Annotated in this window: 56 protein-coding genes (1 of these 56 only partly in view); 27 read left to right on the top strand and 29 right to left on the bottom strand. The window is 71.1% G+C overall.

Going from position 1 to position 54,810, the window contains the following annotated elements; translation table 11 throughout:
• On the top strand, window positions 1–477 hold the 3' portion of the coding sequence (locus ACFY1H_RS38455) for a GNAT family N-acetyltransferase (RefSeq protein WP_386954802.1). It extends 42 nt beyond the left edge of the window; the window shows 477 of its 519 coding nt (coding positions 43–519); the start codon falls outside the window, past its left edge; the stop codon is at window positions 475–477.
• 10 nt (window positions 478–487) lie between these two features.
• Entirely contained in the window at window positions 488–823 is a 336-nt protein-coding gene (locus ACFY1H_RS38450; RefSeq protein ID WP_386954799.1) for a hypothetical protein, read from the top strand.
• A 4-nt stretch (window positions 824–827) separates the two neighbouring features.
• On the opposite strand, the gene ACFY1H_RS38445 is transcribed toward ACFY1H_RS38450, so the two are convergent.
• The 4 genes from ACFY1H_RS38445 to ACFY1H_RS38430 are packed head-to-tail and all read right to left on the bottom strand — an operon-like array spanning window position 828 to window position 4,193.
• Window positions 828–1,697, bottom strand: coding sequence for an ABC transporter substrate-binding protein (locus ACFY1H_RS38445; protein ID WP_386955161.1), 870 nt, complete (start codon window positions 1,695–1,697; stop codon window positions 828–830).
• A 17-nt stretch (window positions 1,698–1,714) separates the two neighbouring features.
• Complete coding sequence (locus ACFY1H_RS38440) at window positions 1,715–2,413, bottom strand: ABC transporter permease (RefSeq protein WP_366579667.1); 699 nt, start codon at window positions 2,411–2,413, stop codon at window positions 1,715–1,717.
• Window positions 2,410–3,105, bottom strand: coding sequence for an ABC transporter permease (locus ACFY1H_RS38435; protein ID WP_386954795.1), 696 nt, complete (start codon window positions 3,103–3,105; stop codon window positions 2,410–2,412). The genes ACFY1H_RS38440 and ACFY1H_RS38435 overlap by 4 nt, the downstream gene beginning before the upstream one ends.
• Complete coding sequence (locus ACFY1H_RS38430) at window positions 3,105–4,193, bottom strand: ABC transporter ATP-binding protein (protein WP_386954792.1); 1,089 nt, start codon at window positions 4,191–4,193, stop codon at window positions 3,105–3,107. The genes ACFY1H_RS38435 and ACFY1H_RS38430 overlap by 1 nt, the downstream gene beginning before the upstream one ends.
• Before the next feature lie 94 nt (window positions 4,194–4,287).
• Between ACFY1H_RS38430 and ACFY1H_RS38425 the strand changes: the two genes are divergently transcribed.
• On the top strand, window positions 4,288–5,709 hold the full coding sequence (locus ACFY1H_RS38425) for a bis-aminopropyl spermidine synthase family protein (RefSeq protein WP_386954789.1): 1,422 nt from the start codon (window positions 4,288–4,290) through the stop codon (window positions 5,707–5,709).
• Window positions 5,710–5,713: 4 nt separating this feature from the next.
• On the opposite strand, the gene ACFY1H_RS38420 is transcribed toward ACFY1H_RS38425, so the two are convergent.
• Window positions 5,714–6,589, bottom strand: coding sequence for an LLM class F420-dependent oxidoreductase (locus ACFY1H_RS38420; protein ID WP_386954787.1), 876 nt, complete (start codon window positions 6,587–6,589; stop codon window positions 5,714–5,716).
• Between the two features lie 88 nt (window positions 6,590–6,677).
• Entirely contained in the window at window positions 6,678–7,868 is a 1,191-nt protein-coding gene (locus tag ACFY1H_RS38415) for an NADP-dependent malic enzyme (RefSeq protein WP_366579677.1), read from the bottom strand.
• 450 nt (window positions 7,869–8,318) lie between these two features.
• Between ACFY1H_RS38415 and ACFY1H_RS38410 the strand changes: the two genes are divergently transcribed.
• The 3 genes from ACFY1H_RS38410 (at window position 8,319) to ACFY1H_RS38400 (ending at window position 9,847) form a co-directional block, all read left to right on the top strand.
• Window positions 8,319–8,927 (top strand): dTDP-4-dehydrorhamnose 3,5-epimerase family protein, encoded by a 609-nt coding sequence (locus ACFY1H_RS38410; RefSeq protein WP_386954783.1) that lies wholly within the window; start codon window positions 8,319–8,321, stop codon window positions 8,925–8,927.
• Between the two features lie 66 nt (window positions 8,928–8,993).
• Entirely contained in the window at window positions 8,994–9,407 is a 414-nt protein-coding gene (locus tag ACFY1H_RS38405; RefSeq protein ID WP_386954781.1) for an SRPBCC family protein, read from the top strand.
• Window positions 9,404–9,847 (top strand): MarR family winged helix-turn-helix transcriptional regulator, encoded by a 444-nt coding sequence (locus ACFY1H_RS38400; protein WP_386954778.1) that lies wholly within the window; start codon window positions 9,404–9,406, stop codon window positions 9,845–9,847. Before ACFY1H_RS38405 ends, ACFY1H_RS38400 begins: the two co-directional genes overlap by 4 nt.
• Window positions 9,848–9,851: 4 nt before the next feature.
• Here ACFY1H_RS38400 and ACFY1H_RS38395 read toward each other — a convergent pair whose 3' ends face one another.
• Both ACFY1H_RS38395 and ACFY1H_RS38390 read right to left on the bottom strand, forming a co-directional pair.
• Window positions 9,852–11,471: a GMC oxidoreductase gene (locus ACFY1H_RS38395; RefSeq protein ID WP_386954775.1), complete on the bottom strand. Its 1,620-nt coding sequence runs from the start codon at window positions 11,469–11,471 to the stop codon at window positions 9,852–9,854.
• 98 nt (window positions 11,472–11,569) lie between these two features.
• Entirely contained in the window at window positions 11,570–12,064 is a 495-nt protein-coding gene (locus ACFY1H_RS38390) for a hotdog fold domain-containing protein (RefSeq protein WP_386954773.1), read from the bottom strand.
• A gap of 86 nt (window positions 12,065–12,150) precedes the next feature.
• Here ACFY1H_RS38390 and ACFY1H_RS38385 point away from each other — a divergent pair, with 86 nt between their 5' ends.
• Together ACFY1H_RS38385 and ACFY1H_RS38380 are read left to right on the top strand one after the other, a co-directional pair.
• Window positions 12,151–12,741, top strand: a complete 591-nt coding sequence (locus ACFY1H_RS38385) for an acid phosphatase (RefSeq protein ID WP_366579689.1) — start codon at window positions 12,151–12,153, stop codon at window positions 12,739–12,741.
• 4 nt (window positions 12,742–12,745) lie between these two features.
• Window positions 12,746–13,228, top strand: a complete 483-nt coding sequence (locus ACFY1H_RS38380; protein ID WP_366579691.1) for a GNAT family N-acetyltransferase — start codon at window positions 12,746–12,748, stop codon at window positions 13,226–13,228.
• Window positions 13,229–13,242: 14 nt separating this feature from the next.
• Here ACFY1H_RS38380 and ACFY1H_RS38375 read toward each other — a convergent pair whose 3' ends face one another.
• Entirely contained in the window at window positions 13,243–13,725 is a 483-nt protein-coding gene (locus tag ACFY1H_RS38375) for a hypothetical protein (protein WP_366579693.1), read from the bottom strand.
• 349 nt (window positions 13,726–14,074) lie between these two features.
• Here ACFY1H_RS38375 and ACFY1H_RS38370 point away from each other — a divergent pair, with 349 nt between their 5' ends.
• The 6 genes from ACFY1H_RS38370 to ACFY1H_RS38345 all read left to right on the top strand — a co-directional run bounded on the left by ACFY1H_RS38370 (window position 14,075) and on the right by ACFY1H_RS38345 (window position 18,881).
• Window positions 14,075–15,001, top strand: coding sequence for a diacylglycerol kinase family protein (locus ACFY1H_RS38370; RefSeq protein ID WP_366579964.1), 927 nt, complete (start codon window positions 14,075–14,077; stop codon window positions 14,999–15,001).
• A 274-nt stretch (window positions 15,002–15,275) separates the two neighbouring features.
• Window positions 15,276–15,530, top strand: coding sequence for a WhiB family transcriptional regulator (locus ACFY1H_RS38365; protein ID WP_220247091.1), 255 nt, complete (start codon window positions 15,276–15,278; stop codon window positions 15,528–15,530).
• Window positions 15,531–16,145: 615 nt separating this feature from the next.
• Window positions 16,146–16,529, top strand: coding sequence for a PadR family transcriptional regulator (locus ACFY1H_RS38360; RefSeq protein ID WP_366579695.1), 384 nt, complete (start codon window positions 16,146–16,148; stop codon window positions 16,527–16,529).
• Entirely contained in the window at window positions 16,526–17,485 is a 960-nt protein-coding gene (locus ACFY1H_RS38355; protein ID WP_386954768.1) for a permease prefix domain 1-containing protein, read from the top strand. The genes ACFY1H_RS38360 and ACFY1H_RS38355 overlap by 4 nt, the downstream gene beginning before the upstream one ends.
• Window positions 17,485–18,159 (top strand): VC0807 family protein, encoded by a 675-nt coding sequence (locus tag ACFY1H_RS38350; RefSeq protein WP_386954765.1) that lies wholly within the window; start codon window positions 17,485–17,487, stop codon window positions 18,157–18,159. The genes ACFY1H_RS38355 and ACFY1H_RS38350 overlap by 1 nt, the downstream gene beginning before the upstream one ends.
• Window positions 18,156–18,881, top strand: a complete 726-nt coding sequence (locus tag ACFY1H_RS38345) for an SDR family NAD(P)-dependent oxidoreductase (protein ID WP_386954762.1) — start codon at window positions 18,156–18,158, stop codon at window positions 18,879–18,881. The genes ACFY1H_RS38350 and ACFY1H_RS38345 overlap by 4 nt, the downstream gene beginning before the upstream one ends.
• Here ACFY1H_RS38345 and ACFY1H_RS38340 read toward each other — a convergent pair.
• Entirely contained in the window at window positions 18,868–19,569 is a 702-nt protein-coding gene (locus ACFY1H_RS38340) for a MerR family transcriptional regulator (protein ID WP_386955158.1), read from the bottom strand. The genes ACFY1H_RS38345 and ACFY1H_RS38340 overlap by 14 nt on opposite strands.
• 113 nt (window positions 19,570–19,682) lie before the next feature.
• On the opposite strand from ACFY1H_RS38340, the gene ACFY1H_RS38335 reads away from it, so the two are divergent.
• Complete coding sequence (locus tag ACFY1H_RS38335) at window positions 19,683–20,897, top strand: erythromycin esterase family protein (protein WP_386954760.1); 1,215 nt, start codon at window positions 19,683–19,685, stop codon at window positions 20,895–20,897.
• Here ACFY1H_RS38335 and ACFY1H_RS38330 read toward each other — a convergent pair.
• On the bottom strand, window positions 20,894–22,414 hold the full coding sequence (locus tag ACFY1H_RS38330) for a histidine kinase N-terminal domain-containing protein (protein ID WP_366579704.1): 1,521 nt from the start codon (window positions 22,412–22,414) through the stop codon (window positions 20,894–20,896). The two genes, ACFY1H_RS38335 and ACFY1H_RS38330, sit on opposite strands and share 4 nt — an antisense overlap.
• 198 nt (window positions 22,415–22,612) lie before the next feature.
• On the opposite strand from ACFY1H_RS38330, the gene ACFY1H_RS38325 reads away from it, so the two are divergent.
• Window positions 22,613–22,687, top strand: a complete 75-nt coding sequence (locus tag ACFY1H_RS38325) for a 50S ribosomal protein bL37 (protein WP_098515123.1) — start codon at window positions 22,613–22,615, stop codon at window positions 22,685–22,687.
• A gap of 104 nt (window positions 22,688–22,791) precedes the next feature.
• Here ACFY1H_RS38325 and rsrA read toward each other — a convergent pair whose 3' ends face one another.
• Complete coding sequence (gene rsrA / locus ACFY1H_RS38320; RefSeq protein WP_366579706.1) at window positions 22,792–23,118, bottom strand: mycothiol system anti-sigma-R factor; 327 nt, start codon at window positions 23,116–23,118, stop codon at window positions 22,792–22,794.
• Window positions 23,115–23,741 carry a sigma-70 family RNA polymerase sigma factor gene (locus tag ACFY1H_RS38315; RefSeq protein WP_220244018.1) on the bottom strand — a complete coding sequence of 209 codons (627 nt, stop codon included), beginning with the start codon at window positions 23,739–23,741 and terminating at the stop codon, window positions 23,115–23,117. The genes rsrA and ACFY1H_RS38315 overlap by 4 nt, the downstream gene beginning before the upstream one ends.
• A 189-nt stretch (window positions 23,742–23,930) precedes the next feature.
• Between ACFY1H_RS38315 and ybaK the strand changes: the two genes are divergently transcribed.
• On the top strand, window positions 23,931–24,407 hold the full coding sequence (gene ybaK / locus ACFY1H_RS38310; RefSeq protein ID WP_386954756.1) for a Cys-tRNA(Pro) deacylase: 477 nt from the start codon (window positions 23,931–23,933) through the stop codon (window positions 24,405–24,407).
• Window positions 24,408–25,241: 834 nt separating this feature from the next.
• Here the strand turns inward: ybaK and ACFY1H_RS38305 are convergent.
• Together ACFY1H_RS38305 and ACFY1H_RS38300 are read right to left on the bottom strand one after the other, a co-directional pair.
• Window positions 25,242–25,850 (bottom strand): alpha/beta family hydrolase, encoded by a 609-nt coding sequence (locus ACFY1H_RS38305; protein ID WP_366579710.1) that lies wholly within the window; start codon window positions 25,848–25,850, stop codon window positions 25,242–25,244.
• Window positions 25,850–26,599 carry an SOS response-associated peptidase gene (locus ACFY1H_RS38300; protein ID WP_386954752.1) on the bottom strand — a complete coding sequence of 250 codons (750 nt, stop codon included), beginning with the start codon at window positions 26,597–26,599 and terminating at the stop codon, window positions 25,850–25,852. Before ACFY1H_RS38300 ends, ACFY1H_RS38305 begins: the two co-directional genes overlap by 1 nt.
• Before the next feature lie 113 nt (window positions 26,600–26,712).
• Here ACFY1H_RS38300 and rsgA point away from each other — a divergent pair, with 113 nt between their 5' ends.
• From rsgA to ACFY1H_RS38285, 3 genes are all read left to right on the top strand, one after another.
• A complete protein-coding gene (rsgA, locus tag ACFY1H_RS38295; RefSeq protein WP_366579713.1) occupies window positions 26,713–27,723 on the top strand; it encodes a ribosome small subunit-dependent GTPase A in 1,011 nt (336 codons plus the stop codon).
• Between the two features lie 157 nt (window positions 27,724–27,880).
• A complete protein-coding gene (locus ACFY1H_RS38290) occupies window positions 27,881–28,768 on the top strand; it encodes a hypothetical protein (protein ID WP_386954749.1) in 888 nt (295 codons plus the stop codon).
• Window positions 28,769–28,918: 150 nt separating this feature from the next.
• Window positions 28,919–29,689 (top strand): hypothetical protein, encoded by a 771-nt coding sequence (locus ACFY1H_RS38285; protein ID WP_386954746.1) that lies wholly within the window; start codon window positions 28,919–28,921, stop codon window positions 29,687–29,689.
• A 12-nt stretch (window positions 29,690–29,701) separates the two neighbouring features.
• On the opposite strand, the gene ACFY1H_RS38280 is transcribed toward ACFY1H_RS38285, so the two are convergent.
• The gene (locus tag ACFY1H_RS38280) at window positions 29,702–31,234 is read right to left on the bottom strand and encodes an FAD-dependent monooxygenase (protein ID WP_386954743.1); all 1,533 of its coding nucleotides are present in this window, start codon (window positions 31,232–31,234) and stop codon (window positions 29,702–29,704) included.
• Window positions 31,235–31,285: 51 nt separating this feature from the next.
• Here ACFY1H_RS38280 and ACFY1H_RS38275 point away from each other — a divergent pair, with 51 nt between their 5' ends.
• A complete protein-coding gene (locus ACFY1H_RS38275) occupies window positions 31,286–32,002 on the top strand; it encodes a TetR/AcrR family transcriptional regulator (RefSeq protein ID WP_386954740.1) in 717 nt (238 codons plus the stop codon).
• 161 nt (window positions 32,003–32,163) lie between these two features.
• Here ACFY1H_RS38275 and ACFY1H_RS38270 read toward each other — a convergent pair whose 3' ends face one another.
• Together ACFY1H_RS38270 and ACFY1H_RS38265 are read right to left on the bottom strand one after the other, a co-directional pair.
• Entirely contained in the window at window positions 32,164–32,655 is a 492-nt protein-coding gene (locus tag ACFY1H_RS38270; protein ID WP_366579722.1) for a DUF6912 family protein, read from the bottom strand.
• Window positions 32,652–34,058 (bottom strand): wax ester/triacylglycerol synthase family O-acyltransferase, encoded by a 1,407-nt coding sequence (locus ACFY1H_RS38265; protein WP_386954737.1) that lies wholly within the window; start codon window positions 34,056–34,058, stop codon window positions 32,652–32,654. The genes ACFY1H_RS38270 and ACFY1H_RS38265 overlap by 4 nt, the downstream gene beginning before the upstream one ends.
• A 34-nt stretch (window positions 34,059–34,092) precedes the next feature.
• Between ACFY1H_RS38265 and ACFY1H_RS38260 the strand changes: the two genes are divergently transcribed.
• A complete protein-coding gene (locus ACFY1H_RS38260; protein ID WP_386954734.1) occupies window positions 34,093–34,854 on the top strand; it encodes a TrmH family RNA methyltransferase in 762 nt (253 codons plus the stop codon).
• Here ACFY1H_RS38260 and ACFY1H_RS38255 read toward each other — a convergent pair.
• Window positions 34,847–35,230: an HAD-IA family hydrolase gene (locus ACFY1H_RS38255; RefSeq protein ID WP_366579727.1), complete on the bottom strand. Its 384-nt coding sequence runs from the start codon at window positions 35,228–35,230 to the stop codon at window positions 34,847–34,849. The two genes, ACFY1H_RS38260 and ACFY1H_RS38255, sit on opposite strands and share 8 nt — an antisense overlap.
• A 152-nt stretch (window positions 35,231–35,382) precedes the next feature.
• Between ACFY1H_RS38255 and ACFY1H_RS38250 the strand changes: the two genes are divergently transcribed.
• Window positions 35,383–35,871 (top strand): Rv3235 family protein, encoded by a 489-nt coding sequence (locus ACFY1H_RS38250; protein ID WP_366579729.1) that lies wholly within the window; start codon window positions 35,383–35,385, stop codon window positions 35,869–35,871.
• Window positions 35,872–36,075: 204 nt separating this feature from the next.
• Here ACFY1H_RS38250 and ACFY1H_RS38245 read toward each other — a convergent pair whose 3' ends face one another.
• The 8 genes from ACFY1H_RS38245 to ACFY1H_RS38210 form a co-directional block, all read right to left on the bottom strand.
• On the bottom strand, window positions 36,076–37,284 hold the full coding sequence (locus ACFY1H_RS38245; RefSeq protein ID WP_386954729.1) for a cytochrome P450: 1,209 nt from the start codon (window positions 37,282–37,284) through the stop codon (window positions 36,076–36,078).
• A 333-nt stretch (window positions 37,285–37,617) separates the two neighbouring features.
• Window positions 37,618–40,524, bottom strand: a complete 2,907-nt coding sequence (secA, locus tag ACFY1H_RS38240) for a preprotein translocase subunit SecA (protein WP_366579732.1) — start codon at window positions 40,522–40,524, stop codon at window positions 37,618–37,620.
• Window positions 40,525–40,783: 259 nt separating this feature from the next.
• Entirely contained in the window at window positions 40,784–41,491 is a 708-nt protein-coding gene (hpf, locus tag ACFY1H_RS38235) for a ribosome hibernation-promoting factor, HPF/YfiA family (protein ID WP_366579733.1), read from the bottom strand.
• A gap of 540 nt (window positions 41,492–42,031) precedes the next feature.
• On the bottom strand, window positions 42,032–42,859 hold the full coding sequence (locus ACFY1H_RS38230; RefSeq protein WP_386954725.1) for a ComF family protein: 828 nt from the start codon (window positions 42,857–42,859) through the stop codon (window positions 42,032–42,034).
• A 79-nt stretch (window positions 42,860–42,938) separates the two neighbouring features.
• On the bottom strand, window positions 42,939–44,690 hold the full coding sequence (locus tag ACFY1H_RS38225; protein WP_366579736.1) for an LpqB family beta-propeller domain-containing protein: 1,752 nt from the start codon (window positions 44,688–44,690) through the stop codon (window positions 42,939–42,941).
• On the bottom strand, window positions 44,687–46,417 hold the full coding sequence (gene mtrB / locus ACFY1H_RS38220; RefSeq protein WP_386954722.1) for an MtrAB system histidine kinase MtrB: 1,731 nt from the start codon (window positions 46,415–46,417) through the stop codon (window positions 44,687–44,689). Before mtrB ends, ACFY1H_RS38225 begins: the two co-directional genes overlap by 4 nt.
• A gap of 61 nt (window positions 46,418–46,478) precedes the next feature.
• A complete protein-coding gene (gene mtrA / locus ACFY1H_RS38215) occupies window positions 46,479–47,156 on the bottom strand; it encodes an MtrAB system response regulator MtrA (protein ID WP_139099890.1) in 678 nt (225 codons plus the stop codon).
• A gap of 180 nt (window positions 47,157–47,336) precedes the next feature.
• Complete coding sequence (locus tag ACFY1H_RS38210; RefSeq protein WP_366579738.1) at window positions 47,337–47,666, bottom strand: bifunctional 3-phenylpropionate/cinnamic acid dioxygenase ferredoxin subunit; 330 nt, start codon at window positions 47,664–47,666, stop codon at window positions 47,337–47,339.
• Window positions 47,667–47,833: 167 nt separating this feature from the next.
• On the opposite strand from ACFY1H_RS38210, the gene ACFY1H_RS38205 reads away from it, so the two are divergent.
• The 3 genes from ACFY1H_RS38205 (at window position 47,834) to solA (ending at window position 52,259) form a co-directional block, all read left to right on the top strand.
• Window positions 47,834–48,619, top strand: coding sequence for an IclR family transcriptional regulator (locus tag ACFY1H_RS38205; protein ID WP_366579740.1), 786 nt, complete (start codon window positions 47,834–47,836; stop codon window positions 48,617–48,619).
• A 218-nt stretch (window positions 48,620–48,837) separates the two neighbouring features.
• Complete coding sequence (locus ACFY1H_RS38200; RefSeq protein WP_386954715.1) at window positions 48,838–51,132, top strand: FAD-dependent oxidoreductase; 2,295 nt, start codon at window positions 48,838–48,840, stop codon at window positions 51,130–51,132.
• A complete protein-coding gene (solA, locus tag ACFY1H_RS38195) occupies window positions 51,129–52,259 on the top strand; it encodes an N-methyl-L-tryptophan oxidase (protein WP_386954712.1) in 1,131 nt (376 codons plus the stop codon). The genes ACFY1H_RS38200 and solA overlap by 4 nt, the downstream gene beginning before the upstream one ends.
• A 4-nt stretch (window positions 52,260–52,263) precedes the next feature.
• Here the strand turns inward: solA and ACFY1H_RS38190 are convergent, their stop codons facing one another.
• Window positions 52,264–52,905, bottom strand: a complete 642-nt coding sequence (locus tag ACFY1H_RS38190; protein ID WP_386954710.1) for a dTMP kinase — start codon at window positions 52,903–52,905, stop codon at window positions 52,264–52,266.
• 22 nt (window positions 52,906–52,927) lie between these two features.
• Window positions 52,928–53,953, bottom strand: a complete 1,026-nt coding sequence (locus ACFY1H_RS38185; RefSeq protein WP_366579747.1) for an aldo/keto reductase — start codon at window positions 53,951–53,953, stop codon at window positions 52,928–52,930.
• A gap of 140 nt (window positions 53,954–54,093) precedes the next feature.
• Here ACFY1H_RS38185 and ACFY1H_RS38180 point away from each other — a divergent pair, with 140 nt between their 5' ends.
• On the top strand, window positions 54,094–54,720 hold the full coding sequence (locus ACFY1H_RS38180; RefSeq protein WP_366579749.1) for a TetR family transcriptional regulator: 627 nt from the start codon (window positions 54,094–54,096) through the stop codon (window positions 54,718–54,720).
• Window positions 54,721–54,810 lie beyond the last annotated feature (90 nt).

Below are 54,810 nucleotides of genomic sequence, written 5' to 3'. Positions count from 1 at the left end.
CGCGCCGTGCACACGGCCGCGTTCGCGCAGCCCGGGCTCACGACCGTGCCCGAGGCCCTGCTCGTCGACGGGTTGCGGGCCGACGGCGACCTCATCCCCGAACTGTCGCTGGTTGCCGAGCAGGACGGCCAGGTGATCGGCCACGTGTGTTCGAGTCCCGCCAAGCTGGGCCAAGACCACCGCAGCGCCGTGGGTCTGGGGCCGCTCGGGGTGTTGCCGGAATTTCACCGCGGCGGCGTCGGGTCGGCGCTGGTGCACACAACGCTCGGAGCCGCGGACGCGCTCGGGTTCGGGCTGGTGGTTCTGCTGGGTGATCCGGGCTACTACGGCCGGTTCGGGTTCGTCCTGGCCGAGCAACTCGGCATCACGCCGCCGGTGCCCGAGTGGGCCCGGCACTTCCAGGCGCGCGCCCTCACCGCCCACCAGCCGGAGAACCGGGGCGCCTTCAGCTACGCGCCGGCGTTCGAACGACTGTGAAGGAAAACCGATGACCATCCTCTGGCGCCCCACCGGGCCGGTGGAGCTGGAACTCGTGCGCGAGCTCGAATGGCGTGCGTGGCCGCCGCGGTTGCCGGAGCAGCCGATCTTCTACCCGGTGCTCAACGAGGACTACGCGGTGCGCATCGCGAGGGACTGGAACGTGCGCCACGACGGCGCCGGGTTCGTCACGCGGTTCGAAGTGGAGACGGAGTTCCTGAAGCGCTACCCGGTGCAGCAGGCGGGCGGCAAGACGATCCTCGAGCTGTGGGTGCCCGCCGAAGAGCTGGCGGAGTTTCACCGCCACATCATCGGCGAGATCGAGGTCGTGCACGAGTTCCGCTGAAGGTTCAGGCCTTGAGGTGGTTGCGCGCCAGGAAGTCGTCGGCGATGTCGAGGGGGTTGCGCTTCTCGTCGGTGAACTGGACGTTCAGCTCGGTCAGCTGGTCGGTCGTCAGGGCGGCCGAGACGCGGTTCAGGGCGGCGACCTCGGCCGGCGACAGGGTGCCGCGGGCGACGAGCGGCACGATGTTCTGCGCCGGGAACATGTTCTTGTCGTCGTCCAGCGGGACGAAGCCGTTGGACTTGATCGTCGACGACGTGCTGAACAGGTCGGCCACCTGGACCTCGCCGGACTTGAGCGCGGCGACGGTGACGGGGCCGCCGGTGTCGGTGGTGCGGATCTCCTTGAAGGAGCAGCCGTACAGCTGCTTGATGCGGTCCTTCCAGCGGCTGCTCCACTGGCCCGGCCCGCCCATCACCAGCTCCCCGCAGCGGCGGCCCAGGTCCGAGAACGTCCGCACGCCCGCGGCCGCCAGTTCGGGGCGCACCACCAGCAAGTCCTTGTCCTGCGCCGGCGCCTGGTCGAGGACCTCGAACCCGGCGGGCAGCTTCTGCTTGAGCTGCGCGTACACGTCGTCCGAAGTGGTCGCTTGCGTGTCCTTGTCGAAGTAGCGCAGGAGGTTGCCGCTGTAGTCGGGCACCACCGACAGGGACTTGTCCTGCAGCGCCTTCACCACGACCTCGCGGCTGCCGACCGGCGGGCGCACGGTGACGTTGGCGGCGCCCGCGTTGCGCAGCGCGCCGGCGTAGATCTGGGCCAGCAGGAGGCTTTCGCCGACGTCGGACGCGCCGATGATGATGTCGCCCGTCGTGCCGCCCTCGCCGCCGCCGGCGAGCGGGTTGCCGCAGCCCGAGACGACCAAGGCCAACGACACCAAGACCACACCCCAGCGCCTCACGCCACACCTCCCGCCGCCGCGGCCGAGCCGGTGGTCGCCTGCGCGGCGAGCCGGACGCCCTTCGGAACGAGTGCGCGCTGCGCCGCGGCGAGCACCAGGTCGAACACGATCGCCAGCAGCGCCGTCAGAATCGCGCCCGCGACGACCTCCGTGTAGTCCAGGATGGCCAGCCCGTCGAGCAGGAACCGGCCGAGGCCGCCGAGCCCGACGTACGCGGCGACCGCCGCCGTCGCGATGAGCTGCAGCACGGCGTTGCGGATCCCGCCCAGCACCAGCGGCAACGCGATCGGCAGCTCGACCTTCCACAGCTGCTGCCAGCCCGTCATGCCGATGCCCTCGGCGGCGTCGACCACGTCGTGCTCGGCCGCCTGCAGGCCCGCGTACGTGCCGGCCAGGATCGGCGGGATCGCCAGGACGACGAGCCCGATGATCGTGGCCGTGGTGCTCTCGGTGAAGAGCAGGAACAGGAACGTGACGAGCCCCAGCGTCGGCAGCGCGCGGATCGCGTTGCCCGCGCCCACCAGCACCACGGCGCCGCGGCCGGTGTGCCCGACCCACAGGCCCAGCGGGAACGCGATCACCACCGCGATGACCAGCGCCAGCAGCACGTACGCGAGGTGCTCGCCCAGGCGCGTGGCGATGCCGTCCGGGCCCTGCCAGTTGGCAGCCGTGGTGAACCAGTCGAAGACGTTCACGCCGCCGCCTCCGCGAGGACGGGCGCGCGGCCGGCGCGCTCCCACGGGGTCAGGACGTTGCGCAGCAGCACCAGCACCACGTCGACGACCAGCGCCAGCAGCAGCGTGAGCACGATGCCGACCACGATCGGCGAGAAGTACTCGCGCTGGAAGCCGTCGGTGAACAGCACGCCCAGCCCGCCGGTGCCGATCAGCGCGCCGACGCTCACGAGGCTGATGTTGCTCACCGACGCCACGCGCACGCCCGCGGCGAGCACCGGCACCGAAAGCGGCAGCTCCACGCCGAGGAAACGCCGCGGCGCCCGGTAACCGATGGCCGTGGCGGCGGCGATGACGTGTGACGGCACGGCGTCGAGCGCGTCGAGCACCGGGCGCACGAGCAGCGCCGTGGTGTAGATCGTGAGCGCGACGATCACGTTGATGCTGTCGAGGATCTTCGACCCGATCAGACCCGGGATCACCACGAACAGCGCCAGCGACGGGATCGTGTACAGCAGGTTCGCCACCACCAGCAGGACGCTGCGCACCGGCGGCCAGCGGTGCCCGAGCCAGCCCAGCACGATGGCCAGCACGATCCCGATCACCAGCGGCACCAGTGCGAGGTAGATATGCTCGCCCAGGTCCCCGAGAATCTCGCCGCGGTTGTTCGCGCTGCCCAGGTAGCGCCCGAGCTCGTCGAAGAACCCGCCCATCAGGACGCCTGCGGGGTGGCCTCGATCACGTCCAGGACCTGGCGGGCCACGACGGTGCCCACCACGCGGTGTTCTTCGTCCACCACCACGCCGAGGCTGGCGGGCGAGGACAGGGCGGCGTCGAGCGCACCGCGGATCGGGGTGCCCTGCACGTAGAGGGAGCCGCCGGCCACGATGTCGCCCTCGGCGAGCTCGCCGTCCACAGTGGAGTTCGGCGGCAGCCAGCCGCGGGGCTGCTTGTCGGAGTTCACCACGAGCTGCCAGCTCTTCGTCGGCTCCGGCAGCCTGGTGCCGAGCTCGACGACGTCCACAGGGGACACCTCGACACCGCCGGCGGACACGAAGGACAGTCCACGGTAGCCGCGGTCACGGCCGACGAACGAAGCCACGAAGTCGTCCACGGGGTGACGCAGCACGTCGGACGGAGTGCCGTACTGGGCGAGCACACCGCCCACCCGCAGCACCGCGATCTTGTCGCCGAGCCGCACGGCCTCGTCGATGTCGTGCGTGACGAACACGATGGTCTTGCCCAGCTGCGACTGCAGTCGCAGCAGCTCGTCCTGCAGCTCCTCGCGCACGATCGGGTCGACGGCCGAGAACGGCTCGTCCATCAGCAGCACCGGCGAGTCCGCCGCGAGCGCCCGGGCCACGCCCACGCGCTGCTGCTGGCCGCCCGAGAGCTGCGCCGGGTACCGCTTGCCGAGCTCCTTCGGGAGGCCGACGGTCTCCAGCAGCTCGGCCGCGCGGGCGCGGGCCTTGCGCTTGTCCCAGCCGGACAGCAGCGGCACGGTCGCGATGTTGTCGAGCACCGTCCTGTGTGGAAAGAGGCCGGCGTGCTGGATCACGTAGCCGATGCCGCGGCGCAGCAGCGCGGGGTCGCCCTCGCTCACGTCCTTGCCGTCGAGCAGCACGGCACCCGACGTGGGCTCCACCATGCGGTTGATCATGCGCAGCGACGTGGTCTTTCCGCAGCCCGAAGGGCCGACGAGCACGGTGATCGTGCCGTCGTCGACGGTGAGCGAGAGACCGTTCACCGCCACCGTGCCGTCCGGATAGCGTTTGGTCACATCGCGGAACTCGATCGTCACGGACTTCTCCCCACGTCAGATGCAGATCGACCGTAGCCCACTCGGCGGGCCTTGGCAGCCTTTCCCGCACAGTGGCCGGATAGGCTCGTCGCCTGTGACCGCTCTCGACGACCTCCTGGCCGCGCACGGTGCCGGCGTACGCCCGCTGTACGAGGTGATCGACCTGCTCCGCACGGGTCCCCGTGAGCTGGCCGACCTGGTGCGCCTGGCCGCGGCACCCCGGCGCAGTGTCGAGGACGTGCTGGCCGCGCTGGAGCGTGACCTGGAGCGTTCCGCCGCGGGTGTCCGGATCGCACCCGATGCGCTGCCGAGGTACGAGGCGTACCGCTTGCCGCGCCTGCCCGATCCGCTCGACGACGCCGTGGCCGCGCACTCCGAGCTGCTCGCGTCGATCTCCGGCTGGGTCGCCGGCGTGCCCGCGCCGCTCGCCGCGCTCGACCACGTGCAGGCGACGCCCGAGACGGTGCTGCGGCGTGCTTTGTGGCTCGCCGCCCGCTACGACCTGCGCCGCTCCCGCCTGCTGTTCCTCGGCGACCACGACCTGACCTCGCTGGCCGTGCACGCCGTGTGCCCCGAGGCCGAGCTGACCGTGGTGGACCTCGACGAGCGCGTTCTGTCCTACCTGGACTCCACCGGCTCACGCGCCGTCGCCACCGCGCACGCCGACCTGCGCGTCGGCCTGCCGCCCGCCGTCACGGGCCGCGCGGACCTCGTGTTCAGTGATCCGCCTTACACCCCGGACGGCATGGGGCTGTTCGCCGCGCGCGCCGTGCAGGCGCTGCGCGAGCCGACCGAGGGCCGCATCCTGCTGGCCTACGGCTACAGCCCCCGCCACCCGGCGCTCGGCGCCCAGGTGCAGCGTTCGCTGGCGACGCTCGGGCTCACGTTCGAGGCGATCCTGCCCGACTTCAACCGTTACGACGGAGCGCAGGCCATCGGCGCCGCCGCCGACCTCTACGTCTGCCAGCCCACCGCGAAGGCCCGCAAAACGGGCCGGGGCAAGGGAAAGTCGGCCATCTACACCCACGGGCCGCAGTCGGTCGAGGCCACCGGCACGAAACCGACGCTGCTGTCCGCGTTGCGTGACATCGCCTCCGAAGGCGGCCTGGCCCTGGAAACCCGGCCCGTCGACTGGTCGATGTCCGCGCCCGAGGGTGACGCCGTCGCCATGGACCTCACCGCCGACCCCGGCCCGTGGCTGCTGCGCACCCTGCTCGGCACCAACGCCCGGCGGCTGGCCCTGCTCGTGCCCAACAACCACCCGGACCTCGCCGACGCGGCCTCGCAGGCGGCACTCACCGACCTCGTGGCCGGCAAGTACCGCCTGCGGTTCCTGCGCAGCACGCCGGACAACCGTCACGCCGTGGTCACCGCGGACATGGTCGACGACCCGTCGGAAGTCCTCACGCGGGCGCACGCGCGGCTGGCGAACGTCGCGCTCGACGTGCCGGGCGACCTGGTGGACCTGCGGCTGGTGGACGTGCCGCGGCATCGGCTGGCGGAACTGCTGCGCTGACGCGTCAGAGCAGCTCCGCCGCCAGTGCCTTGTAGACACTGACGACCTCGTCGTCGTAGACCTGCAGCTCGACGTCCGGTATCGCCGCGTGGGTGGCGTGGCGGGTGGTGATCACCTGGATGGCGACGTGGTCGGCGCCGGCCTCGACGTGCTCGCCGAGCTGCCGGGCGATGGCGGCCGCGTCTCCGTGGGCGACCACGGCGTCGATGAGGCGGTCGCTGCCGTCGCCGGCCAGGTCTTCGTCGGTGAAGCCCAATCGGCGCAGGTTGTTCGTGTAGTTGGTGAGACCCAGGTACGGGTGCTTGATGCGCGGCCGCGCCGTGTCACGGGCGCGCACCGGGTCCGGGTCGAGCACCACCTTGTGCTCGGGCACCAGCAACGCGGACGGGCCGAGCGCCGCCCGCGAAAGCCGCGTGTGCGACGGCGGCACGAGGTAGGGCACCGACCCGCCCGCGCGCGAAGCCGTGAGCTCCAGCATCTTCGGGCCCAGCGCGGCGATCGCGCGGCCTTCGACCGGCACGCCGGCCGCGTCGAGACCGTCGAGGTAGGCCTTCATCGCGGCGAGCGGCTTGGTGAACTCGCGCGTCTGCTCCGGGTGCCCCGCGCCGATGCCGAGCCAGAACCGGCCGGGGAACCGCGAAACCAGCCGGTGGTACGCCTTCGCAGCGAGGGCCGGGTCGCCGTGCCAGATGTTGAGGATGCTCGTGCCGACCACGAGCGTCGAGGTCGCTTCGAGGAGTTCGTCCAGGCCGGCGAGATCCGGCGGTGGGCCGGCGACCCACAACGTGGTGAAGCCGAGCTGCTCGATCTCCTTCGCCATCGCCGGGGTGGTCAGGGCGGCCGGTTGCCAGACGCCGTAGGCGCCGAGGTCGATCGTCATACCCCCAGCGTGGCGGGCGGAAAATGGACCGGCAAGTCCAAAAAAGGGGCTCCCCGCGCCGGGGAGCCCCTTCTCTTGGCGCGAGCGATCAGTCGGTCACGCCGTCGGCCACCGCGGCCTTGGCGACGGCCGCCGCGACCTCCGGGGCGACGCGCGGGTCGAGCGGGCTCGGCACGATGCGGTCGGGGCCGAGGTCGTCGGTCGCGACGGCGACGATGGCGTCGGCCGCGGCCAGCTTCATGTTCTCGGTGATCGCGCGCGCGCCGGCGTCGAGGGCGCCGCGGAAGACGCCGGGGAACGCCAGCACGTTGTTGATCTGGTTCGGGAAGTCGCTGCGGCCCGTGGCGACGATCGCCGCGTAGCGCGCCGCGTCGGCCGGGTGGACCTCCGGGTCCGGATTGGACAGTGCGAACACGATCGGGTCGTCGGCCATGGAGCCGAGCAGCTCGGGGTCGATCGTCGCGCTGGACAGGCCGAGGAACACGTCGGCGCCCTTCAGCGCGGCCTCGAGACCGCCGGTGAGACCCGACTTGTTGGTCGTCGCGGCCAGCTGCTGCTTGATCGGGTTCAGGCCGTCGCGTCCGGAGTGGATGATGCCGCGGGAGTCGAGCACCGTGACGTCGCCGACGCCGGCCTCCTGCAGGATCTTCGCGCAGGCCACCCCCGCCGCGCCCGCACCCGAGATCACCACGCGCTGGTCTGCGATCGCGCGGTCCAGCACCAGGTTCGCCCCGCGCAGCGCCGCGAGCGTGACGATCGCGGTGCCGTGCTGGTCGTCGTGCATGACCGGGCAGTCGAGCGCGGCCTTGAGCTTGTCCTCCAGCTCGAAGCACCGCGGCGCCGAGACGTCCTCGAGGTTCACCGCGCCGAACGACGGGCGCAGGCGCACCAGCGTCTCCACGATCTCGTCGACGTCGGTGGTGTCGAGCACCAGCGGGATCGAGTCGAGACCGCCGAACGTCTTGAACAGCACGGACTTGCCCTCCATGACGGGCAGCGACGCGCTCGCGCCGATGTCGCCGAGGCCCAGCACCGCCGTGCCGTCGCTGACGACCACCACGAGACGGTCGGCCCAGGTGTACCGCTTCGCCTGGGCGGCGTCCTCGGCGATCGCGCGGCTCACCTTCGCCACACCGGGCGTGTAGGCGATCGAGAGGTCGCGCGGGTCGGAGATGGGCCGGGTGGCCGCCACGGAGAGCTTGCCGCCCTCGTGCCCGGTGAAGATCTCGGCGTCCGTCACCGGTGCGGCGGTGGCGGCCGTGCTGGCCTGGTCGGTCATCGAGGTTCCTGTCGTCGTTTCCGGCGTTCGCCCCTCGGCGATCGCGGAACTCGCGGGGTGGATCTGCGTCACTGAATTACTCCTGGGACTGCGAGCGGGGGACCACTGGCGGCGGGCGAAGGCGCACCCGGCGCCGATGGAACTTGTCCTCCGGACGGCAGCCCAGCGCGGTAGCGCCGGCCTGTCGGCGAGGCGTCACAGCGGCCATCCGATCCGTGGGGTGTGGCTGATGGCCGCGGACGCTGCGGTCTCCCAATCATGACAGCAGCCCCTCCGGCTGCGAACCCTCGGTGCGGCTCATGTCACAGATTCCGCCGACTTCCCGAGGAAAACCCCCGAAAAACCACCATTCCCAAGACGTCCGTCCGGTTTTGTTGAATGGTTCCGAACCGATTCAGTGATCGCGGCCACCCGCATTTCGCGCCGCACGGCACTCGATAAGGTGAGCGCATGCAATTCCGCCCGCTGAAGGTCGCCGACGCCTACGAGTTCACCCCGCGCGCATTCCCCGACGAGCGCGGGCTCTTCGTGGCGCCGTTCCAGGAATACGCGCTCCTGGGCGCCACCGGGCACCCGATGCGCGTGGGCCAGACCAACCACAGCGTCTCCCGCCGCGGCACCATCCGCGGCGTGCACTTCGCCGACGTACCGCCGGGTCAGGCGAAGTACGTCTACTGCCCGGCCGGCTCCCTGCTCGACGTGATCGTCGACGTGCGCACGGGCTCCCCCACCTTCGGCCAGTGGGACGCCGTCCTGCTCGACGCGAAGGACTTCCGCGCCGTGTACGTCGCCGAGGGCCTGGGCCACGCGTTCGTCGCGCTCGAGGACAACACGGCGATGGCCTACCTGTGCTCGGAGCCGTACAACCCTTCGGGCGAGCACGGCATCAGCCCGCTCGACCCCGCGCTCGACCTGCCGTGGCCCGCGGACCTGACGCCTATTGTGTCCGAAAAGGACCGTTCCGCCCCGACCCTGGCCGAGGCCGCGGCGCAGGGCCTCCTGCCGTCGTACGCGGATTGCACGGCGTACTACGAGAAGCTGCGCTCGGCTCACCACTGAACTTCGGTCACCTCGTGCCCGACTCTTGCCGTTGCCCTTTAGTATGTGCGCATATAGTATGCTCGCATGGCACTTTACGAGTACGAGCACACCGAGACCACCACCGCGCCGGCGTCGGCCGTCTGGCCACTGTGGACGGACACCGCCCGCTGGCCCGAATGGGACGCAGGCCTGCGGGAAGTCGTGCTGGACGGCCCGTTCGAGGCGGGCACCCGCGGCACCATGACGATGCCGGACCAGCCGCCGATCCCGTTCACGCTCACCGCCGTCGACGACGGCCGCGGGTTCACCGACGAAACCCGGCTGCCCGATGCCAGGCTCGTCTTCGAGCACCGGCTGGAAGACGCCGACGACGGCACGCGCATCGTCTACCGCGTGACGGTGGACGGACCGCCGGAGCTGGGCCCCGCCGTCACCGAGGACACCCCGGACGCCATGCGCGCGCTGGCGCGGCTGGCCGAGGCATCCTTGCGGGCATGACCGCTCCGGAGTCCCGCCTGCCCGGCCCCGACGCGAGCCCCGGCTTCCTGCTGTGGCGCGTCACCCTGGCCTGGCAACGCGTGATGCGCGCCGCGCTGGCGCCGCACGACCTCACGCACGTCCAGTTCGTGCTGCTCACCACCATGTGGTGGCTCACGCGTTCCGGCGAGCCGCCCACGCAGCGGCAGCTCGCCGAGCAGGCCGGCACGGACACGATGATGACCAGCCAGGTCGTGCGCAAGCTCGCGGACCGCGGGCTGCTCACGCGCGCCGACGATCCGGCCGACGCGCGCGCGAAGCGGGTGCAGCTCACGGAAGCCGGCTCGGCGCTCGTCGCGAAAGCTTTGCACGACGTCGAAGACGCCGACGCGCGGTTCTTCGGCGGGCTCGGCGAGCGGACCGGCGGGTTCGTCTCCGCGCTGGCCGATCTCGGGACGTGAGGCCTCAGGCCAGCACGTCCTCCGCCAGCACCCGTTCCACGTTGCGTTCCGCCAGGGCCGTGATCGTGACGAACGGGTTCACGCCCGTGCTGCCCGGGATGAGCGAGCCGTCCGTCACGTAGAGATTGCGGTAGCCCTTCACACGCCCGTAGTCGTCGGTCGCGTCGCCGAGGACGAGGCCGCCGAGGGGGTGGTAGGTGAAGCGGTTCTCGAACGGGCGGGTGTCACCGAAGAGGTCGTAGCGGTAGATGGTGACGTTGGCCGCGTTGATCTTGTCGAACAGCGCCTTGGCCGCGTCGATCGACGGCTGCCCCTGTGCGGCCGTCCACTGCAGTTTCGCCGAATCCGAAGCCACATCGTAAGTGAAGTGCCCACGTTCCGGGTTCTTCGTGATCGCGAGGTACAGGCTCACCCACGTCTCGAGCCCGGCCGGCACGGGCGCGATCTCCGCGAAGACCGGGTGCACGGGGTCGTTCCAGTTGTCGATCCCGAGCGCGGGCATGCCGGACTGCAGGCTGCCCGTGGTGTCCCAGACGTGGTTGGCGCGCCCGAGCATCACGTTGCCGTTGGTGCCCCAGCCCTGACCCACGGCGTCGGGCAGGTCCGGCAGCCGGCCGGTTTCCCGAGCTCGCACCAGCAATTCCGTGGAACCGACACTGCCGGCGCCGAGGAAAAGGTGCGTGGTGCTCACGTGCTTGGTCGCCACGACCGCGCCGTACGGGTCGATTTCGCGCACCACGAGCGTGTATGTGCCGTCGGGCTGCTGGATGATTTCGCGGACCTCGTGCAGCGTCTGGATCGCCACGTGGCCGGTGCCGAGTGCGGCCGCGAGATAGGACTTGTCCAGCGAACGCTTGCCGTGGTTGTTGCCGTAGATCACTTCCGACGCGAGCGCGGAGCGTTCCACAGTGCCGGCTTCTTCCTGTTCCAGGTAAGAGAAGTCGTAGACGCTGGGCACGAACGTCGTCGTGAACCCGGCTTTCTGCGCGGCTTTCCGGGAAACGCGCGCGTATTGGTAAGAACGGCAGGTCTCGAACCACTGCTCGTCCACGGAGTTCACGCCGAGCCCGGCCCGGGCGCGCGGGAAGTACTTGCCGTACATCTCGTCGGCGTCGACCCGCGGCAGGATTTCCTCGAAGTACGAACGTTTCGGCGTCACCGCCATCGCGCCGTTGACCAGCGAGCCGCCACCGACGCCGCGGCCCAGGTACACGGACATGTCGCCGTAGTTCACGCGGTCGAGCACCCCGGCGTACGGCTTGATGTCGCGGTTGGCGAGGTCGAGCCACAGGAACGACGCGAGCGGCGCCTGCGTGCGATTCTTGAACCACATCGAGCGCTGGTCGGGGTTCAGCATCTCGCAGAAAACCTTGCCGTCGGGGCCCGGATCGTGCCAGAGCTGCCCCATTTCGAGCATCAACGTGGGCACGCCGGCCTCACCGAGGCGCAATGCGGTGGCCGCGGCGCCGTAACCCGTCCCGATGATCACGGCGGGCGAATACTCGGGCAGCGGCGTGTTGGTGGCGGCGCGGGCGGTGGCGGCGGAAATCCCGGTCAGCCCGAAGGCCGCGGCGGTGTTCAGCGCGGCGAGGCCGAGGAACCGGCGGCGCGTCAGGGCTGGCATGCCTGCATGGTGTCGTCGCGGTTCCGGAGCTGACAAGGCCGAAATTGAGCAGTATTCGCATCCGCCCAGTAAACGGCGTTAAGTTTCACCCGGCCGGGTCAATTGGCGAGTGACTCCGATCGCTGTTTCTTCCGCGTGACCCAGATGGTGATGGTCGCCGTGACGACGGTCGTTCCGCGCGCGTCGAGGATCCGCACCGGCACCGGGAGGTCGAACCCCTCGTCGCCGAACTCGGGCAGCTGCGGCAACTCGGCGACGGCCCGCAGGCCCGTGGTCGCCTTGGCCACATACCGCACGTCCATACCCTTGGGCAGCCAGCGGTGCGACGGCGGCACGGTCGCTTCCGCCAGCAGGCCCATCGCGATCTCCGCGAGGTTGCACGCGGCGATGGCGTGAAAGGTCCGGATGTGGTTGTGGACACCCCACCACTTCGGCGCGGTGACCGAGCAGTGCCCCGGACGCAGCTGCCGCACCGACGGCAGCACCGTCCCGAAGTAGGGCACGCGCAAGCACATCGCGGCGGAAAACAGCTGCTTACCGCCCGGTTTGTCCACCAGCCGGCGCCACAGCGCGAACGTCGGGCTCGTGCCCATCGGAACCTCCCCACCTACCTACTCGTCAGTAGGTAAGCACAGCGGGCGACCTGCCCGCAAACGGGGGCGGGGCTATATTCGGGCTCGTGGCACATCGGCTCTTCCTCCTCAGGCACGGTCAGACCGAGTGGTCCGTCAACGGCAGGCACACCGGGCGCACCGACATCCCGCTCACGCCGGCGGGTGAGGACCAGGCGCGCGCGGCGGGCGGCACCCTGCGCACCCTGCTCGGCGGCCCCAAGCTCGTGATCTCGAGCCCGCGCGAACGCGCGAAGCGCACGGCCGAGCTCGCCGGCCTGCGCGTGGACGAGCTCACCGAAGACCTCGCCGAGTGGGACTACGGCGAGTACGAAGGTGTCACCACACCGAAGATCCGCGAAACGGACCCGGGCTGGACCGTGTGGACACACGCGATCCCGGGCGGCGAGAGCGCGGCCGACGTGGCCGCGCGCGCCGACAAGGTCCTCGACCGCGCGCGCCGCGAGATCGACAACGGCGACGTGGTCCTGGTGGGTCACGGGCACTTCAGCCGCGTGCTGGTGGCCCGCTGGGTGGGCCTGCCGTCCACGGCGGGTGTCCACTTCGGACTGGACCCGGCCGGCATCGCCGTGCTGGGCGACGAACGCGGCGAACCCCAGGTCGAGCACCTGAACCTGCTGCCCGCACTGGAAGGCTGAACCCTTGCCCGACCCCCGCATCCGGCGGATCCGGCCCGAAGACGTCGACGCCGTGGTGGAACTGGTCTACGCGCTCGCCGAGTTCGAGCGCATGCCCGAAGAGTGCCACCTCGAGGCGCCGCAGCTGCACAAAGCGTTGTTCGGTCCCGCGCCGGCGTTGTTCGGCCACGTCGCGGAGGTGGACGGGCGCGTCGGCGGGTTCGCGTTGTGGTTCCTGAGCTTCTCGACGTGGCGCGGCGTGCACGGCATCTACCTGGAAGACCTGTTCGTGCGCAGCGAGCTGCGTGGCTCGGGGCTGGGCAAGGCGCTGCTCGCGGCACTGGCCGCCGAGTGCGTCGAGCAGGGGTACGAGCGGCTGGAGTGGGCGGTGCTGAACTGGAACCCGGCGGTCGGGTTCTACCGGGCGCTCGGCGCGCTGCCGCAGGACGAGTGGACCACCTACCGGCTCACGGACGCGCCGCTGAAGGCGCTCGCCGCCGAAAGCTGACGCGGCCGGACACTTCAGTCGCGCTCGTGGCGCTCGCGTTCCTCACGGCGCCCGGCGAGGCCACCGCGTTCGGCTGCTTCTTCCTCCGTCTCGCCTTCGCGCAGGCCGAGCGCCCACGCGCGGGCCGGGCGGCGGAAGAGCAGCACGAGCGCCGCGAGGCCGCACACGCCGATCGGCACACCCCACGCCGGCTGGCCGGACGGGCCGAGCACATACCAGCCCACGCCCATGAGCAGCAGCGCGACCACGACCCCGGGCGAACGCGCCCACTGCCGGCCGAGGACCAGCCCGGCCGACGCGGCCAGGAACGCGATCGCCAGCACCGCGTAGGTGCCGAACTCGGCCCAGATGTTGTTGCCCGGCTGCGAAGGTTCTCCCAGGCCGCGCACGAGGATCACGACGCCCAGCACCAGCAGCCCGAGGCCGGGCAGCGCGGTGAGGATCCCGGCCAGCCGGACCTCGAACGGGGTGGGCGGCTGGTTCTCGTCGAGCGACACGGCTGCGGCCTTCCAAGCTGCTTTGCGGGAGCACAGCGACCCGACCTGCACGGGTCACGGTGGGTGAGCAGTTTCGATCGTATGCCACCCGGTCGGCCGTTTTCGCGGGGCGCCGGGCACGTGAAAATCGGGGTTGTCGTCGATGAGCGGGCGGTCGGCCCGGGTGCACTTGTCACGACGAGCGGATGTTCGCCGTACGCAAGGGAGGATCGCCCGCCACAGGGTCACCGGACGCAGTACTGGCGCATTCCTCCGAGGCGGTTGCGGCCTCGTTCACCGTGCTGAGCTTCGCGTCACCTTGTGCCGTCGAAGGTTCTCGCGCCGGGTGAACGTCACCTACGCTGCGGAAGTGCGCGCCATCCTCGTCGTGAACCCGCAGGCCACCTCGACCACCGCCGGTGGCCGGGACGTGCTGGCGCACGCGCTGGCCAGCCAGCTGAAGCTCGACGTCGTCGAGACGGACTACCGCGGCCACGCGATGGCCGTGGCGCGCTCGGCGGCCCGCGACGGCTTCGACCTGGTCGTGGCCCACGGCGGCGACGGCACGGTCAACGAGGTCGTCAACGGCCTGCTCGCGGATTCCACCGGAAACCCGGGCGAGCTCGGGTGCGTCCCGATGCTCGGCGTGGTGCCCGGCGGCTCGGCCAACGTGTTCGCGCGCGCCCTCGGCCTTCCCGTGGATCCCGTCGAGGCGACGCACCAACTACTGAACGCGCTCGAGAACGACCGGCGCCGGCGCATCGGCCTCGGGCTCGCCGACGGACACTGGTTCACCTTCAACGCCGGGCTCGGCTGGGACGCCGACGTGGTGGGCCGCGTCGCGAAACGCCGGGGCAAGGAAACGAGCGCGGCGCTCTACCTCCAGGCCTCAGTGCGCTCCTACTTCCGGCCGCCGCTGGGCCGGCCGGCCCTGACAGTGCGGATCCCGGGCGAAGAACCCGCCGAGGTCGTGACCGCGTTCGTGTCCAACACCGATCCGTGGACCTACCTGGGTGATCGCGCCGTCCACCTCAACTCGGGTTGCTCGTTCGAGACGGGATTGGGCTTGTTCGCGTTGAACGGTCTGCGGTTGCCCACCGTGTTCACTCATGTACGCCAAGCTTTGCTCACGAAGAGCGACCAGCACGGGCGGCACCTGGTGCGCCACGACGACGTGCCGATGATCCGCATCGACGCAGCTGAACCGGTGAACTTCCAGGTCGACGGCGACCTCGTCGGGCAGCGGACGCGAGTGGAATTCCACAGCGTTCCGGATGCACTCACAGTAATCGTGTGACGGTCCGACCACTGATCGCCTGCGGCAAAGTGCATTTTGCCGCTCGTCGACGCAGAACCTCCGCTCACCGCATCGCGCTTCCGCCGGGTGGTCCGTTTCAGACAGAAACCGCAGGTCAGAGGCGTCGCTCGGCCGGGTGAGCTGACTCACCGATCTTCGGGAAACCCTTGTCGAACGCGGTGCTTCGTGAAAGCATTCACAAGCACCCAAAAACACGACCGCCATGACGACTGTGGCGCGGCCCTCCCGCGCCGCTATGAAGGAGCTCACGAACATGGACTGGCGCCACGACGCGTCCTGCCGAGACGAGGACCCCGAGCTGTTCTTCCCGGTGGGAACCAGCGGTCCGGCTCTGCTGCAGGTCTCCGAGGCGAAGGCCGTGTGCCACCGCTGCACCGTCGCTTCCGACTGCCTGGCCTGGGCTCTGGCCAGCGGCCAGGACGCCGGCGTGTGGGGCGGCATGAGCGAGGACGAGCGACGCGCGCTCAAGCGCCGCCGTACGCAGATCGGCACGCGTACCATCGCCTGAGCCTGAAGGCTCAGAAGCACCAAACCCTGAACTGGATTTGTCGCAGGGGACTTTTCTTGTCCCCTCCGCCTCCGACTTGGGGCGATACCCATCCGGTTTAAGCGTAACAACCGAGGTGAAACCACCCGCACCCGGGTGCACTGCACCTCACCAGGACTGAACAAGTCCTCCCGCGGAACGTCGTGAGGGCCGGTACCGATTCGTTCGGTACCGGCCCTTCGGCATGTCCGGGTTCTTTTGGCGCGCACGGTTCGTACCGTCCCGCCCGCGGCGATGGCGGGACCGTCGCCACATCCCTTGAGCGCGTCGTGGCGTCTTCGCCGCGCCCTCTTCGGCGCCGCCGGCCCATCACCCGCCGTCCGTTGTGGACTGACCCCGCCGCCCGATTGCCCTGGGGTAGAAGATCTTTCGCGTTTCGCCCTTCCTCGCGTCGGCGTGAACTCGCTCCGCCGACCGAGTTCCCGGTGAGCGGTTACCCGCCGGTTGAACGTTTCCCGAACGAATCCTGAACGGGACGCGACCCACCTCTCGCCGCACCCCTCTCTCACACACCCTGACACCTCGCACAGCATTGCCGTTTGACGATACTGTGTCTCACACACTATCGTGGTGAGCGTGAAAGACACCGACTTGCTGGACGCGCATCGGCAGGAGCTGTGGCGGGGGACGGTCGTGCTGGCGAGCCTGCTGGCACTGCAGAAGCCCGGGTACGGCTACGGACTGCTCGACGCACTGGAGCGCGCGGGGGTGCCCGCGCCGGCCAACACGCTGTACCCGCTGTTGCGCCGCCTGGAGGCTCAAGGGCTGCTGACCAGCGAGTGGGACACCTCGGGCACCCGGCCGCGGAAGTTCTACCGCACGAGCCGCGACGGGCTGCAGCTCGCGCGGGAGCTGCAGAAGGAGTGGCGCGCCATCGACACCGCGCTGAGCCGGCTGGACACCGAAGCGGAACCGGAGCCGAACACCGAAGCAGACACCGAACTGGGGGAACAACCATGAGCACCACACTCACCGACCGATACGTGGCCGCCACCGTGCGGCACGTCTCGGGCAAGCACCGCGGCGAGATCGACCGCGAGCTGCGCGCCGCGATCGCCGACGACGTCGAAGCCCGCGTCTCGCTCGGGGAAAGCCCGGGCCAGGCCGAGTACGCGGCGCTGGCCGAGCTCGGCGACCCGGCGCAGCTGGCGACGCGGTACGCGGACAAGGCGACCGTGCTGATCGGGCCGGCCACCTACCCGAACTACGCCAAGGCGATGCGGCTGCTGAGCGCGACCGTGCTGCCGATCACCTACCTCGTGAACGCGATCGGGCACTGGGTGCGCGGCGAAAACGTTGCGGCGGCGATCTTTTCGCCCCTGGGCGTGACGCTGACCGCCGCGGTGTACCTGTTCACGGGGGTCACCGTCCTTTATGTACTCGTCGATCGGTTCGGCAGCGAGCGCGGTCCCGGGGAACCCGACGAGGATTGGAAACCCGACCAGCTCCCGTTCTCCGACGCCACCGCGACCACCACGTGGAACGAGGTCGTCAGCGGGATCGTGCTGGCGGTCCTGCTGGTGGTGGCGCTGTTCGTGCAGCGCTCGGCCCTGCTCGTGACCACGGCGTCCGGCACACGGGTTCCGGTGCTCGACCCCGCGTTGTGGGGGTTCTGGGTGCTGTTCTTCGTTGTCGTGCTGGTGCTTTCGCTCGCTTTGGCGGTGGCGAACCTGCGCCTGGGCCGCTGGACGCTCGCAACGGCCGTCGCCGGCACTGTGCTCATCCTCGCCGCGACGGGACCGCTCGCGTACCTGTTCCTCGAAGCGCGCGTGCTCAACCCGGCGCTCGGCAACGTCTTCACCGCGACCGGCAGCTGGATCGGCTGGCTCGCGCTGGTCGTCCTGGCCGCCGTCACCGTCGCCGTGCTCGCCAAGACCTGGCGCCACCGCGACCGTCAGCGGATCGAGGTCCGATGATGGCCACGCTCGCCCCTCCCGAAAAGCCCACCACTCCCCCGGAACTGCGCCGGGAGCTGATCGTCAACCTCGCCATCAACCTCATCGCCCCGGCCGCACTCTTCTACGGGCTGCGCGCACTCGGCGTGAACCAGTGGCTGGCGCTGCTGGCGGGTGTGGTCCCGCCGGCCGTGCGCGCCGTGCAGACCGTGGTCACGAAGCGGCGCGTGGACACGCTCGCGGTGTTCACGTTGAGCATCCTGGTGCTGAGCGTCGCGACTTCCTTCCTGTCCGGCAGCCCGCGGTTCCTGCTGGCCAAGGACGGCTGGATGACCGCGGCCGCCGGGCTCTGGATGCTGGCGACGCTGCTGCGGACACCGTTCCTGTACCAGGTGCTGCGGTCGTTCCTCGGCCAGGCGGCGCGGGAACGCATGGAGCGGAACTGGCTCGGCTCGCCCACCTACCGCCACGTGCTGCGCGTGACCACCGCGATGTGGGGGGTGGTGCTCGTGCTCGACGCCGGGGTGCGCGTGGTGCTGGCGTACGCGCTGCCGGTGGACCGGGTGCCGTTGATCAGCGGGCTGCAGTACGTGGCGGTGTACCTCGCGCTCGAGGTCGCCACGCGGGTCTACGCCCGGCGCAAGAGTGTCGCCGCCGCGATCGCGGCCGAAGTCGGAGAGGAATCGTTGCCATGACCGTCGTTCTGATCACCGGGGGTTCGAGCGGTATCGGTGCCGCCGTGGCGCGGCACTTCGCGGCCGAGGGCGCGCGGGTGGTGGTGGCCGACGTCGACGAGGCCGCCGGCGCTGAGGTCGCCGCCGAGGTCGGGGGCCGGTTCGTGCGCACCGACGTCACGCGGCCCGAGGACAACGAAGCCGCCGTGGCCGCGGCGGTGGCCGAGTACGGCGGGCTCGACGTGGTGCACCTCAACGCCGGGACCGGCGGCGCGGGCGGGCTCGACGACTTCGACCTGGAGCGCTATCGCCGCACGTTGGCGGTGAACGTCGACGGCACGATGTTCGGCCTGCGGGCCGCCGTCCCGGCGCTGCGGGCTCACGGCGGAGGCGCGATCGTCGTGACGTCGAGCCTCGCCGGCATCTCGCCGGCGACGTTCGACCCGGTGTACTCGGCGAGCAAGCACGCGATCATCGGGCTGGTGCGGTCGCTGGCCCCGGCCTGCGCGGATTCGGGGATCACGCTCAACGCCGTGTGCCCGGGGTTCGTGGAGACGCGGATGATCGGCGGGCTGAAGGACACGCTCGTGGCGAATGGCTTGGCCGTGGCTTCTCCGGCGGAAATCGCGTCCGCCGTCGCGGCGATCGCCGCGGGCGAGGGCACCGGGGAAGCGTGGATGCTGCAGGCCGGGCGGGCACCGGAACGCGTCGAGTTCCCGGTGGTCGAACTCAGCCAGGCGTGACCGAGTCGCGCAAGGTGAGGTAGGCGTCGAGCTGGGCGGCGCCGCCGAGCAAGGCGCGGCTGCGGGCGGTGAGCCGGTGCTGCCAGGCGTCGAGGAAGGCGCTCAACGCATCGGACCCGCCCGCTTCGCGCAAGGACTCGAGGAACTGCGCGACCTGACGCAGCAGGTAGCCGCCGCGGCGCAGCTGCCGGGCGATCTCGGCGTCGCGGACGCAGTCCGGGCCGTATTCGCGGTAACCGGTGGCCCGGTCTCGTTCGGGGCGAAGGATTCCCTCGGTTTCCCAGGCGCGCAGCGTCGCCGGGTGCACGTCGAGGCGGCGGGCGAGCTCGCCGACGGTCAGCGGCGGGCCGGGGAACGGCGCCGGAGCCGCGGACAAGGTGCCCAGCGCCGTCGCGACCTCGGTGCGGGTGTCGCGTTCGGCGAGCAGGGCGACGTGCGCGGCATCGATGAGCCGGTAGGCGGACTCGGTGTCACCGCGGTGGATCGAGCGCATGATTTCCACCGCCGGCTGATGCCCGTGGCCCGCCCGCAACGCGAGGAACGCCCGCAGGGCCTGCGCGTGCAGCGGCGTGTAGCGGCGGTAGCCGGTGTCGCTGCGTTCGGTGGGCGGGAGCACACCGGCGTCGTCGTAGTTGCGGACGGCTTGGGCGGACAACCCGTGCTCCCGGGCGAGGTCGATCGGTCGCAGGGTGAACCTCCGTTTGAGGCTTTGAGTCTTGAAGACCAGGTGAATCGCGGCGAAGTTTCCCTCGATTCTTCAACGATACGGTCGAGGACAGGTTTCTCGGGAAGGGGTTATCCATGTCCACCGCCACCACCCTGCGCGGGATCGGCCGCGAAATCGGCGACGCGGCGAGCCTGGGCCGCGCCGTCGACGAACTGCTCGCCGGGGCCGCGCCCACGCTGCTCGCGCTCGGCGAGCCGACGCACGGGATCCGCGCGTTTCCCTTGCTGCGCAACGAACTTCTCGCCCTCCTCGTCGAGCGGGGCTACCGGTCGATCTCGCTGGAGATCGACGTCTTCGCCGCGTCCGTGGTCGACGACTACGTGACGGGTGGCGCCGGCGACGTCGACGAGGTGCTGGAAACCGGCTTCAGCCACTGGTTCGGTCGCGTGCCGGGCAACCGGGAGCTCGTCGAGTGGCTGCGCGAGCACAACGCCGGCCGCGCCCCCGAGGACCAGGTGCGGTTCCACGGCTTCGACGCGCCGACGGAAACCACCTCGGCGCCGAGCCCGCGGCGCGCGCTGACGGCCGTGATCGACTACCTGCCCCCGGCGTTGCGGCCGGCCTCGATCCACGACGTGGACGCGTTGCTCGGCGAGGACGACGACTGGACGAACGAGCAGGCCATGTACGACGCGGCCGCGTCCATCGGCGGCTCCGATCGCGCCCGCGCGTTGCGGATCGTCGCGGACGACCTCGCGAGCGCCCTGCACCGCGCGGCGCCCGTGCTGCAGCCCACCGACCCGGCCGGGTACCGCCTCGCCGCCGCGTACGCACGCACCGCGGTGGGCCTGCTCCGCTACCACGCGGCGATGGCGTTCGCCGCGCCCGATCGGTTCGGGACCCTGCTCAGCCTGCGCGCCGAGATGATGGCGGAGAACCTGCTCGCGATGGTCTCCCAGGAACGGGACCGCGGTCCGAGCCTGGTGTTCGCGCACAACGTGCACCTGCAGCGCGTGCCGTCCACCATGCAGATGGGCCCGGAGGAGGCGTCGTGGGGCAGCGCGGGTGCCCTCGTCGCGTTGACGCTGGGCGAGAGCTACGTCTTTGTCGCCACCGACGCGAACCCGCACGCGGAACCCGGCACGCTTCAGGGCGAGCTCACCGCGGCGACCACGCGTCGCGCCTTCTTCCCGGCGCCGGCCCTGCGCGCGGCGCTGCCCACGTCGACCGGCACGGGCGAGCCGATCCTGCCCGGCCACCTCCCGCTGAGCCCCGCCCAGCTCGACGGCGCCGACGCCGTGATCTTCGTGGCCGACACCGACGGGCAGCGCGTCGAGTACTGGCGTTAGAGCCGGCGGGAAAGGGGGATGCGCAGCGCGGCCTCGGTGCCCGGCACGCGCGCGCCGCTGGCGTCGGTGCGCACCTTGCGCAGCGACAGGGACCCACGCAGTTCCGATTCCACCAGCGTGCGCACGATCTGCAGGCCGAGGCCGTCGCTGCGTTCCAGCGAGAAGCCCGAGGGCAGGCCGCGGCCGTTGTCGCGGATGAGGACGTCGAGCCAGCGCGCGGAGCGTTCGACGATGATCTCGACCTTGCCCGGGCGGCCCTGCGGGAAGGCGTGCTCGATGGCGTTCTGCACGAGCTCCGTCAGCACCATCACCAGCGGCGTCGCGATCTCGGCGATGACGATGCCGAACGAGCCCTTGCGCGTGAGTCCCACCTGCGACTCGGCGGTGGCGACCTCGCCGACCATCGGCAGGACGTTGTCGAGCAGCTTGTCAAGGTCCACGCGCTCGTCGACGGAGATCGACAGGGCCTCGTGGACCATCGCGATCGACGAGACCCGCCGCACCGACTCGCCGAGCGCGAGGCGGGCTTCTTCGCTCGTCGTGCGGCGCGACTGCAGCCGCAGCAGCGCGGCGACGGTCTGCAGGTTGTTCTTCACGCGGTGGTGGATCTCGCGGATCGTCGCGTCCTTGGACAGCAGGGCGCGGTCGCGGCGCTTGACCTCGGTGACGTCGCGGACCAGCACGAGCGCGCCGGCCGCCTGGCCGGACGGGCGCAGCGGCAGCGCGCGGAAGAGCACCACGGCGCCGCGGCGCGAATCGGCCTCCGTGCGGGTGGAGGGCTTGCCGTCGAGGGCCTCGATGATGCGGTGGGAGACCTCGGTGGCGTCGAACGGGTCGCGGATCAGCGAACGCGTCAACGGCGCCAGCCGCTGCCCCACCAGGTCGGACTCGTGGCCCATGCGGTGGTAGGCGGACAGGCCGTTGGGGCTGGCGAACACGACGGTGCCGCTCGGGTCGAGGCGGATGAGACCGTCGCCGACGCGGGGGCTGGTGTGGGTGTCGGTCTGGTTGCCGCCCGAGGGCGGGAACGTGCCGTCGACGATCATCTGGCACAGGTCGCCGGCGCTGCCCAGGTACGCGATCTCCAGCGGGCTCGGCACGCGCGGCGCGGCCAGGTTCGTCTCGCGGCTCAGCACGGCGATCACCTCACCGCCGAAGCTCACGGGCACGGCTTCGCGGCGCATCGGCAGGTCGCGGTACCAGTGCGGGTCTTCCTCGCGGCCGATCTTCCGCTCGCGCACGGCCTTCGCCAGCTCCGGGTGCTCGGCGACGGTGAAGCGCGTGCCGACGACGTCCTCGGGGTGCGCGGTGGGCGCTGTCGTGGGGCGGGCGTGCGCGACGCACACGAAATCGCCGCCCTCGGGCTGCAGGTCCTTCGCGACGGGGACCCAGAGCAGGAAGTCGGCGAACGACAGGTCGGCCAGCAGCTGCCACTCCGCGACGACGGTCTGCAGGTGGTCGGCTGCCTCGCCCGGGAGGCCGGTGTTCTCGGCGAGCAGGTCGGAAAGCGTGGACACGAGCTACTCGGCGACCACGAGTGCGTGGTGCGCGGTTCCTCCGGTCATCCGCCCATCAAACCAGAGCGGGCGCCGATCAGCACGGGCGCCGCAGGTGAGCCGGGGCACGCATGACACACTGGAGCGGTTGACCCGAGCCCGGCAGGTGCTCCGGCACCCCGCACCCGGGCCATCCGGTGTGAATACGAGGAGTGAAGCATGTCGAAGCGCGCCCGCAAGCGTCGCGACCGCAAGAAGAACGGCGCGAACCACGGCAAGAAGCCCAACGCCTGATTCCGGCGTCCGGACGCGACACGGCCCCCGCACCAGCTGGTACGGGGGCCGTCGTCGTCTTCAGAAGACTGTCGCCTTCAGAGCTGTCGTGCTCAGAGCGTGGGTCACTCGCCGGTGCGCTGCTCGACGGTGATCTCGGTGCGCTCGACCGTCACGCCGCCACGGGTGGCCACGGTCTGGCGGATCGAGGCGCGCAGGCGGCTCTTCAGCTCCGCCGGCGCCAGGTCACCGCCGCACTTGCGGTGCAGCAGCTCCTTGATCTGCTCGTCGATGCCGTACTCCTCGAGGCACGGCGGGCAGTCCTCGATGTGGCGCCGCAGCTCGGCGTCACGCAGGGGGCTGCACTCCTTGTCGAGGAGCAGGTAGATCTCCGAAAGCGCCTCTTCGCAGCGGACCTTGTCCTCGGTCTCCGGCGCGTCACCCGTGCTCATCGCTTCGCCACCTCCTCGCGGTCACCGCGGATGAAGCCGCGCTCGCGCGCGACGTCGGCCAGCAGGTCGCGCAGCTGCGCGCGACCGCGGTGCAGACGGGACATCACGGTGCCGATCGGCGTGTCCATGATCTCGGCGATCTCCTTGTACGCGAAGCCCTCGACATCAGCCAGGTAGACGGCGAGCCGGAACTCCTCGGGCAGCTTCTGCAGCGCCTGCTTCACGTCGGCGTCGGGGAGGTTGTCCATCGCCTCGACCTCGGCCGAGCGCAGCCCGCTGGAGGTGTGACTCTCCGCCTTGGCGATCTGCCAGTCGGTGATCTCCTCGGTGGGCTGCTGCACCGGCTGCCGCTGACGCTTGCGGTAGCCGTTGATGTACGTGTTGGTGAGGATGCGGTACATCCACGCCTTGAGGTTCGTGCCGGCCTTGAAGGAGGCGAACGCCGCGTACGCCTTGAGGTAGGTCTCCTGGACCAGGTCCTCGGCGTCGGAGGGGTTCCGCGTCATCCGCATCGCGGCCGAGTACAGCTGATCGAGCAGTGGCATCGCGTCGCGCTCGAAGCGCTCCGCCAGCTCCAGCTCGTCGGCCGCCGTCTCCGGCGCGGTGTTCGGGGTGCTCGGCAAACCGTTCCCTTCCCGTTCGGCGTCGATGCGCTTCTGCGCATACGGCAACGCCGAGTTTACGCGGGGGCTCGGAAGGCCCTGCTCGGTGCTGCGCCTACGAGGGCGGGCAGTGGTAAGCGTCGTGGTCACGTTTCTTTCAACAGAACGTGGCGGGCGTCCATTCCCGAGACCTTCGTAGACTCCGATCCCATGGCGGGCAAGGGAACACCGGCGACGGCGCTGCTGACGAAACACAAGGTGGCGCACACGCTGCACTCGTACGACCACGACCCGCGCGCCGAGTCCTACGGCCTGGAGGCCGTCGAGGCCCTGGGACTGGAGGCGGCGCGCGTCTTCAAGACACTGGTGGCGGACGTCGACGGCAAGCTGACGGTGGGCGTGGTGCCGGTCACCGGGTCACTGGACCTGAAAGCCCTGGCCGCCGCGGCCGGCGGCAAGAAGGCCCGGATGGCCGACCCGGCGGCTGCTCAGCGGGCCACGGGGTATGTCCTCGGAGGAATTTCACCGCTGGGGCACCGCAGCCGCCTGCCGGTGGTGGTGGATTCGTCGGCTTCGGAGTTTCCGACGGTGTACTGCTCGGCCGGGCGCCGGGGTCTCGAGGTGGAACTGGCGCCTGGCGATCTGGTGCGGTTGACGGGGGCTGTGGTGGCTCCGATCGCCGGCTGAGGGCTTTCGCCGGGCCGCTTCACGGCTCCCGCCGGGCCGCTTCACAGCTCTCGCCGGGCCGCTTCACGGCTCCCGCCGGGTCACTTCACGGCTCCCGCCGGGCCGCTTCACGGCTCCCGCCGGGTCACTTCACAGCTCCCGCCGGGCCACTTCACAGCTCCCGCCGGGTCACTTCACGGCTCCCGCCGGGCCGCTTCACAGCTCCCGCCGGGTCACTTCACGGCTCCCGCCGGGCCGCTTCACAGCTCTCGCCGGGTCACTTCACCGGTTGTGCCGGCCCGGTCTTCGAGGCTTCGGTCGCCGGCTGAGCGGTTTTCGCCGGGCCGTCTCGCCGATCGAGCCGCTGCTTGGCGGGTCTCGGCCTGACGCTCCGATCGCTGGTCGAGCGGCCGTCTGACGAGACCGCTGCAGGTCCGGACCTCGACGCTTCGCCGGCCGACTGCCGATTCCTCCGGGTCACTTCACCGGTTGCGCCGGCCCTACCTCACCGCCGGACAAACCCCCACCCTCCCGGGGGCGTCCCTCGTTCCATTCTACCGGCCCCCTCCGACAAAACCGGTGGTAACCCGCCACGAGGGCCGAGTTGTCCACAACTGGGGAAACCTGTGGACAACTGCCGTAACCCACTGCCGAGAGCAGGCCACGACACACGGTCCGGCCCATGCAACCCACGCAAGGGCCAGCCCGCTCGCCACCACAACTCATGACCGGGCCGATCGGCCATCACGACTCAGGCCCACCCACCACAACAACCGATGACCGGGCCCACCGCCATCGCAACATGACCGGCCTACCTGCCACCCCAGTCCATGAACAAACAGCAGCCATCACCTGTCAGAGGTGCGGCCTCAACACCCGCCCCAGCCACTCCGCCGCAGCGCGCGACACCGCGTCCAGGTCGGCCGACAGGGTGTGGTCACCCGAGACCATGACCACCTCGTGGTGCGGGCCCGCCGCGGGGCGGCCGAACGGGTCCCGCTCGCCCTGGACGACCAGGGTCGGCACTTCCACCGCGTCCAGCTCCGGCTGGCGCGTCTTCTCCGGCCGGCCCGGCGGGTGCTCGGGAAACGCCAGGCACAACACGGCCACGGCCTGACCGGCCGAAGCAGTCCGGCAAGCCACCCGAGCGCCCGAAGAACGGCCGCCGAACACCAGCGGCAGGTCGTCGAAGTGTGCCGACAGCTCGTCCGCCACGGCCAGCCAAGCGGCGTCCAGTTGCTTCGCCGGCGCGGGAGCCCGGCGTCCCGCCACCCGGTACGGCTGTTCAACCAGAGCCACGTGCACCCCGGCCGCCTTCGCGGCCCGCGCGACCGCGACCAGGTCCTTCGCCCCGATTCCCCCGCCGGCGCCGTGGCCCAGCAGCAGGACCGCCGCGCCGTCCTTCGCGCAGTGGAGCTCGGCGCGTGCGGGGCCGTGGGGGGTGTCGATCTCGAGGGTGGTCATCAGAACAGCGCGTCCGAGTCCACCGAGGGTTCGGTGCGCGTGAGCAGCTGGGGGCCGTTGTTGCGGACGTTGTTGACCAGCGTGGAGATCGGGCGCAGTTCGAGCGACTCGACGAAGTCCGGCGGCGTCGGCACGAGCAGACCGTCCACGGCGGACTGATCGGGATCGAGCCAGCCGTCCCAGTGCTCGCGCGGGACGATCAGCGGCATGCGGTCGTGGATGCTCCGCAGCTGGCCCTCGGCGTCGGTCGTGATGATCGAGAAGGTGATCAGCGGCTGCTCGTCCGGCGAGCCGTCCTTCGGGCGCCAGCTCTCCCAGATCCCGCCGAACGCGAGCGACGCGCCGGACGGATCCGTCATGTAGAACGGCTCCTTCTCCTTGCCCGTGCGGCGCCATTCGAACCAGCCGTCGGCCGGCACCAGGCAGCGGCGCGACTTCAGAGCCCGTTTGAACGCAGGCTTTTCAGCCGCCGTCTCGGCGCGCGTGTTGATCATGCGCGAGCCGACGGAGGGGTCCTTCGCCCAGAACGGCACGAGGCCCCACTTCATGATCCGCAGCGACCGCTCGGCGGGCTCGTCCTCGAGCACCTGCCCGTCGGCGTCGCGGGGGTGGCGCTGGACCACGGTGACGACGTTCTTCGTCGGAGCGACGTTGTAGTCCTCGCGCGCGGCACCGTCGGTCAGGTCGACCGCGGCGAACTCGTCGATCAGCTTCGCGGGGTCCTTCGTCGCCGCGTAACGGCCGCACATGCCAGCCTCCTCGCACCTCTCAAGACGCCATCGTTACACGCAGGCCGGGCCGGGCGCGACCGGCATGGGATCATTTCGACCAGGCAGGACGGACCGGGAGGACGGTGGGCGGTTTGGCGCGAGGCGACTGGAGCAAGCTGGACGAATCCGACGTGCGGGTTCGCCCCGGCAAGGGCACCAGGCCCCGGACCAAACGCCGGCCCGAGCACGCCGACGCCGTCACCGCCATGGTGATCGGCAAGGACCGCGGCCGCTGGACGTGCGCGGTGGACGCCGACCCCGAACGCGTGGTCACGGCCATGCGCGCCCGCGAGATGGGGCGGGTCTCCGTGGTCGTCGGGGACATGGTCGCCCTGGTCGGCGACGTTTCGGGCCTGCCGGACACGCTCGCGCGCATCGTCCGCGTCGACGAGCGCACCAGCGTGCTGCGCCGCACCGCCGACGACACCGACCCGTACGAGCGCGTGGTGGTCGCCAACGCCGCTCAGCTGCTGATCGTCACGTCGCTCGCCGATCCCCCGCCGCGGACCGGGTTCATCGACCGCTGCCTGGTCGCCTGCTACGCGGGCGGGCTCGAGCCCGTGCTGTGCCTCACGAAAGCCGACCTGGCCAGCCCCGACGAGCTGCTCGCGAGCTACGCGGGCCTCGATGTGCCGGCCATCGTCACGCGCCACGACGAGAAGCCCGAAGGCCTGGCCGAACGCCTCGAAGGCCGCGTGACGGCGCTGGTCGGGCACTCCGGCGTCGGCAAGTCCACGCTCGTCAACCGCCTGGTGCCCGACGCCGCGCTGGCCACGGGCGTCGTCAGCTCCGTCGGCAAGGGCCGGCACACGTCCGTGGCGGCCGTCGCGCTGCCGCTGCCCCTGGCGGGCGGCGGCTGGGTGGTCGACACGCCGGGCGTGCGGTCGTTCGGCCTGGCACACGTGACCGCCGACGACATCGTGAACGCCTTCGAGGAGTTCGCCGAGGCCGCCGAGGAGTGCCCCACCAACTGCGGCCACCTCGGCCCGCCGGAGGACCCGAACTGTGCGCTCGACGCCGTCGTCACCGAAGGCCGCGCGAGCGCCGAGCGGCTCGCGTCGCTGCGGCGGCTGCTGGTGTCACGAGCGGGTGGCGCGGAGTAGGCGGGAACCGGCGACGGTCACCGCGCGTCCCATGATTACTCCGCAGGTGGACGGCACATCGGGTGATTCGTCACCCAAATCGTGACCTGAAGGGCGTAACCGTTGCCCCGATCCAGCGATACTGCGGGTGGAGTAATGACCTTCATAGGGGGATTGCATGCGCAAAACCACTTTCGTTGTCGCTGCGGGCGCCGCCATGGCGCTCGTGCTGACGGGCTGTGGTTCGAAGGCTGAGAACGGCGCCGCGGCGCCGGCGGGCGACAAGGCCGCCTCGGGGATCGCCGCACCGTTCGCGAACGTGCTCGAGTTGGCGAGCGCGTCCAAGCAGGGCACGTCGAAGTCGAAGTCGTCGAAGATGTCGATGACCATGTCGATCGGCGGCAAGGAAACGACGGCCGAGGGCGTCATGTCCTACGACCCGGCCAACTTGAAGATGTCAATGACGACGACCACCGACGGTCAGCAGAGCGAGATCCGTCTCATCGACAAGACGATGTACATGAAGCTCCCGGCCGCGGAGGCCGCGCAGATGGGCACCGACAAGCCGTGGGTGAAGATCTCGCCGGACTCCGACGACCCGCTTTCGAAGGCCCTCTCCGGCAGCATGTCGCAGGCTTCCGAGCAGAGTGACCCGACGAAGATCCTCGACCAGATCAGCCAGGCCGGCCGGATCATCAGCTCCGACCAGACCACGCTGGACGGCCAGCCGGTGAACCACTACAAGGTCGAGATCGACGTCGCCAAGAGCATCGACAAGATGCTGGACAGCGTCCCGGCCGAGTCCCGGGACCAGGCCAAGGCACTGCTCCAGGGCAAGAACATCAAGATGCCGGCCGAGATCTGGCTCAACAAGGACCAGCTCCCGCTCCAGATCACCATGGACGAGAGCGACATGATGAAGGCGCTGGGTGTGCCGGCCTCGGCCGCGGGTTCCGGCAAGATCCTCGTCAAGTACAGCGACTGGGGCATCCCGGTCGACGTCACCGCTCCGCCGGCCGACCAGGTCACGGACATGAGCGAGATCTCGAAGCACATGGGCGGCTGACCGCTCGCTGTTTGACGCGAAGGGCGCCTCGACAACCGTCGGGGCGCCCTTCGCATTACTACGGGTAGTGCCGCTTCCCCCGAACGGGTCTTCGGATGCGCCTGTGCTTTTGTAGGGTCTCTTTCCGCCGGTCAGGACGGGGTTTTCCGGATGCGCAGGACGGCCGTGGCGTGCGCCGCGCTGCTCGTGATCGGCGGGTGTTCGGCTTCGCCCGAGCGGTTCTCCGACGCGCGTGCCCTGGCCGACGCGGCCGTCGCGGCGACGAACGCCGGCCACTCCGCGAAGTTCACCACCGACGTCGCCGCGGGCGCCCTCGTGTCCCACGGCCAGGGTGAGGCCGAGTTCGGCCCCGGCGGCACGGCGCTGCAGATGACCACCGACTACGTCGGCGAGCCGCTGGAGCTGCGCCTGGTCGCCCAGACGCTGTACGCGAAGGTCCCCCCGAGCGCCCTCGACCAGGTGACGGGCCGCAAACCCTGGGTGAAGGTGTCGCCCGACGGCAGCGACCCGTTCTCCCAGGTCCTCGGCGGCAGCCTCGCGCAGCTCGCCGAGCAGAACGACCCCGCGCGGACACTCGAACAGGTCCGCACCGCGGGCACGCTCACGTCCAGCGACTCGACGACCCTCGACGGCACCGACGCCGCCCACTACCGCGTCGACGTCGACCTGGCCCACCTCGGCGCCGAACTCCCCGCGGGCCTCCCGGCCGACGCGCAGCTGGGCGACACGAAGGTCCCCCTCGACCTGTGGCTCGACGGTGAAAACCGGCCCCTGCAACTGGTCCTCGACCTGTCTCCCGTCCTGCGCGGTGCCGGCGGCCAGGGCAGCGCCCGCATCACGGCGCGCTACTCGGCGTGGGGCGCGCCGGTGAACGTCACGGCCCCGGCGGCGGACCAGGTCGGCACGCTCGTCGGCGGCTGACGCGCGCCGTCCTCAGGCCACCGGCGCGTGGTCGGGTGAGGGCGCGCCCGCCCATTGCTGCAGGGCCGAGGCGAGACCGGCCGGGTCGGGCGTGTCCGTGGCCCAGGCGACGACACCGTCCGGGCGGAGCAGGAGGCCGGCCGGGGCGGCAGGACCGTCGGGAACGGTCGTGACGCGAGTGGACCACGGCGCGGTGAGGCGCGAGAAGGCGCCGTCGGGAGTCCGGTCGAGCAGCACGAACCCGCCGGAGTGGGCGTGGTCGGCGAGGCGGGAGCCGTCGGATAGCCACACGTCCGGGGCGTAGCGGCCGATCAGCGGGTGGTCGCCGGGAAGGTCGACGCGCTGGGCGACACCGGAGATCTTCTTGACCGCGTGGGTGGCGCCGTCGGGGGTGGCGAGCAGGTCCGCGACGACGGTGCGCAGCGCGGCCGACTTGGCGTCGCCGCGCAGGACGCCGATCTGGGCGCGCGTCCAGTCGAGGACCCAGGAGCCGAGGGGGCGGCGTTCGGCGTCGTAGGTGGCGAGCAGGCCGTCGGGCGCCCAGCCGGCGATGACGGCGCCCAGTTTCCAGCCCAGGTTCATCGCGTCGCCGACGCCGAGGTTGAGCCCCTGGCCGCCGAAGGGCGGGTGGACGTGGGCGGCGTCGCCGGCGAGGAACACGCGGCCGCGGCGGTAGGCGGCGGCCTGGCGGGTGTTGTCGGTCCAGCGCGTGGCCGTGCCGCGCAGGGCGGTGAGGGTGACGTCGGTGCCGGAGACGCGGCGCAGACTGCCCTGCACCTCCTCCAGCGTGACGGGCGCGGCGCGGTCGGCGGGCCCGCCGTCGAACTCGACGGTGGTCACGCGGCCGGGCTGCGGGCCGCAGCGGTAGGCGCCCGCGGCCGACGACACCCAGCCGTCGGCGAGCTTCTCCGGGTCGGCGATGTCGGCGACCGCCAGCCGCCCCGTGAGCTCGGGGGCGGTGCCGGGGAAGTCGATGCCGGCAAGGCGGCGGACCACGCTGTGCCCGCCGTCGCAGCCCACCAGCCACGCCGTGCGCACCGGGCCGGCCGTCGTACCCACGACCACACCGTCGTCGGTGTCCTCGAGCGAGGTGACCTCCACCCCCCGCCGCACCGGCACGCCGAGCCGCGCGACGTGCTCGGCCAGCAGCGCCTCCAGCTCCCGCTGCGGCACGAGCCGCGCCCCGTCGACGGCGGTGTGGGCGGCGAGGTCGGGATCGGCCCAGTCGACGAGGTCGGCGTCGAGCACCATGCCCGCGAAGTGGCCGGTGAACCGCGGCCCGTCCCGCTTCTCGACCAGCCGCGCGAACGACCCCACCTGCCCGAGCATCTCCCGCTGCACCCGCTCGGCCGCGGGCAGCAACCCTCGCCGGTCGAGCGCCTCGGCCGTCGGCACGTTGATCGCGCCGGCCTTCGCGGCCGCGTCAGGCTCGGCCAGCCGCTCGAGGACCTGCACCTTCGCCCCGGCCAGCGCCAGCTCTGCGGCGAGCACCAGGCCCACCGGCCCAGCCCCGGCCACGATCACGTCCACGCGCTCATCAGACACGAACAATGTTCTACTTACGAACGTTGTTCGTGTCAACTACGCTGATCCCTCGTGAACCCCCGCGAGCGACGCGCGGCGCGCCACCAGCCGCCGACCCTCCAGGCCGACAGCCGACCACGGCGCCGCCGCAAGACAGCGATCGTGGAACAGGTCATCGACACAGCGCTCGAGGTGATCGCCCGCGACGGCTACGAGGCCCTGACCATGCGCCGCCTCGCCGACGCCCTGGACACCGGCCCCGCGTCGCTCTACAACCACGTCGTCAACAAAGCCGACCTCGGCGACCTGCTCATCGGCCGCCTCTGCTCCGAGCTCACGCTCCCCACCCCGTCTGCCGACGAGTGGCGCCACCAAATCCGCGACGTCTGCGAACAACTACGCGACCAGTACCTGAAATACCCCGGCATCTCCGCCGCCGCCTTCGCCATGGTCCCCACCGACCTGCAAGCCGTCCGCATCAACGAAGGCCTACTGGCCATCCTGCTCACCGGCGGCGTCGCCCCCCAACCCGCCGCGTGGGCCATCGACGCACTCCTGCTCTACGTCGCGTCCTACTGCCTCGAACTCTCCATCGCCCACCACCACTCCCCCCACGACGACACCACCTGGGTCCAAGACCGCGACGAACTCCGCCACCGCCTGGCATCCCTACCCGCCGCCCAATTCCCCCACACCACCCGCCACGCCACCGAACTCACCGCCGGCGACGGCCACTCCCGCTTCGACTTCACGGTGACTCTGATGATCAACGGCCTAACAACCCACTAGCAGGCAACAAAACGCACTCGACACACCTCCGTCCACAACAGACAGAGGCGACCTCACCCCAACCCCCACAAGTGGGCGGCCTCTCCGCCATCTCGTCGACCTGCCCGTCCGGCGAGGACACTCTTTTGTCTTTGAAGTCCCCCAACCCCCCAAAAAAAGGACTACATCAACTCCAACAAAAACGGCAACTCCTGCGGCGCATACCAAGCCAACTCATGATCCTCCGCATCCCCCAGCACAAACTCCGCGTCCTCATCCCCCAAATCCGCAGCATCGATCACCGCCGCAGCCGCCGCAACCGCGTCCGCCGCCTCGGCGGAATCCACATGAATCGCCGCAATCTGCGAGAGGGCAACCGGCCCACCCAACCGCACAACAGCAGCATCAAGATCCGCCCGCAACGTCACCCCGTCCACATCAGCGGACACCACCGCCCGCCGAGGCTCGCCCTTCTCCTCGGCATTGATCAACCGCAGCGACGCCCGCGCAGCGTCCAGCAACGCCGCATATTCCAGCTCCTCATCAGAGCCACTCACATACGCCTCCCGCAGCGCGGGCGTCAACGCGAACGCCGTCCCACTGCGAGCGCGAAACTCGCCGTTCGACTCGAGTTCGCGAAGCATCGCGATCGTCGCCGGAATGTAGACCCTCACCAGTGCGCACCCTTCAGCTCTTCCAACGCTTCTTCGATCATCCCGCCGAGCAGGTCGACGTCGAACGCGGCCTTGCGGTCGCCGTTGAGTCCGAAGTAGACACCGCCGTGGTAGGACGTGACCCCGATCGCCAGCGCCTGGGTGCGCATCAGCGGCATCACGGGGAACATCTCGATCAGTTTCGCCTCACCCGCGTACACCGGTTCCTGCGGCCCCGGCGAGTTGGTGATCATGAGGTTGAAGATCCGGCCCGACAGCGAGCCGCCGGCCCGCGCGCCGAGCGAATGCAGCGTCGCCGGGGCGAAGCCGCTCACCTTCAGCAGGCCGCGCGCGGCGACGGAACGGCCGGAGTCGAGGTGCTCGGTCATCGCGTGGCCGACGTGCTGCAGCCGCAGCACGGGGTTCGGCTCGCCCACCGGCAGGTCGACGAGGTAGGCCGCCACCTGGTTGCCGACCAGCGCCGGGGTGGAGTACTCGGCCGTGTCCTTGTCGCGCACGGCCATGGGCACCAGCGCGCGCACGGTGGCCGTCGACGTGAGGTTCACCCCGCGCGAAAGGAGCCATTCGCGCAGCGCGCCGGTGATCGCGGTGAGGATGACGTCGTTGACGGTCCCGCCGTGCTCCGCGCGGATCTTGCGGTAGTCCTCCAGCCGCGTGCGCACCACTGAGAACAGCCGGCCGCCGGACACGCGCACGTTGAGCGGGCCCTGCGGCGCCGGGTTGACGACCGTGCGCAGCGTGGACGCCACGTCGCCCAGCGTCTCGGCGACCTTGCCGACCGACGTCAGCGCGTCGTTGGTGGCGGAGCGGACGTTCTCCACCAGCTCACCGGGGCGTTGCACGGCCTCGCTGACGGCGTCGAACACCAGCTGCGCGCGGCTCGGCTCGCGCCGCGGGGTCCAGGTGTCCTCGTACGGCTCGGGCGGCGCCGGGGCGTCGTCGAGGATGAGCTGGCCGAGGTCGATGGTGCCGATACCGTCCACAACGGACTGGTGCGTCTTGGTCACCAGCGCCACGCGGTCGCCGGTCAGCCCCTCGACGAAGTAGGCCTCCCACAGCGGGCGCTCGGGCGCGAGCCGGCGCGACATCAGGCGCGCGACCAGGTCGAACAGCTGCTCGTCGGTGCCCGGCTGGGGCAGGGCGGAGCGGCGGACGTGGTAGTTGAGGTCGAAGTCGACGTCGTCCACCCACACGGGCCGGGCGAGGTGCCCGGGGACGTCGAGCACGCGCTGGCGGTAGCGCGGCAGGAACGGCAGGCGCGAGCCGATGAGGTCGAGCAGCTGCGCGTAGTCGAACCCGCTGCGCGGGCGCTCGAAGATCGCCACGCCGCCGACGTGCATCGGGGTCGCGTGGTCCTCGACGTACAGGAACGAGGCGTCGAGCGCGGACAGGCGGTCGGGCATGAGCCGATCCTTACACAGTGCGAGACTGACCGGCGTGGGTGATGAGGCGGAGGTTTCTCCGAAAGACCGGTTCCTGACCGTCTACGGGCGCAAGCCGGTGCTCGAAGCGCTGGCCGACGGCGGTCTGCAGGTGGACAAGGTCATCCTCGCCGACACCGCCCGCGGCCCGGCCGCCGCCGAGATCCAGCGCGCCGCGAGGGACGCCGGGGTGCCGGTGCAGCGCGCGAGCGCGCACCGGGTGAAGGTGCTGGCCGGCAACGGCAAGCAGGACCAGGGCGTGCTGGCCGACGTCGTCGCACCGCGGATGCGCTCGCTCGCCGCCGCGCTGGACGACCGCCTCCCGCCCGCGCGGGTCCTGCTGCTCGACGGCATCACGACGCCCGCGAACGTCGGCATGATCCTGCGCACGGCCACCGCCGCCGGCCTGGAAGGCGTGATCGTGCCGCGGCGCGGGGTGGCCGCGTTGGATCCGATGGTGGTCAAGGCTTCGGCCGGCGTGGCGTTCCGCGCGCCGGTGCTGCGGTGCGGCAGCGCGCGTGAGGCGGCGGAAATGCTGACTGACGCGGGGTACGGCCTGTACGCGCTGAGTGCGTCGGGCAAGTCGACGGTGTTCGACGTTCCGCTTCCACAGCGGGCGGCGTTCGTGCTGGGCGGGGAGACCGAAGGCGTGGGCGCGGCCGTGGCCGAGCTGGTGACCGAGTGGGTGTCGATTCCGATGCCCGGCGACGTCGAGTCGCTGAACGTCTCGGCGGCGGCCGCGGTGCTGTCGTTCGAGCTGGTGCGCCGGGCTAGCTGAAGAGAGCGGCCAGCTCTTCGAGGGTGTCCGCCATCGTGACGTGGTGGATGGCGACCATGCCCGCCTCCGCGGCGCCGCGGACGTTGCGGGCGGCGTCGTCCACGAACGCGCAGGTGGCCGCGGCGAGGCCGAGGCGGTCGGCGGCCACGAGGTAGATCTCGCGGTCGGGTTTGGCGACGCCGACTTCGCCGGAGAAAACCAGCGTGTCGAAGTAGTCGGCCAGCTCGTGCCGGACGGCCGACGTGGCGCCGGGCGCGTTGGAGACCAGCCCGGTGCGCGTGCCGCCGGAGCGGATGGCGCGCAGGTAGTCGTAGAGCAGGTGGGCGTCGGGGTCGGTGAGGACGCCGGCGTAGTCGACCAGCAAGCCTTTGAGCACGCGCTCACCCTAGCGATGCGGGACATAGCGCAAATTGCAGATCGAAATGGGCGGATTCGCGGATTTCGCCGGATCAGGCGCCGACGGTCCCGGTTTCGGCTTTGCCCGGCCACTACCTGCAGCGGATCGTCCGCGTTTCAGGGGAGGAACACATGACGACCCACCGCCTCCGGGGCCTCGCGGGCAGCGAGCCCGCCACCCGGCCCCGCCCCGTCCGCCACGTCACGCGGCACCGCCCGCCGGTGCGCGACCTGCCACCCACGGGCCACAACGTGGTGCAGCTGCTGGGACCCCCGAGCGAACGCCAGCTGACCGGCCGCCTCAACGCCATCCTCGAAGTCCTCGGCGGCCGCCGCGCCGCGGCGCAGGTGCAGAACCTGGTGGACCCGGCCCTGTTCGCGCGGCTCCTGACCCACGGCCGCCTGCCTGCCGCACGCCACCGAATCGGCGCGCTGCACGTGTGTCATCCGACGGACCTCGCGCTGGAAGCCGCGACGACCATCCGGAGCGGACCTCGGGTGCTCGCCTTGGCGGCCCGCTTCGAACGCACGCGGACGGGGTGGGTGTGCACGCGGTTCCACTTGCTGGCCCCGCGCCTGGGTCCGGCGCGTGCTGTGCCGGTGCGCCCGTCGGCTGCTTGACGGGACGGGTGTCCCAAACGGCAGGTCAGGGCGTCAGGTCGGCGGCGGGGTTCTCGGTTTCGCGAGGAGCCCGTCGCGGAAATGGCGACCGGCCCGGTCAGCGCCACTTCTTCGGCGCGGGCTTTCGCGACGGGTCGGCGGTCGGGCCAGGTCGCCGGTTCTCGGCGCCGGCCGCTCGGTTCGCCGCGTAAGACCTCGCGGGCGTCAGCCGAGCGCCACCGGGAGGTGCGACAGGCCGCGCATGGTGATCGTCGGGTTCCAGGTCGGGGGGCCGGCCAGGTGGAGGGTGGGGGTGCGGACGGCGAGTTCGCGCAGGGCGGTCTGGCCTTCGAGGCGGGCCAGGGGTGAGCCGAGGCAGAAGTGGATGCCCTGGCCGAAGGCGAGGTGGCGGGAGGGCTCGCGGGTGGGGTCGAAGGTGTCCGGGTCCGGGTGGGTGGCGGGGTCGCGGTTGGCGGCGCCGATGAGGACGATGGCCTGGGCGCCGGGGGCGACGTCGGTGGTGCCGACGCGCGTGGGCTGCAGCGCGACGCGGCTGGTGAGCTGCACCGGGGAGTCGTGGCGCAGGACTTCTTCGACGGCGTTGGGCGCGAGGGCGCCGTCGTCACCCAGGGCGCGGAGGCCGGCTTCGGTGCCGAGCAGGGCGAGGACGCCGTTGCCGATGAGGTTGGTGGTGGTCTCGTGGCCGGCGACGAGCAGAAGGGTGAGCGTGACCAGCAGCTCGGCTTCGGTGAGCTTGTCGCCCTGGTCGGTGACGGCGACGAGGTCCGACAGGAGGTCCTCGCCGGGTTTGCGGCGGCGTTCCGCGGCCAGCTCGCGGAAATAGGCGTTGAACTCGCGGCCGGCTTCGCCCGCTTCCTCGAGTACCGCGTCGGCAACGAGGAACGAGGGGTCGAGCGCGCGGGCCAGTGCGTGCGACCACTCGGCGAAGCGTGAACGGTCGGCCGTCGGGACGCCGAGCATCTCGCTGATCACCTCGACCGGCAGCGGTGCGGCCAACGCGGTCATCAGATCGGCCGAACCGGCTTCGACCAGGTCGGAGATCAGGCGCGCCGTGATGTCCTCGACCCGCGGGCGCAGGCGCTCGACCATCCGCGGCGTGAACGCCTTCGACACGAGCCGGCGCAGGCGCGTGTGGTCCGGCGGGTTGAGCCCGAGGAACGACACCACCGGGCGGCCCTCGGCGTCGACCAGGTCGTCCGGGTGCAGCGTGGCCGGGTCGAGAACCTCGGGCCGCGGGTGCCCGAACGCGGGATCGCGCACGACATCCGTCGCCTCCGCCAGCGCGCTCACCACGAGGAACCCGGGCGCGATCTCGGCGACGGGCTCGGCCTCGCGCCACTTGCGGTACAGCGGGTACGGATCCGCCTTGTGCTCGGGCGCGAACATCTGCGTGAAGGTTTCCAGGTCAGCCACAGCTCTCCCCCTCGACGGCACCACCATCGACCACGTTATGCGCGAACCCCGTTTGCGTCACGTGAAGGCGAGGCGCACCCGCGACGCGCGCTTGACCACGCCGCCGGCGTCCACAAGCTGCCTCGGCGCCGGCAGCACACGGCGCGGCACCAACCGCACCAGGCACGAACACCGGCCTCAGCACGAGAAAGCTGCGCCGACGGCACTGGCCTGCAGTCACACCGCGTGCCGCCCGCTACCAGACCGTCCCCTGGCGGCGCCCGAACGCGGCCCGGCACAGCACACGAAAAGGGCGGGCCGCACGAATGCGGCCCGCCCTTTTCAAAACCTGCGTCAGCGACGCGGGCCCTTCTTGCCCTTCTTCGCCTGTGCGCGCTCGGCGGCGCGGCGTTCGCGGCGGGTGTTGCCCGCGCCGGCGCTGTCGGAGTCGGCACTGTCCGAATGGGACTCCACGCCGCCGCCCTCGGCGGGGCCGGACATGGTCAGTCCGGATTGGACGCCGCCGCCGACGCCCTTGCCGCGCAAGGCCGACGGGACCGACTCGGTGTCGGTCGTGGGCGGCTGGGGCGGGGTCGGGCGCGAGTGGCGGCCGCTGTCGTTGCCGAAGGAGGCGGCCGCGGCGGCGGTGGCCGAGGTGACGCCCGCGGGCAGCGCCGACGGGTCCAGCTGCGGCGCGGGTTCCGGCTCGCTGCGTTCGACCTGGAGGTTGAACAGGAAGCCGACGGCCTCCTCCTTCAGCGAGTCGAGCATCGCGCGGAACATGTCGAAGCCCTCGCGCTGGTACTCGATCAGCGGGTCGCGCTGAGCGAGCGCCCGCATGCCGATGCCCTCCTTGAGGTAGTCCATCTCGTAGAGGTGCTCGCGCCACTTGCGGTCCAGCACGGTCAGCATCACCTGGCGCTCGAGGCGGCGCATCGCGCCCTCCTCGCCCACCAGCTCGTCGATCTCCGCCTCGCGCTTGTTGTACGCGTCGATGGCGTCGTCGACCAGCGCCTGGCGCAGGCCCTCGGCGTCGAGGTCGCCTTCCTCCACCAGGTCGTCCCAGTTCAGGCCGACGGGGTAGAGCGTCTTGAGGGCGGTCCACAGCTGCTCGTGGTCCCAGTCCTCGGCGTAGCCCTCGGAAGTGGCGCCGTCGACGTACGCGCCGACCACGTCGATGGTCATGTGCTCGATCTGCTCACGCAGGTCCTCGCCCTCGAGCACGCGGTGGCGCTCGGCGTAGATCACCTTGCGCTGCTCGTTCATGACCTCGTCGTACTTGAGGACGTTCTTGCGCGTCTCCATGTTGAGCTGCTCGACCTGCGTCTGCGCGCTCTTGATGGCCTTGGAGACCATCTTGTGCTCGATCGGCACGTCGTCGGGCAGGCGCATCGTGGTCATCACGCGCTCCACCATCACGGCGTTGAACCGGCGCATGAGGTCGTCGCCCAGCGACAGGTAGAACCGCGACTCGCCCGGGTCGCCCTGACGGCCGGAACGACCGCGCAGCTGGTTGTCGATGCGGCGGGACTCGTGGCGCTCGGTGCCCAGCACGTAGAGGCCGCCCGCGTCGCGGACCTGCTCGGCCTCTTCCTTGGCGCCGGCCTTGATCTCCTCGAGCACCTTCGGCCACGCGGCCTCGTACTCCTCGGAGTTCTCGACCGGGTCCAGGCCCTGCTCGCGCAGCTCCTGGTCGGCGATGATGTCCGGGTTGCCGCCCAGCACGATGTCGGTACCGCGGCCGGCCATGTTCGTGGCGACCGTGACCGCGCCCAGCTTGCCGGCGCGCGCGACGATCAGCGCCTCCCGGCCGTGGTACTTCGCGTTCAGCACCTCGTGGGGCACGCCCAGCTTCAGCAGCAGCTTCGAGAGGTGCTCGGACTTCTCGACGCTCGTGGTGCCGACCAGCACCGGCTGGCCCTTCTCGTGCCGCTCGGCGATGTCCTCGGCGACGGCCTCGAACTTGGCCTGCTCCGTCTTGTAGATCAGGTCGGCGCGGTCGGCGCGCACCATCGGCCGGTTGGTCGGGATCGGCACCACACCCAGCTTGTAGGTCTGGTGGAACTCCGCGGCCTCGGTCTCGGCCGTACCGGTCATGCCCGAGAGCTTGTTGTACAGGCGGAAGTAGTTCTGCAGCGTGATCGTGGCGAGCGTCTGGTTCTCGGCCTTGATCTCGACCTTCTCCTTGGCCTCGATCGCCTGGTGCATGCCCTCGTTGTAGCGGCGGCCCACCAGGATGCGGCCCGTGAACTCGTCGACGATCGTGACTTCACCGTCGCGGACGATGTAGTCCTTGTCCTTGTTGTAGAGCTCCTTGGCCTTCAACGCGTTGTTGAGGTAGCCGACCAGCGGCGTGTTCGCGGCCTCGTACAGGTTCTCGATGCCGAGCTGGTCCTCGACGAACCGCACGCCCTTCTCGGTGACCGCCACGGTGCGCTTGCGCACGTCGATCTCGTAGTGGTACTTCGAGTTGATCAGGTTGGCCTTCTCGACGCGCTCGCGCGAGCCCATCGTGGTGGTGTCGATGCCCTGCATCAGCGGCGCGAGGCGGGCGAACTCCATGTACCACCGCGACGACTGGTCCGCCGGGCCCGAGATGATCAGCGGCGTGCGCGCCTCGTCGATGAGGATCGAGTCGACCTCGTCCACGATCGCGTAGTTGTGCCCGCGCTGCACGCACTCGTCGAGCGACCACGTCATGTTGTCGCGCAGGTAGTCGAAGCCGAACTCGTTGTTCGTGCCGTAGGTGACGTCGGCCTCGTAGTGCCGGCGGCGCTCCTGCGGGTCCTGCTCGGCGAGGATCACGCCGACCTCGAGCCCGAGGAAGCGGTGGATGCGGCCCATCCACTCCGCGTCGCGCTTGGCGAGGTAGTCGTTGGTGGTGACGACGTGCACGCCCTTGCCGGACAGCCCGTTGAGGTACGCCGGGAGCACGCAGGTGAGGGTCTTGCCCTCACCGGTCTTCATCTCGGCGACCTGCCCGAGGTGCAGTGCGGCACCGCCCATGATCTGCACGTCGTAGGGCCGCTGGCCGAGCACCCGCTTGGCGGCTTCGCGGGCGACCGCGAAGGCCTCCGGGAGCAGCTCGTCGAGCGTCTCGCCCTTGCCGTACCGCTCTTTGAACTCGCCGGTCTTCGCCTGCAGTTCGGCGTCCGACAGGTCCTTCACGTCGTCTTCGAGGGTGTTGATGTGATCGGCGATGTTGCGCAGCCGCTTCACCATCTTGCCCTCACCCGCGCGGAGCAGGCGGTTCAGCACCATCCGGTCGACCTCACTAGCTGATCATGATCGCACCCGAGCCGGTCCCGGGCTTGTGGGCACGGCGCGCACTCGTAGTGCGGCGCCGCCGTCTCACCACATCGTAGGGAACACACAGTGGTCCGCGCACGCACGTGCTCGCAGAAGGTCACGAGAGGCCCCTTCGCACCCTACTCCCGGCACGCGGGTGGCCCGCACGCGCTCGCGTGCGGGCCACCCGTGGCGCCGGCCGGCTCCCCCCGGCCGCGCCGGGTCGGCGGGCTCAGCCGCCGAGCCGGATCACGCCGTAGTCGAAACCCTTCCGCCGGTACACGACGCTCGGCCGCCCGGACTCGGAGTCGTTGAACAGGTAGAAGTCATGGCCGACCAGCTCCATCTCGTAGAGAGCCTGGTCCACCGACATGGGGTCCGCGTTGTGCTTCTTCTCGCGGACGACGCGGCCGGGCTGGTAGCCCAGATCTTCGTCTTCCCAGCGTTTCTGCTGGGGCAGGGTGATCTCACCGGAGCTGACGGCCGCGAAACCTTCGGTGATCGGTTCGGCCGTGTCCGCGGCGGGTGCCTCCAGCACCGCCGTGCTCGCGGTGGGACGGGCGACGGCGTCCGGCGATCCGCCGGCCATCGCCATCGAGGTCGCCTCGGCGACCGACTCCGGGCGGCTGCGCCCGTAGTGCACGCGCCTCCGGTCGTGTGTCCGCCTCAGCCGGTTCTCCAGCTTCGTGACGGCGGAGTCGAGCGCTGCGTAGAAGTCCGCGGCGCACGCTTCGGCGCGTACGGCCGGACCGCGGCCCTTCCCGGTGATCTCGACGCGCTGGCAGCTCTTCGCCTGCCGGCGGTTCGGCTCGTGGAACAACTCCACGTCGTACCGGATGACCTTCTTGTCGTAGCGCTCAAGACGGGCCAGCTTTTCGCTGACGAGTGCCCGGTAGTGGTCGGGCACCTCCACGTTGCGGCCCTTTACGACGATGTCCATACACGACCTCCCTCGCTGAGATGACTGCGAGCTGTTGTGTGTTCACACGGCGCCGGTACTGCGGGGACGGAGCCCGGATCTGGTGGGCTGAGAAGAACTCGATGGCCGGTCACGACGTCTCGTGGCGGATGCTCGAGCGCGGACTCAGCGCGCCTCCGGCGCCAGGGACATGGGCTGCACACCTCCCTGCCTGCGGGGATTGCTGATAGCGGAGCACGTTAGCTTCATCACGCCGCTCGCAACAGCCCCCGGGCCGGGGGATGTCACGATTCGGGAACCCATTACGGCGCGCAGCGAAACCCCCGTGTGCAGCCCGAAATCCCGCCCCTGACGGCCGAACGCGATCACTGCGTTTTCACGCTTACGGCGCAACGGTGCGGGAGCCCGGAAGCCGAGAGTCACGGCCCTGTGCGCCGCAGCCGCCACCCCGGTGGAGTGTTCGGCCGCCCGCGTGATTCCGAGCCTGACCCTCATGTCCCGACAACGGCCCGCCGTCGCGTCGCGTTCCCTCTTGACATCACTCGTGTAGGTGACGTCTGCTCACCCTGCGGCGAGCAACGCGACCACAGCCGACACGGCGACCCCGGCGTCGGTGAGTGCTCGCACGCACGCGACCGCCGTGGCACCCGTGGTGATCACGTCGTCGAGCACCACGACCCGGCTGCCCGGCGGAGGCCGGCCCGCGGGCACGAACCGCAGCCGCCCGGCCAGGTTGGCGACGCGCTCCGCCCGGCTGAGACCCACGGCGTCACGGGCGCCCTTCAACTCGAGAGCGGGCGCGACGAAGGCCTCGGCGCCCGTCCGGGCGAGACAGCGCGCGGCCGCCTCGGCAAGGCGCTGCACGTGCGGACCACCACGGAGGCGTGAAGCCGAGCGACGGCTCGGTGCCGGGACGAGACACCACGGCCCGGCGCGCGCGGAATCCCCGGCGGCGGCGGAATGCCCGGCGAACATGAGATCGCCGGCGACCGCGGAACCCCCGGCGGCCACGGGCTTTTCGAGCCGCTGACCGCCGCGCGAAGACCCGACGACGCCCGGTTCACCGAACGAAGGTCCACCGAGTGAGTGTCCCTCACAGCGCGGCCCGGCGCGGGGCACACCGGCCCGCGGCAAGGCCGCCAGCGCGGACGCCAGCACCCGACCGAGTGCCGGCGCGACATCACGACGGCCACGCTCCTTGTAGGCGATCAGGACGCGCTTGGCCACGCCCTGGTAGCGGGCCAGCGCGTACGCCGGCGCGAGACCGGTCAGCGGCGCGCGGACCACCTCCGTGAGTGACCCCCACACCCGCGAACACTCCGCGCAGCACGGGACACCGCGGGCACCACAGCCGGCGCACCGGGCCGGGACGAGCAGATCGAGAACCATGACTCGCAGTGTGCACCCGGGCACCGACAGTTTCGGCGCCTCGAGCCCGCGCCGATCGAAAACGGGCGAGAAACCCTCGTCAGCCCGGGTAGAACGGCGACGCGTGCAGCATCGTGTGGGCCTGGGGCCGCCAGACCTCACCCAGTTCGGTGGCGTTCCACAGCCCGCCCGGGTCGGCCACCACGATGGGCCGGTTGGGCGCCGCCGTGACCGCCGTGACCGGCGCGGTCAGGTTCGAGCCGTTGAACGCGTCCATCCGGCGCCCGTCCACGGAAACGCGCTGCACGGGCTGCGAACTGGACGACGTGACGACCACCAGCGAGTCGGCCGTCGAACCCCAGTCGAGGTCCACGACGTCCGACAGGTCACCCGGCTGGAGCACGCGCGGCTCCCGCAGCGTCACGGTGTCGCCGTTGCGCACGACCGCCGCGACCACGAGCTGGCCGTTGACGATCGCCGCCACGCGGGCACCGTCGCGCGAGAGGCGCAGGGCGTCGATGTCGGAGCCGAGGGCGAGCAGGTCGTTGGCGTTCACGCTCTGGCGCAGCCAGTGGCCGGTCGGGTCGAGGACCATGCGGGCGACGATCGAGTGGTCCACCACGGTCCACACCTCGCCCGACGGGCCGGCCTCACTCGGCGCCGGCCGCCAGGTCGGGCGGCTCAGCGAACCGCCGGAGAGGTCCACCAGCGGAAGGTCGCGGCCCAGGTCGCCGACGCGCAGCTGAACGCGGTCGCCGTTGCGCTCCACCACGGCGAGCCGCTTGCCGTCGATCGACTGCGCAGCGCTGACCACGGCGTACCCGCCGTTGCCCGCCGGCCCCGCGATGGGCGCGCCGTCGCCGAGCGAGCGGATGCGCCCGTCGACTGTCATCATGCCCAGCAGGTCGGCGCTCGGCGACGAGGCCGCGCTGTAGGAGGGCACGTCGCTGCTGCGCCAGTACTCGTGGCCGCGCACGAGCGGCTGGCCGTCGGCGAGCAGCCGGACGCGGGTGGACGTGACGGCCTGCATCGACAGCATGATCTGCGCCGCGATCAGCGTTCTCGTCTCCGGACTCGCCCCCGTGAGCCCCGAGAGCTGCACGAGCAGTGAGCCGTCGTCGCTGTTCTTGACGTTGGTGTCGAGCGTGACCTGGTCGCCCAGCAGGTTCTTCACGGCTCCGGCCAGCCCGGCCGACGGTCCCTGAAGGATCAGGTCCATCACGCGCCCGGGCAGGCCCGACTGCGGTTTCGCGGGCACATAGCGCAGGTCGGGCACGAAGGCGCCGGAGTCGGGCGAGTAGAAGCTCACGGCGACGCGGTTGTAGTTCGCCTCGAAGTCGTCGTCGGTCACCAGCAGCGTGGGCGGCGCGCTGGAGATCCGCCACTCTCCGTTCGGCTGCTTGCGCACCTGGATCGTCTGCTCGGCCGGGCCGGAGCCGGGGATGAACGCGCTGTCGGCGCTCAGCGTGCCGAGGGTGAACCCGCGCAGGCCCACGTTGCGCACGTTCGGGTCCGGCGGCGTCGTCGTGGACGGCGACGGAGGCGGTGTCTCGTAGACGGTGCTGAACGTGTTGTCGATGATCGTGATCGCCCGGCCGGGTTTCCACGCGCTGCGCTGCTGGTCGTCGAGGTACGCGCGCGCGGCCGCGTTGTTGGACCGGGGGTCGCCGTTGTTGCGGATGAACTCCCGCACGATGTCGAGCGGGGCGAGGCCGTGCTCCGGCTCGGGCGCGTCGTTGGCCAGCGGCGGCGTCGAGTCCACGGACACGACCAGCGGCTGCGACTCCAGCGGCACGTTGGCGCAGCCGGCGAGCAGCAACAAGCACGCCAGCACGGCGAAAACACGCCTCACCGGCCGACCTCCTCGCGGTCGGCGTCGCGTTCGGGATCACGGTCGGCGAGGATCGCGTCGGGTGCCGGCTGCACCTCGAGCACCGACGACGGCGACAGCGTGATCTCCGCCGTGGCGTCGGGTGGCGGCAGGCGCAGCGGGTTCTCCTCGATCGGCACGTTCTGGTGGCGCGGGAGCAAGAGCCGGAAGCAGGCGCCCTGGCCGAGCTCGCCCCACGCGTCGAGGACGCCGCCGTGCAGCCGCGCGTCCTCCTGGCTGATCGCCAGGCCGAGGCCGGTGCCGCCGGTGCGCCGGTTGCGCGACGGGTCGGCGCGCCAGAACCGGTTGAACACCAGGTCGGCCTCGCCCGCGCGCAGGCCCACGCCGTGGTCGCGCACGGTGATGGCCACCGCCGTCTCGTTCACGGCGACGGTGAGCTGCACGGGTTTGCCCTCGCTGTGGTCGACGGCGTTGCCCAGCAGGTTGCGCAGGATCCGCTCCACGCGCCGGGCGTCGACCTCGGCGGAGGCGTCCTCCTCGGGCAGGATCAGCTCGACGGAGCTGCCCGCGGTCCCGGCGATCACGCGCACCTGCTCGACGGCGCGCGTCGCGATCGGCCGCACGTCGATGTACTCGGCCGACAGTTCTTCGACGCCCGCGTCGAGGCGGCTGATCTCCAGCAGGTCGCCGAGCAGCGCCTCGAAGCGGTCGAGCTCGTCGACCAGCAGCTCCGTGGACCGCGCGAGGCCGGCGGGGAACTGCTCGCGAGACGCGTGCAGCACGTCGGCGGCCATGCGGACCGTGGTGAGCGGGGTGCGCAGCTCGTGGGAGACGTCGGAGGTGAACCGGCGCTGCAGCCCGCCGAACTCCTCGAGCTGACGGATCTGGCGCTGGATGCTCGCGGCCATGCCGTTGTACGACACGGCGAGCTTCGCCAGGTCGTCTTCCCCGACCACGGCGAGGCGCTGCTCCAGGTCCCCGCCCGCGAACTGCTCGGCCGCCGCGGCGGCCTGGCGGACGGGCCGCACCACCTGCCGGACCACCAGGTTCGTGATGCCGGCCAGCAACAGCAGCAGCACGAGCCCGCCGACGAGCAGCGTGTTCTGCACGGTCGACACGGTGTTCTGCTCGCTGGTCAGCGGGAACAGCAAGTACAGCTGCAGCGGGCTCGCCACCGAGCTCAGCGGCGTGCCCACGATGAGGTACGTGGTCGTCGCGCCGTTCTCGGAGACGGTGTGCTCGACGCGCGCGAGGTTGTCGCCCTCCACGAACTGGCGCAGCCGCACCGGCACCGACGTGAACGGCCCCACGAACACCGGGTCGGCATCGGACTGGTCGCGTCCGACGCTCGCGAGCACCGGCTCGAACGTGCCCGCCGTGGACCCCGTGGGCGACGCCGAAGTCGTGGAGATCTTTTTCAACGCGTTCTCAAGCCGGGTGTGCAGCGCGTCCGGCGACTCGCCGCCGACGCCCACCAGTTCACGCGCCGCGGTGTCCGCCAGCGCCTGCGTCTGCTCGACGGCGGCCTTGCGTTTGGTGTCGAGCAGGCGCTCAGTGATCTGGTTCTGCAGCACCATGCCCAGCACGAAAACCACGGCGGCCGACAGCGCGAGCGTCGAGATCGTCACGCGGAACTGCAGCGAGTGGCGCCACAGCTCGTTGAACGCCACCACCCGGCGGCGCGCCAAGACCACGAGGCGCCGGACGAGGCGCACCGTGGCTCGGGCGAAAGCGGTCGGCCGTCCCACCTTCGGGTGACTCTTCGTCCCGGCGGGTGGGCCGGCTGCCGCGGAAGCCGTCATCGGGCCATCACGGCGGGCCGGCCTTGTAACCGACGCCGCGCACCGTCAACACCACCTCAGGGTGCTCCGGGTCCTTCTCGACCTTCGAACGCAGACGCTGGACGTGCACGTTGACCAGCCGCGTGTCCGCCGCGTGGCGGTAGCCCCACACCTGCTCCAGCAGCACTTCGCGGGTGAAGACCTGGCGTGGCTTGCGGGCCAGCGCCACGAGCAGGTCGAACTCCAGCGGCGTGAGCGGGATGGCCTTGCCCTCGCGGGTGACCTCGTGGCCCGGCACGTCGATCGCCAGGTCGCCGATGGTCAGCGACTCGGCGGGCTCGGCCTCGGTGCGGCGCAGGCGGGCGCGCACGCGGGCGACGAGCTCCTTCGGCTTGAACGGCTTGACCACGTAGTCGTCGGCACCGGACTCCAGGCCCAGCACTATGTCGACGGTGTCGCTCTTGGCGGTCAGCATCACGATCGGCACACCGGACTCGGCGCGGATCGCCTTGCAGACGTCGATGCCGTTCATGCCGGGCAGCATCAGGTCCAGCAGGACCAGGTCCGGTTTGAGCTCGCGCAGCGCCGGCAGCGCGCGCGAACCGTCCGCGACCACCGCGGTGTCGAACCCCTCGCCGCGGAGCACGATGGTGAGCATCTCCGCCAGCGCGGGGTCGTCGTCGACCACCAAGACACGTGCCTTCATGAGCACATGTTCGCACTACTTGCGCCGCCGTCGAGCACGACCCGCGCGTTTGACCACCAGAAAGATCAAGATCGCGAGCCCGGGTTGCTCCATCCGGGCGTGCCGGAGCAGGCGTTGGACGGCCCGTGAAGGCTCCCGGGCAGGCGCTCGGGAACCCCCACGGGCCTCGGGTGGGAAGAGCTACGCGACACCCTCGCCGACGACGGCCGGCACCGGCGCGTCGACGAACACCACACCGTCGGTGACCACCACGGAGTAGGTGCGGACGGGGTCCTTCGCGGGCAGGCACGTCGGCGCGCCGGTGCGCAGGTCGAACTGGGCCGCGTGCAGCGGGCACTCCACGAAGCAGCCTTCGAGCCAGCCGTCGGCGAGCGAGGCGTCCTGGTGGGTGCAGGTGTCGTCGATCGCGTAGAAGCCGGTGGCGGTGTGGAAAACGGCGATCGGGGTCGGGCCGTCGATGCGGAGGGACTCGCCCTCGGGCAGGTCGGCGACGGCGCAGGCACGGATCATCGGGAAGCCTCCGGGAAACGGGTCACGGGAACCGGGAGCGGTGAGTGAATGTTGCGCATGACGCGTTGATGTGCACTGTGCGCAACAGTGCGGCCCGCCGGCCCCCGCCGTCAAGGGATTCGCCCGCTCAGCCGAACAGATCGCCGCCCAGCCGTTAGTGTTGCGCTATGCGGAACCAGGACTCGGGCAACGCAACGGGAAGCCAAGTTCAGTCGGTCGACCGCGCGATCAACGTGCTGGAACTGCTCGCGCGCAACGGGGAGTCGGGGATCACGGAGATCGCCGGTGAGCTCGGGGTACACAAGTCGACGGCGTCCCGGCTGCTGAGTGTCCTGGAACAGCACGGCCTTGTCGAGCAGCTGGGCGAGCGCGGGAAGTACGCGATCGGGTTCGGCATCGTCCGCCTCGCCGGCGCGGCGACCGGCCGCATGGACCTCGCGAAGCTCGGCCGCCAGACCTGCCAGGCGCTGGCCGAGGAGCTGGGCGAGACCGTGAACATCGCGATCGCCGACGACGGCGTGGCCATCAACATCAGCCAGGCCCGCGGCTCGGCCGCCATCACCACGCAGAACTGGACCGGGCAGCGCACGCCGCTGCACGCGACCTCCAGCGGCAAGGTGCTGCTGGCCGCGATGGGCGAGGCCGACCGCAAGCGCGTGCTCGGCCACGGCCTCGAGCAGTACACGCCGCGCACGACCGTGGACCCCGAGGAGCTCGAGTCGGAAGTCGAACGCGTGGCCGAGGACGGCTACGCGGCCTGCTTCGAGGAGCTGGAGCTCGGCATGCACGCCGTCGCGGTGCCGATCCACGGCCCGGGCGGCGAGGTCGTGGCGGCGATGAGCGCGTCGGGGCCGTCGTACCGGCTGTCGAAGCAGCGGATCAAGCAGATCGTGCGGCCGATGACCGAAGCGGCGAAAGAACTTTCGGCGCAACTGGGCTACTACGCCGGCTGACACTCCCCCGGCGTCGGATCGCCTCTGCCGGCGTCCGCGTTACGGGCTTCACCTGCCCGGGCGCAAGCGAAAAACCCCTTCCTCGCGCGGTCTTGACACGCGCCCCCGCGATCCCGCACTTTGTTGCAGAAGACGGAACACACACCCCCATCCGCAACCTGGCCCGTGCCCGGCGGGTCGTTCGGCGCGCCCGGTGAACCCCGGCCAGGAGGTACGCGATGGCAGCCCGACCGCGAGTGGTCGTCATCGGCGCCGGGCAGGTCGGCTGCGCGCTGGCCGACGAGCTCACCGAACGCGGCTGGACCGACGTCACGGTGCTGGAGCAGGGGCCGCTCTTCACCGCCGACGGACCGGGCCTCGTGCACCAGACCGACGCGGACCGCACGCTGACGGAGTTCGCGAAGTACACCGTGGCCAAATACGGCTCGCTGACGCTGGAGGGCCGGTGGTGCTTCCAGCCCGTCGGCGGCCTGGAGCTCGCGACGACGCCGCAGCAGCTGGCGCAGCTGCAACGACGGCACGGCTGGGCGACGTCGTGGGGCGTGCGCGCGTACCTGCGCTCGCCGCGCGAATGCGCCGAGCTGCACCCGCTGCTGGACCCCGCGCAGATCCTCGGCGGCCTGCACACCCCGGGTGACGGCGTGGCGAAACCGCTGCGTGCCGCCGAGGCCCAGGCCCGGCGCGCGATCGACCGCGGCGCGCGGTTCCTGGCGGGACAGCGGGTCGTGGCCGTCGAACGCGGCGGCGGGCGCGTGACGGCCGTGCGCACCGAGACCGACCGGTTCCGCGCCGACGTCGTGGTGTCCTGCGCGGGGGTGGGCGCGCCGGCGATCGGGCGGCTGGTGGACCTGGCCGTGCCACTGGTGTCCTTGGCGCAGCACTACGCGCGCACCGTTGCGCTGCCCGCGCTCGCCGGTGACAACGATGACTTCACGGAGGCGGGCAAGCCGGTGCTGCGCCACGGCGGGCTGTCCGTGCGCGAGCACGTGGACCGCCTCGGCCTCGGCAGCACCGCGCCCCGCACGGCCGGGCCGTTCGCCCCCGCGGACTTCGAGCAGCCCTGGGCCGAGGCCGTGCGCCTGCTGCCCGCGCTGGCCGACGCCAAGGTCGAGGACGGCGTGAGCAGCCTGGTCGCGGCCACCCCGGACGGCAAGCCGCTGCTCGGCGAGCACCCGGACCTCGACGGTTTCTGGGTCGCCGAGGCCGTGGCCTTCCCGCACGCCGCCGGCGTCGCACGGGAGGTGGCGCGGTGGCTCGTCGACGGGCAGCCCCGGCTCGACCTGCACGCGAGCGACCTCGCCCGATTCGAGCGGGTGCAGCTCGCGCCGGACCACGTGCGGGACCGCACGATCCGGACGTTCGCGGGCCCCCGGTCCGACCGGCCGCGGCCGCCGTTGCGCACTTCGCCGTTCTACGAGCGGCACGTCGCGTTGGGTGCGCGCTTCGCCGAAACCGGTGGCTGGGAACGCCCGGAATGGTTCTCCGCCAACGAAACCCTGCCCGAGCTGTCCCGCGTGCCGGCGTCGTCCGAACCGCGGACGGCGAGCGCCGAGGCGATCGTCGCGCGCGAGCGCGTGGCGGTGTTCGACCTGACGCCGGCGACCCGCCTGGAGGTCACCGGACCGGGTGCGCTGCCGTTCCTGCGGACGATGACCACCAACGAGCTCGGCCACGCGCCGGGCGCGGTCACCTACACGCTGCTGCTCGGCGAAGACGGCGGTGTCCGCAGCGATCTCACGGTGGCGAGCCTGGCCGCCGACCGGTTCCACATCGGGGCCAACAGCGCCCTCGACGTCGACTGGCTGCGCCGCCACCTGCCCGGCGACGGCACGGTGCAGATCCACGAAACCACGGCGGGCACGTGCTGTCTCGGCGTGTGGGGACCGCTCGCCGCGCGGGTGCTGGCCCCACTGTCCACAACGGACCTGCCGGCGGACGGCGCCGGCACCGCGTTCGTCGGCACCGTGCCGGTGCTCGTGCTGCGCCGGTCCGGTGATCCGGGCTGGGAGCTGCACACGAGCGCGGATCTGGGCCGGCTGCTGTGGGACACGCTGTGGGAAGCCGGACAGCCGCACGGGATCATCGCCGCCGGGCACCACGCGTTGTCGAGCCTGCGGCGGGAGGACGGCCGGCCCACCTGCGGCGTCGACTTCACCGCGGAGCACGATCCGTACGAGGCCGGGCTCGGGTTCGCCGTGCGGATGGACAAGGGCTACTTCCTCGGCCGTGACGCGCTGCTCGGGCGCTCGGCCGCCACCGTCGGGCGCCGGCTGACGTCGCTGGTCACCGACGATCTGGTGCTGGGCAAGGAACCCGTGTACTTCGAGGGCCGGCCAGCGGGCTACGTGACGAGTGCGGCACGCGGCCACACCGTGGGCAAGAACCTCGCGTACGCGTGGCTTCCCGTCGAATGCGCGAAACCTGGTACACCGGTGGAGATCGAGTACTTCGGCCGGCGGGTGCCGGCGGTCGTGGATCCCGAAGGACCGAGCAGCACGAGGAGAACCGCTTGACGCACTACGACGTGATCGTGATCGGCCTCGGCGGCATGGGCAGCGCCGCGGCGTACCGGCTCGCACAGCGCGGACAACGGGTGCTCGGGATCGACCAGTTCGCGCCCGTGCACAACCTCGGCTCCAGCCACGGCGGTTCGCGCATCACGCGCCAGGCCTACCTCGAAGGCCCCGACTACGTGCCGTTGCTGCTGCGCGCCCACGAGCTGTGGGACGAGATCGAACGCGACACCGGCCGGCACCTGTTCACGCGCTGCGGCGGGCTGATGGCCGGACCGCCGGACTCGCGCACGATCACCGGCAGCGTGCTCTCGGCCGAGAAGTTCGACATCCCGCACGAGCTGCTCGACGCGGCGGAGATCCGCCGCCGCTTCCCGACGATGTCCCCGCGCGACGACGAGGTGGCGCTCTACGAGCCGGGCGCCGGGTTCGTGTCGCCGGAGGGCAGTGTCGCCGCGCACCTGCAGCTCGCCGCGCGCCACGGCGCCGAGCTGCACCACGAGGAGCAGGTGTTCACGTGGAGCACGTCGGAGTCGGGCGTACGCGTGGGGACCGCGTCGAGCTACTACACGGCTTCGCGGCTGGTGCTGTGCCCCGGCGCGTGGGCGCCTGCGCTGCTGGCCGACCTCGGGGTGGACTTCGCGGTGCAGCGGCAGGTGCAGTACTGGTTCGAACCGGCGGACGCGGCGCCGTTCGCGCCCGGCCGGCACCCGGTGTACCTGTGGGAAACCGAGCAGGGCGAACAGTTCTACGGCTTTCCCGCGCACTCACCGCAGGGCGTGAAGGTGGCTTCGCACCTCGCCGGCACGCCGTGCACGGCCGACACGATCGACCGCCGCGTGCACGACGACGAGGTGCGCGCCGTCACCGAGCTCGTCGGCTCGCGGCTGCCGGCGCTGGGCACGTTCCGCCGCGCCGCGACCTGCCTGTACACGAACACGCCCGACGAGGACTTCGTGATCGCGCGGCACCCGGCACACCCGCGGGTGGTCGTGGCGTGCGGGTTTTCGGGGCACGGCTTCAAGTTCGTGCCCGTGGTCGGCGAGATCGTGGCCGATCTGGTCGTCGACGGGAGCACGACGCACCCCATCGCCCTCTTCGACCCCGCGCGCTTCGACGAACGCTGATCGCTCAGGACAGCAGCGACTTGGCCAACGTCGGCAAGTCGACACCGGCCACCCCGTCGAGCACGTGCCACGGCGCGAGCCAGCCGGCCGCGGCCAGCTCGTCGTACACGGCGGCGCACCGCTGCTGCAGGGCGTCATCGGATTCGAACGCGTCCCGCGCCCGCTCGCTGTCCGCGGCGGCCCGGCGGACGGCCCGTTCGGCGGCAACCTCCGGCGACACCCGCAGCAGCAGGTGCGCGTCGGGCCGCGGCAGCGCGAAGCGCTCGACCTCGATGCCCCACACCCAGCGCACGACGTCGCCGTCGCCGTTCTCGCGCAGGCGCGCGGCGGCGTACGCGGCGTTCGAGGCGACGTAGCGGTCGAGCAGCACCACGTCGTTGTCGGCCAGCAGCGCGCGGATCTCGTCGGCCGCGCCGCTGCGGTCGAGCGCGTAGAGCAGGGCCATGCCGTAGACGGAGTCGGCGAGGTCGCCGTGGCCGCGGTGCAGGGCCTCGCGCACGAGGTCCGCGTGGATGCTGCGGCCGTAACGCGGGAACGCCAGGCTGCCGACCCGCGCGCCCTCGCGTTCCAGCTCAGCGGTGAGCCCGTCCGCGAGGGTGCGCTTGCCGGCACCGTCCAGACCTTCGATCACGACCAGTCGCCCCACGGGGCTCACCCTAGGACAGGCGCTACCGGGCCAATGGCGGGGTGACGCCGTAGGACCAGTTGTGGTCCAGCGCGACCTCGCGCTCTCCGGTCACCGTCAGCGCGTCGAGCCGCTTCAGCTCGTCGCCGGTGAGCTCCAGCGAAGCGCCGCCGGCGTTCTCCGCCAGCCGGCCGACGTGCAGCGTGCCCGGAATCGGGACCACGTCCGGCGCCTGCGCCAGCAGCCACGCGAGCGCGACCTGGCCGGGCGCGGCGGCGTGGGCCGCGGCGATGTCGCGCACGACCTCCACGGCGGCGAGGTTCGCCTCGAACACCTCCCGCGCGAACCGCGGCATCTTGCGCCGGTAGTCGTTCTCCGGCAGGTCGTCGAACGAGGTGAGCTTGCCCGTGAGCATCCCGCGGCCCAGCGGGCTGTACGGCACGACGCTGATGCCGAGCTCGCGGCACAGCGGGAACACCTCGTCCTCGATGTCGCGCGACCACAGCGACCACTCGGTCTGCACGGCGGTGATCGGGTGCACGGCGTGCGCGCGGCGGATCGTGTCGGGCGCGGCCTCGCTCAGCCCGAGGTACCGGACCTTGCCCTCCGCCACGAGCTCGGCCATCGCGCCGACGGTCTCCTCGATGGGCGTGTCCGGGTCGACGCGGTGCTGGTAGTACAGGTCGACGTGGTCGGTGTCCAGCCTGGTCAGCGACCGCTCGATGCGTTCGCGGACGTACTCCGGACGGCCGTTGATGATCGCCGGAGCGCCGTCGAACGGACCGCGGACGATGCCGAACTTGGTGGCCAGCACGACCGAGTCGCGGCGGCGCGCGATCGCCTTGCCGATGGCCTCCTCGCTGGCGCCGTAGATGTCGGAGGTGTCGACCAGGGTGACGCCGAGGTCCAGCGCGCGGCCGATGAGGGCGTCGGCGGTGTCGTCGGTGGCGTGGTCCTCGGCCTGTCCGTACGGACGGGCGAAGCCCATCGCGCCGTAACCGACGGCTCCGACGGCGGGACCGCTCGAACCGAGTCGGCGCTGGGGAATGGGGCCCTGGGAAGCAGGCATGGAAGGAATCCTTAGTCGCGGTGGTTGCTCTCGTCGGTGCGGCTAAGTCCGCACCTGTGGACCACAATAAGTCCACGAGTGCGGACTTAGCAACCCGCACGTGCCCCGGAACCGGGGACCAGACTCGTACGCTGGCGACCATGAGTCCTGATCCGACGCCGAAGCGCCGGGACCCCGTGGCCACCCGGGCGGCGATCCTGAGCGCCGCCCGCAAGGCGTTCACCGAGCACGGCTACGACGGCGCCGGCGTCCGCGAGATCGCCCGCGCCGCCGACGTGGACGCGCGGCTGATCGGCAAGTACTTCGGCTCGAAGGAAGGGCTCTTCGCCGAGGTCGTCGAAGTCGCGTTCGAGAAGTCGATGATGATGACGCCCGAGCTCAACGCCGAGGCGGCGCGGGCCCTGCTGACCGGCGACGACCCACACGCGTCCGACGGGATGCTGCTCACCCTGCGCTCGGTCGCCAACCCGCGCGCAGCGGAGATCATGCGCGCGAGCATCGAGCGCAACTACCAGGCCCGGCTCGCCGACGCGTTGCCCGGCACCGACGCGACCGCTCGCTCCGCGCTGCTGATCGCCATCTGCGCCGGGACGCTGCTCAACCGCATGCTGCTGGGCTCGACCGTGCTCACGGGCCCCGACGCCGAAGGCCTGATCCCCTACCTGCGCGCGGCGCTGGACGCCGTGGCCGTCGCGCCGGACGAGCCGGTGGTGGACCGGCGGCCCGGCGGGAGGGACGGCACCGCCGGGCCGGCCGGTACGCCCTAGGTGTATTTGGCCAGGACGTTGGTAGCGGAAGGTTCTGGTTGACGTGGGGAGAACCTCCGGTTGAGGTGTGGCTTGTCTAGGACCCACGTC

The organism is Amycolatopsis sp. NPDC001319, assembly GCF_042896185.1.
Classification (GTDB): Bacteria; Actinomycetota; Actinomycetes; order Mycobacteriales; family Pseudonocardiaceae; genus Amycolatopsis.
Note: the sequence above shows the minus strand (reverse complement) of the source record. Positions and strands in the feature narration are given on the sequence as shown.

What these genes read in the sequence shown, in the direction of transcription:
- ACFY1H_RS38365 (WP_220247091.1), top strand. Translation starts at nt 15,276, where the DNA reads ATGGACTGGCGCCACGACGCGTCCTGCCGAGACGAGGACCCCGAGCTG.
- ACFY1H_RS38395 (WP_386954775.1), bottom strand. Translation starts at nt 11,471, where the DNA reads ATGCCAGCCCTGACGCGCCGCCGGTTCCTCGGCCTCGCCGCGCTGAAC.
- ACFY1H_RS38350 (WP_386954765.1), top strand. Translation starts at nt 17,485, where the DNA reads ATGGCCACGCTCGCCCCTCCCGAAAAGCCCACCACTCCCCCGGAACTG.
- ACFY1H_RS38185 (WP_366579747.1), bottom strand. Translation starts at nt 53,953, where the DNA reads ATGCCTGCTTCCCAGGGCCCCATTCCCCAGCGCCGACTCGGTTCGAGC.
- ACFY1H_RS38205 (WP_366579740.1), top strand. Translation starts at nt 47,834, where the DNA reads ATGCGGAACCAGGACTCGGGCAACGCAACGGGAAGCCAAGTTCAGTCG.
- ACFY1H_RS38230 (WP_386954725.1), bottom strand. Translation starts at nt 42,859, where the DNA reads ATGGTTCTCGATCTGCTCGTCCCGGCCCGGTGCGCCGGCTGTGGTGCC.
- rsrA (WP_366579706.1), bottom strand. Translation starts at nt 23,118, where the DNA reads ATGAGCACGGGTGACGCGCCGGAGACCGAGGACAAGGTCCGCTGCGAA.
- secA (WP_366579732.1), bottom strand. Translation starts at nt 40,524, where the DNA reads ATGGTGCTGAACCGCCTGCTCCGCGCGGGTGAGGGCAAGATGGTGAAG.
- ACFY1H_RS38405 (WP_386954781.1), top strand. Translation starts at nt 8,994, where the DNA reads ATGGCACTTTACGAGTACGAGCACACCGAGACCACCACCGCGCCGGCG.
- mtrA (WP_139099890.1), bottom strand. Translation starts at nt 47,156, where the DNA reads ATGAAGGCACGTGTCTTGGTGGTCGACGACGACCCCGCGCTGGCGGAG.
- ACFY1H_RS38450 (WP_386954799.1), top strand. Translation starts at nt 488, where the DNA reads ATGACCATCCTCTGGCGCCCCACCGGGCCGGTGGAGCTGGAACTCGTG.
- ACFY1H_RS38400 (WP_386954778.1), top strand. Translation starts at nt 9,404, where the DNA reads ATGACCGCTCCGGAGTCCCGCCTGCCCGGCCCCGACGCGAGCCCCGGC.
- ACFY1H_RS38415 (WP_366579677.1), bottom strand. Translation starts at nt 7,868, where the DNA reads ATGACCGACCAGGCCAGCACGGCCGCCACCGCCGCACCGGTGACGGAC.
- ACFY1H_RS38390 (WP_386954773.1), bottom strand. Translation starts at nt 12,064, where the DNA reads ATGGGCACGAGCCCGACGTTCGCGCTGTGGCGCCGGCTGGTGGACAAA.
- ACFY1H_RS38285 (WP_386954746.1), top strand. Translation starts at nt 28,919, where the DNA reads ATGCGCAGGACGGCCGTGGCGTGCGCCGCGCTGCTCGTGATCGGCGGG.
- hpf (WP_366579733.1), bottom strand. Translation starts at nt 41,491, where the DNA reads ATGGACATCGTCGTAAAGGGCCGCAACGTGGAGGTGCCCGACCACTAC.
- ACFY1H_RS38300 (WP_386954752.1), bottom strand. Translation starts at nt 26,599, where the DNA reads ATGTGCGGCCGTTACGCGGCGACGAAGGACCCCGCGAAGCTGATCGAC.
- ybaK (WP_386954756.1), top strand. Translation starts at nt 23,931, where the DNA reads ATGGCGGGCAAGGGAACACCGGCGACGGCGCTGCTGACGAAACACAAG.
- ACFY1H_RS38420 (WP_386954787.1), bottom strand. Translation starts at nt 6,589, where the DNA reads ATGACGATCGACCTCGGCGCCTACGGCGTCTGGCAACCGGCCGCCCTG.
- ACFY1H_RS38345 (WP_386954762.1), top strand. Translation starts at nt 18,156, where the DNA reads ATGACCGTCGTTCTGATCACCGGGGGTTCGAGCGGTATCGGTGCCGCC.
- ACFY1H_RS38180 (WP_366579749.1), top strand. Translation starts at nt 54,094, where the DNA reads ATGAGTCCTGATCCGACGCCGAAGCGCCGGGACCCCGTGGCCACCCGG.
- ACFY1H_RS38305 (WP_366579710.1), bottom strand. Translation starts at nt 25,850, where the DNA reads ATGACCACCCTCGAGATCGACACCCCCCACGGCCCCGCACGCGCCGAG.
- ACFY1H_RS38250 (WP_366579729.1), top strand. Translation starts at nt 35,383, where the DNA reads ATGACGACCCACCGCCTCCGGGGCCTCGCGGGCAGCGAGCCCGCCACC.
- ACFY1H_RS38435 (WP_386954795.1), bottom strand. Translation starts at nt 3,105, where the DNA reads ATGGGCGGGTTCTTCGACGAGCTCGGGCGCTACCTGGGCAGCGCGAAC.
- ACFY1H_RS38265 (WP_386954737.1), bottom strand. Translation starts at nt 34,058, where the DNA reads ATGCCCGACCGCCTGTCCGCGCTCGACGCCTCGTTCCTGTACGTCGAG.
- ACFY1H_RS38210 (WP_366579738.1), bottom strand. Translation starts at nt 47,666, where the DNA reads ATGATCCGTGCCTGCGCCGTCGCCGACCTGCCCGAGGGCGAGTCCCTC.
- ACFY1H_RS38410 (WP_386954783.1), top strand. Translation starts at nt 8,319, where the DNA reads ATGCAATTCCGCCCGCTGAAGGTCGCCGACGCCTACGAGTTCACCCCG.
- ACFY1H_RS38290 (WP_386954749.1), top strand. Translation starts at nt 27,881, where the DNA reads ATGCGCAAAACCACTTTCGTTGTCGCTGCGGGCGCCGCCATGGCGCTC.
- ACFY1H_RS38200 (WP_386954715.1), top strand. Translation starts at nt 48,838, where the DNA reads ATGGCAGCCCGACCGCGAGTGGTCGTCATCGGCGCCGGGCAGGTCGGC.
- ACFY1H_RS38335 (WP_386954760.1), top strand. Translation starts at nt 19,683, where the DNA reads ATGTCCACCGCCACCACCCTGCGCGGGATCGGCCGCGAAATCGGCGAC.
- ACFY1H_RS38355 (WP_386954768.1), top strand. Translation starts at nt 16,526, where the DNA reads ATGAGCACCACACTCACCGACCGATACGTGGCCGCCACCGTGCGGCAC.